The sequence below is a fragment of the Providencia sp. PROV269 genome (assembly GCF_028477785.1).
GTDB lineage: Bacteria > Pseudomonadota > Gammaproteobacteria > Enterobacterales > Enterobacteriaceae > Providencia > Providencia rettgeri.
Map to the genome: position 1 here is coordinate 54276 of NZ_JAMPLV010000013.1, position 57671 is coordinate 111946.

A 57671-nucleotide genomic window follows, 5' to 3' on the forward strand; every position below is an offset into this window, starting at 1 on the left:
GTCACGCTTTATGTGAGCTATACGATAGAGGGTTGGGTAAAGTATCTATTGATAATTTCTCAGTTAAAAATGTATCGACAAATCTTGCCGTACTTGGTGTTCCTGTTGTCGATGTTAGGGCTTCAATTGATTTGATTGCATACAATATCGATATGGATGTACCAAGAAACTCTAAAGTTGGCTTTGCTTGCGGTGACGGCACAGGTAATGATAAATCTCGCGTCTTTAATTTAAGCATCAAATCTAATAACACAGCATTACCGAATGACCAGTTCGGGTCATTGTGCTTAGTAACTCGCGGTGTGGTTGATAATGTGAACATTAAAGGCAGCGTTGAGTATAAAGGAACATTGCCTACATTATGTCAGCAGCGAGGCGGCGTATTGCACAATGTTACTATTTCCGATGTCGTATACACTAACGGTCATATTTTTAGACAGTTTGCCGCGAATACAGATGGCTCAACGCCTACTGTACATTTGAATAATTTAATCGGAACAACAAGCGGCAAATTAGCGTTATTCCATAAAGGGGGGAGAGTGTCAGCCAATAATGTGACATTATTGTCATCAGGCTCAGGTTTAATCGAGACAACAGAATCAGGAATAGTTGATATTTACGACTCAATAAATCATGGACAGTCTTTAATCCCTAGTGAGAAAAAAACAGGGTTCGAATATAGAGCTTTTGGCTTTGGGCTGACCGTAGATGCTGCAAACTTGCAACGCACAGGAACGCAGATGTGTAATAACATCAATGCTAGCTTTGGCGCAGGCGTGGGATTAATCGCATATGCAACTGGATCAGGTTGGAAAAACTTAGTAACAGGGGCGACAGCGTAACTGAGTATTAGCTTTCTTGATTGTACTCATATCCTTTCGGTAATCTCTTACTCACTTCTCTGTAATGAACTAAACGCTCACGAAAGTACTCGCGCAAGTGTTCGGGTTGTTGTCGCTCGATTTCGACGTCAATAACTGGCTTGCCGAGTCTTTCACGATAAGCAACACCGGAAGCGGCTAAATCGACATTCACTTTGTCTTTATCTTCTTTTGGTAGTTCTGCGAGATTGTGCATGATTGTTTTCTGTTGGGAATTGAGTGAGGGGAGTATAGCATGGAGGGAAAATCACTGTGACGAGCTGTGTCGAAATTGTGACACAAAAATGAGAGGAGAATGATGGGACGTGGTTGGGACGTTCAAGTTTAAATGTGATTGAACGACTTTAAACAACTTTGAATTACTTTGCCTTCTTTGTGGCTTGTGAACACTGAGAAAGACTGTAATTAACTGATTATAAAATATTAATTCTACGCTCTTCTAAGCCGTAGGTCACAGGTTCGAATCCTGTAGGGCGTACCATTCCGAAGTCAATGGACATCAACCGATGTCTTTTTTTATACCTGAAATTCAGTGGATTAGCTGGTTTTTACCTTATAGTCTTCCCAAGTAGCCCTCATGAATACCTACAAACTATTTTTCTATCAGATTAACTTTCTTATAAATGTACTAAGCTCGACCAGTTTGATAGAAATCGATTCTGATAATACGATATGGGCGTTTCATTTAAATAGGAATTGATAGATGAAATTAAGTACTCAGACCGCGGATCAAAAATACGTACCTCTCATGTAGTTTCTTTAAAATCGAAAAATCATTGTGATAGTAAAGCAGACTTATCCATTTGGCGGTAATAATGAACCGATCTTTATCGGGAGCCATAGATCCAGAAACTAATAAGTGAAAACATAAGGTTATGTTTACATTCGATAACAGTTTATTGATAACCAATCCTATTTTTATAAGCCAGAGAGTTAAAATACCTGAAAATTGCCTTCTCTTACAAAACAGTAATCTTAGATGAAGTAGCTTTGGTGTATTCAATGTCACATTTCGCACATTTATTCGATGAACTCTTGAAAATATTGCCAATAACAAGTGATTGCTTGGCAGTAATTTCAAGGTGATTTTGGATAAGATCACTAGAATGAAAGGGTAGGGGTATTTACGGTAAATGGAATATCGCGACATAAACCCAACAGTGAATATACAGGTGAGGAGTACTTATTGGGAGATCTTTCATGAAACTCTATAGCGAAGATTTTTTTATCACACCACAGCAGCACATTGCGGTTGAACCAAGGGTACCTCAGCCTATTTTTCCTGAGCATACACATGATTTTAGTGAGATTTTTTTGGTGACTCAAGGCGTTGGCCTGCATGTACTTAATGGGCGGCCTTATACATTATGCCCAGGTATGGTGTGTTACATTAAATCCAGCGATTATCACTTATTTGATAATGTCTCTAACCTCAATTTAACTAATGTGTTATATCGTTCAGACTCTGCCTTTACTTATTTAAACAATATCAGTCATTTTTTTCCTGCCGACACTGAAAAAAACATTTCCCATTGGCTATTAAATAAAGAGCATTGCAATAAAGCGCAACAGCTTATTGATAAACTTAACGAAAGTGATGGTTCTGACCCTGCTTATACTGAAAGTTTGTTCTTACAGTTAATTATGAACTTGCAAGAGGGACGTTATAACCACGTAGGTGAGGGGAATAATGAACAGCGTATTATTCAGATGTTACGATGGTTGAATGCAAACTTTATGGAAGAAATTGATTGGGAAAGTTTAACCACTCAGTTTTCGGTTTCGCTGCGTACTTTTCATCGATATATGAAAAATAATTTAGGCATATCGCCACAAAATTATTTAATAAAATTAAGGCTATCTGAAGCATATTATCAAATCCGTTTTTCAGAGAAAACTATTACAGATATTGCGCTGGAAAGTGGTTTTAATGATAGTGCGTATTTTTCAACGCGTTTTAAGAGCGAGTATAATTTCACACCTCGTGACCTGCGTCATTGCAGTAATTAACAAAGATCGCCATGATCATCTTTACACTTTTTTGAGGTGACCATGATACAAAAAATTATCACTCTCAACAGCAGCGATTATTTTATTCGAACTGAAAATACCGTGACGGTAGAAAAACGGAATTCTCAGGAAGATTTTATTATTCATAGCCATGATTTTAATGAGTTTGTGATTGTTTTTTCCGGGAATGGCTTACACCATTGGAATGGTGATGATTACCCGATTACGTGTGGTGATCTGTTTTATATTAACGCAGAGGATCGTCATGGCTATCACTCTGTAAATAATTTAAAACTGGTAAATATATTATATAAGCCTAATGAGTTTTTGATTCAACAATCTATTGAAAAGTATGTGCCATTAGGCCATCAGCCAGCAATATCTAGGCATTGGAAGCTACCGCCTTCGAGTTTACCAACATTAACGCCAATTATTGAAAAAATAGCATCAGAATGCCAAAAGCCTGATATTCCATCGATTCATCTTTGTGAAGGGTTATTCTTACAACTGGCAATTTATATTTACCGTTTAAGGTATCAGCCTGACCAAGCGCCAATAAGCTTATTACATCAAATGGATCAGCTAATAAACTGTTTAAATTTAAGTATAAATACACCATTTTCATTAGATAATTTTGCTCAGGAACACCAGTTGTCCGCGCGTTCATTACAGCGTTTGTTCAAGTCGAAAACAGGAATGACGGTAATGGAATATCTGCAACAATTACGTCTGTGCCAAGCGACATTATTATTACGTAGTACTTCATTGTCTATCAGTGAAATCGCGGGGCAATGTGGCTATGAGGATAGTAATTATTTTTCGAGTGTTTTCCATAGAAAAATGAATATGACCGCAAGCGCATATCGACGCTGTTTTTTACAGAAAAATAAATTGAGGTAAGTGCTAGCCAAAGACTAGCACTGTCTGGGGGATATTAGTCTAAATAAAATACCGATCTTAACTCATCACTGATAGGGCTGTTGTCAGGGTTTGATGGCATAATATCCGACATATACCTCCACCATTTTTGGCATACTTCTGTTTGTGCAACGCTATCCCAGCGTTCTTGTGATTCAATTTCCACATAGGCGAACAATAAATTTCGATTGTTATCTAAGAAAATAGAATAGTGATGTGCACCGTGTTCTTTGAGTGTAAGCACTAATTCAGGCCAAATTTCATCGTGTCGGCGCTGGTATTCTTGGTGAGCGTTAGGAGCAACTTGCATCACAAATGCTTTTTTTATCATGATACTGTCCTCTAATAAATCGCTTGATATAATTCAGCGATATCCTCTAATGTTGCATCACGTGGATTACCCCCAGTACACACATCATCAAAGGCGGCTTGAGCAAGGGATGGAATATCCTCTGGTTTCATGCCGATTTCACGCAGTTTTTCAGGAATACCAACGTTTTTGTTTAGCGCAAAGACAGCTGCAATGGCGGTATCTCTGGCTTCTTGAAGTGGTAGGGAGTCTATATTTTTTACGCCCATTGCACGGGCGATATCGCGGTATTTTTCCCCTGTATAATTTGCGTTATACGCCATGATATGGGGCAATAAAATGGCATTGGCGACGCCATGAGGTGTATTGTAAAACGCCCCAAGTGGGTGAGCCATACCATGCACCAACCCTAAACCAACGTTAGAGAAGCCCATTCCAGCCATATATTGTGCAAGAGCCATTGTTTCAACGCCTTGCGGGTCGCCCTTAACGGATTGCCGTAACGAATTGCTGATCAACTCTATGGATTTAAGGTGCAGAGCATCGGTAAGTGCCCAAGCTCCTTTCGTGATATAGCCTTCAATGGCATGAGTGAGGGCATCAACGCCAGTAGCAGCCTTTAAGCTTGCAGGCATGGATGCCATCATTAATGGGTCAATAATGGCTACTATAGGGATACTATGGGGGTCAACACACACAAATTTACGGCACAGTTTGTTGTCCGTGATGACATAGTTAATCGTGACTTCAGCCGCGGTTCCTGCGGTCGTTGGGATGGCGATAATTGGAACCGCTGGGTTTTGGGTTGGAGCGACACCTTCTAAGCTCACCACATCTTCGTACTGTGGGTTATTGATAATAATCCCAATCGCTTTAGCGGTGTCTTGTGGGGAACCACCACCGATAGCGATAAGATAATCTGCATTAAATTGTTTGAAGTGTTTTAGTCCTTGTTGGACGGTATCAATGGTTGGGTTAGGAATAACGGCATCATAAATGGCGTAGTCCAATTTAGCGTTATCTAATAATTGGGTGACTTTACTGACAACATTAAATTTAACCAGATCCGCATCCGTAACAATCAGTGCTTTGTTAAATTGGCGTTTTTGAATTTCCTCTACAAGGTGGTTAATAGCCCCTTCGCCAAAGTATGAGGTTTCATTGAGTATCATTCTATGGGTCATCGCTGACCTCCCGATCGATTAAAATAAAAAGTCGTTACGTTATGCTGCCATTCCCAAGCCAACAATGTTTGCAGCTAAGATAATCACTAAGCAGCCTAAACATAAAATTCGGACAGGTTTTCTGCCAGTGCCTTTCCATTCTTTTAGGGCTAACCCCACAATACCGCCACACAGAACATAAAAACTCATATGTAGCATCCAGCTCATAAAGCCGTATTGTGATGGGATATTGGCGTGTCCCCATGCGTAGAAGAAGAATTGGAAGTACCACATACCGCCACCCAAAATGGCAAATAAAATATTGCTGATCAGTAGGGCTTTGGGGACAGAGATATCTGATTTGAAAGAGATATCTTGGCGATAAATAAGCCTAATAAAACAATAACCTAAGTTGATTAATGCGCCGCCACCCATGATGATGACGTAACTTGGTAATGCGACATAAAGAGAAGAAACGCCGAGAGCAGCGGAAGCTTCGTGCATAGGGACGGCTGCACTCATGGCGAATGACATACCGGCTGAGAAAATACCGCACATGACTGCCAGTAATAAGCCTTTTTTCAGGTTAAACTCTTCAGCTTGCACTCCGGTCGCCTTTTCTTTCAGTAACCCGGCATAGGAAACGATAGCAACCCCTAGAACAGCCACTAAGACACCAAGAATCGTTAGTTTTCCGCCAGTCGAGGCAATCAACTCGCCAAATGTGCCTTGAATAATAGGGGTCATCAAGGTACCAACAATGAGTGTAATACCAATGGCAATCCCAATCCCCATTGACATACCTAAATAGCGCATGGTCAAGCCATAACCAATATTACCAACCCCCCACATGGCGCCAAATAAAAATACAGGGATCAGAATACTTGCACTGAAAGAGTTGTAATAGGCCCAAAAGTCAGGAAGTAAAATATAACTGATGGTCCAAGGTAAAATAATCCACGAAAAAATACCGGCAATGGACCACATCGTTTCCCATGACCAGTTTTTAACTTTCTTTAATGGTGCGTAAAAGCAGGCAGCTGAAGCTGCGCCGACAAAATGCCAAAAAATACCGAGTAAAATTCCACTGCCCATGAACTATTCCTCACTGTTTATTATCGTTTTAATTTCTCTGTGGAAGGAAAGGGGTATCCACAGAGAAACAGGTTTTATTTCAATGCATCAGACATTGGTGTGACATTAAATCGCTTGGCAAGCGCAATCAGATTTTCTGTTGAAATAGTTTGTTTTTTACCACCCATGGAGAGAACTTTTACCAATATCTCCGCAGATTTTTCTGCGGTATCAATTAAACCAAAAGCATCATCTAAAGTTGGGCCAGAGCCAAAAATACCGTGGAATGGCCAAAGTACTAAGCCATGTTGTTTCATTTGTTCCGCTGTTTCTAAACCGATACCATCTGTGCCGGGGACCATCCATGGCAGCACACCAATACCATCAGGGAAAACCACCAAACATTCAGTACTCATTTCCCATAAATGACGAGTGATGGATGCACTATCGAGCGGTAAAACATAACTTAATGCAATGATGTTAGTTGCATGACAGTGCATGATGACTCGGTTAGTGCCATTAGTGGCTTGCATACGTGTGATATGCGATTGAAAGTGTGCAGCAAATTCAGAGGTTGGTATTGCACCATTCACAAAGCCCCAAACAATGTGGTAACCCTGACCTTCGTTATCGATACGAACCAGACCCAAGTTATCTGCGGGGTCTAAGGCAACGTTACGGAAAAACTTACCGGAGCCTGTAACAATAAAATATTGGTTTGCGAGCTCTTTAACTGGCTCTGTCGCTTCGATATAACGTGGGTCAGCGTGAAAAGTGTGTTTAAATGGCGAAACATCATCTTCAGTGAGTCGTAAGCTCACATTACCGCCATTACGTTCATCCCAGCCTTTGAGCCACATATCGCTGGTGGCTTTTATCATTCCTTGAACAAACCAAGATGTCAGAATATCTTGCATACAATTCACCTTAACGTGTTAATAATGTTGATTTTTCGTATTTTTTAACTTCATCTAACCATTTTTCGCCGACAGGAACATTGTTGCGTTCACAGTATTCATCCCAAACAGCTTGCCATGGCAGGCATTTTTGTTCTTCTAATAGCGCGAGGCGAGCTGTGAAGTCTCCTTTAATTTCGAGTTGGCGTAGTCTTGTGGTTGGTTCAAGTAAGGCGCGAAGTAACGCTTTTTTCATATTACGAGTCCCAATGACCCAAGCGGCAATACGGTTAATTGATGCGTCAAAGAAATCGAGGCCAATATGCACACGGTTCTTTAAGTTATGGCGAATGATTTCATTGGCAATGGCTTGAGTTTCATCATCGAGTAAAATGACGTGGTCACTGTCCCAACGCACAGGACGGCTGACGTGCAGTAATAGACGTTCAACATAAGGAATGACCGCTGAAATTTTATCCGAAATGACTTCAGTTGGATGGAAATGCCCCGCATCTAAACATAAAGCGGTTTTACGTGTGATGGCATAGCCCAAATAAAACTCACTGGAGCCTGCGGTGTAAGATTCTGCGCCAATACCGAATAATTTACTTTCGACGGCATCGATATGATATTTAATATCAATTTTTTCACTGATAATTTCATCCAATGACTCGACTAAGCGTTGACGAGGGGCATAGCGGTCAATAGGGAGATCTTTCATGCCGTCAGGGATCCAAATATTCATCACGGAAGCGCTGTTTAATGACTCACCAAAATACGCAGAAATACGGCGGCAAGCTTGTCCATGACCAATCCAATAGTCTCTAATTTCCTTATTACTGTGAGTTAGCGTCGCTTCGCTACTTAGCGGATGGGAAAAGTAAGATGGGTTAAAATCGAGCGCGATATGGTTTTTTTTCGCCCAATCAACCCAATTGGCAAAATGGCGAGGTTCAATTTCATTACGTTCGACGGTGGTATCAGCTTCGAGGTAAAGAGCGTGCAGATTAACGCGTTTAGGGCCCGGAATTAAGCTCATTGCTTTATCCATATCTGCACGTAATTCAATCGCATTAGTCGCTTTGCCGGGGTAATTACCTGTAGCTTGAATACCGCCGCTTAAAGCGGTTGCTGATTTTTCAAAGCCGGCTACGTCATCTCCCTGCCAGCAATGCATTGATACAGGCAAGTCAGCCATAGCTTGCATCGCTAGTTCAGTATCGATACCAAGGTCAGCAAAACGTTGTTTGGCAATAAGATAACTTTCTTTGTAATTAGACATGAAATTTTCCTTATAACTTATCGATATACGGTTAATAACTTGAGTTAGCCCGTAATGGTTTTAAATCGTTTCCAAGGTTCATCCAGTGCGATGCTTTGAGGTTGAAACCAACAAAGTTCGGTATTTTCTGCAATAATGGTGCGCAGGGTTGGTACATCTGGAATGGTGTTGAGGGCAATCAACTGATACCCAATGTTTCCTAAGGTGGAGGCTTCAATCGGACCTGTGCTCACAGGAACCCCGCAAGTGTTGGCGCAGAGTTGGTTAAGTAGGGCATTTTGGCTGCCGCCACCGACGATATGCAGTTGTTGTAATGGGGCATGATTTATCTGCTGTAATTCAAGGAACACTTGACGATAAAGCAGTGCTAAGCTGTCGAAAACACAACGAGCTAGCTCAGCGGCAGTATTTGGAACGGATTGTTGATTTTCCTGACAAGCTTCTTTAATGGCTTGGCTCATCGACTCCGGGTTCAAGAACCGGTTATCGTTCGGGTTGATCAGATACGTGAATGCTGGGATAGCTTCTGCTGAGGTAATGAGGCTGCAAATATCTTGCACATCGTGTTCAAGACAAATGCGTTGGAATAACCATAACCCCATAATATTCTTTAGGACTCGGTAGTGGCCATTAATTCCTCCTTCATTGGTAATGTTGGCAACAAATGCATTTTCACATGTACAAGGGGATGTGCGCTCGAGGCCCATTAATGACCAAGTTCCTGAGCTTAAGTAAGCACTATGGCTATCGGCTATTGGAGCCGCAATGACAGCGCTGGCCGTATCATGGCTTGCTACGGCGATCACGGGGGTTTTTTGGCCTTTCGGTGTGATCCAATAGCCAATGACATTACCCGGTTGCTTGATTTCACCTAATAAACGGCGTGGCAATTGTAAATATTCGACTAACTCCTCATCCCAATCACCTGTTTGCAGGTTAACCATTTGGCTGGTGGTAATATTGGTATATTCATGGTTGACTTGCCCGGTCAAACGGTATGCTAAATAATCAGGAATCAATAATAAATGGTGTGCTTGTTCCAACCATTGGGGGTGTGATTGTTGCAATGCCTTCAATTGATATAAGGTATTGAAAGGGAGAAATTGGATCCCTGTTTTTTGGTAGATATTTTGAACACCGAGATCGGTTTGAACTTGTTCCATGACACCTTGCGTGCGGTTATCTCGGTAGGAGAAATTGCGACCAACGGTATGACCCTCACGGTCAAGTAGGACATAATCAACACCCCAAGTGTCGATCCCGATGCTGTCAATGTTGATGCCAGATTGTTCTACACGGTGTAAGCCAATCAGGATTTGGTTCTCAATGTCGTCAAGATCCCAATAGCAATGGTTGCCTTCAGTGATCAAATGGTTTGTAAAACGATGAATTTCATCTAATGATAATTTTTTATTATGCACATCATAGCAAGCCAACATGACTCGACCGCTAGATGCGCCTAAATCAATAGCAACAACATGGCGAATATTCATGACTTTTTTATCTCTATTACTTAACTTATAGTCATATACTAGAGAGAGTGAATAGTGAGCGCGTTCAATGGAGCGCCACTAAAAGGGAAAAATGGCAATATATTTAAAGTCGTAGTGATCTTATTCACAGACTTGAAATCTCTCAGTATTTTTACCAGAACCATTTAATCAGGAGCGAATAATGAAAGAGCCTCACGATATAGCTGAATGGGCTAAAGTTAGAGAAACCTCAATTGAAATTGCTCAAGCTATTTTTGAGTTAGCGAATAATGATGAAGTGTTAGCAGAACAAATTTGGGAGGAAGGTTCTGATGAAGTTTTACCTCTGGCCTTTTCGAAGACCACTGCGGATAGGCTATATTGGGGGGAAGAAACTATCGAAAGGAAAAATGTATAATTCGTTTTGAGTTTTTCTGAAGAGATAAAAACCTCGCAATGGCGAGGTTTTTTATTGGCGATTATAAGGTGTTAATTTCTCTTATTTACCATTAAAAGACTGGATGTTTTTGACACTGAATTTTTCATTTTTATATTGCAGGGTAATCAGTTGTAAGTCTTTTTTAGGGATGAATTGGTACTCTGGCTGAACTTTATTTAAAAACGCACTGAAAATAATCGGGTGAGTAACCACCATGATTTTTCCAGTATGGAATTCATTTTGGATACCAATATCTCTAAGTAAGCTTTCTAATCGGTAGGCTGCAATAGCTCCTGTTTCACCATCGACTGGGGATTCAAAGCTCAACACATTTTTTCCTGAATGTAATTTGGTAAACTGGCCTTTAGGGTCTTTTTCTAATGTGCTGATTTTCTCCGCTTCCCAAAGGCCAAGGAAAATTTCATCTAAATTACGATTAATTTGGATTGGTAGGGTGCTATTTTCAAATAAGTGGTTTGCAGTATATTTGGCTCTATTTAATGTGCTGCTATAAACCGCCAAATAGTCAGTAGGGTTAATGTGTTGTTTCAATTGATTAACCGCCGCAACACCTGATTTACTGAGATCGGAGTCTGAGGTGCCTTCCATTACATTGGCATCATTTAAAATAGTCATTGGGTTGATGACAATCGAGATTTCAAGAGGCGGAAGTTTCTCTTGTTTTGCATAACCTGATTTTAAATAATCCGTATTATTAAAGTCGATAAGCGTAAATTGACCATCTTTATATTTTAATACCGAAACGGCAGTATTGCTTAACCCTGATAATGGCTTATCTTGACGATATTTCTGCAAGTAAAATGCCATTGATGAGTGGCCAACGGCTAAAATATTACCAGTTTCATTTTTATGACGGTTAGCAATATCTAATAATGCAGACTCGAAGCGTTGGGAAAAGTCATACATGCTTTCAGTGTTGACGACAGATTTGAAGTTTTTATCTTTATAGTTCCCAAAGTAGTATTCAAATTCATTACCAGAATGGCCGTATTGGCTCGTTAAGTCATCAATTCTACCGCCTTCAGCGTTACCCCAAGAAATATCTTTTAAGTTCTCAATCTCAATAATATCTATGTTACGGCCAGTTAAAATATTACTGGCGGTTTCATGAGCTCGACCTAATGTACTGCTGTATCCGGCGATAAAATCGACATCTTCTAAACCTAAACCAAGGCTGCGTGCATCATAGCGCCCTTTGGTTGTAAGCTGAGCATTACCGCCTCCACCAATGGTCATTTCTTTAATATTAGAATAAGTTTGTCCATGTCTAACAAGGTAAAAATAAAGGGCATCGCTATCTGATGTAGCTAAAGCACTGGTGGAGGTTATTGAAATAATTATATAAAATAACAAAAGAAACTTGGTTTTAATTCTTTTCATGTTTGCACCTATAATTTATTTATAATGCCATTCTTAGTGGCATAATTAACCTGTCTACCAATTGATTAATAAGAAATTGGCGCTCCCAATCTAAGTAAAATGAATTAGGATTAATTGTATTGTTTAGCCAGATATTTTTGAAAATGGCGTAAAAACCAAAGTAAGTAAGATGGCTATCACAAAATGACTATTTATTTTGTGATTAATTTAATTTTAGTGATCTTGAGTGAATAATTTGCTTTTCATTTACTAATGTTAGGTTGCTTTATTATAAAAGAGGGGTGATTTGCTTGGGAATAAGCAACAGTGTAGTTCTTGCTAATCCATTCGTTATGGTATAATTGCTGTACATAACAACCAAGGTGTCGCATCTTACTCTGGATTTATATCTCTATTTTTTAATCCATTTTGCATTGGATAAATCAGCAATGAACATTAGTCAGCTTAAAAGTTTTGTTGAAGTGGTTAGAAGTGATTTCAATATCACCAACGCGGCTGAAAAATTATATACCTCTCAGCCGACTGTCAGTAAGCAACTTAAAATATTGGAAGATGAACTGAACGTTTCATTATTCAATAGAAAAAATAATAACTTATTGTCTCTTAGCCCGATTGGGGAGAAAGTTCATCATGTCGCGTGTGATATTCTGGCGCAGTTCGATAAAATTAAAAGTATCGTTTCACATGAAGATACCACGATAAAACAAAATCTTCATATCGCAACCACACACACACAAATCCGCTATAAATTACCCCAAGTGATTGAACGTTTTAACGCACGTTACCCCAATATCTCACTGCATTTTCACCAAGGGGCTCCCGCCCAAATAGCAGAAATGGTGAATAATGGGGATGTGGATTTTGCTATTGCGACCGAATCTATGCACCTTTATGATGACTTATTGGTGATGCCTTGCTACCAATGGTCGCGCAGTATTATTGTGCCCCATGACCACCCGCTAGCTCAATGTGAACAGCTCTCTATTGAAGACCTTGCTGGTTACCCATTAATTACCTATGTATTTGGTTTTACCGGGCATTCAAAACTTGACCAAGTTTTTTACCAACATAAATTAACGCCAAATGTTGTTTTAACTGCGGTAGATACCGAAATTATTAAATACTATGTAAAACGTGGTGCTGGGGTAGGTATTATTTCAACGGTGGCTTTTGACCCAGAGGAAGATAGCGAGACATTACGCTGTATTGATATTAGCCATTTAGTGAAGCCAAGTTATACACATGTATGCATTAACCGGCATATGCATTTAAAAGATTATATGTATGATTTTATCTCTAATTATGCACCTCACCTTGATTTGAACTATATTCATCAACCGAATCAATGGGTGCCTACAGAACAAAATGAGCGAGATAGGTTATATAGAGAATTACCTGAGCTATAAGAAAAAAGCCGAGTAATATGATTTACTCGGCTTTGAAATTACTGTGTGTGTTATTTTTATTCTAACGAGTGGCAATATTAATAAAAATTTGAGCGCCAATCAGCAAACAATCGTCATCAACAAAGTAAGGGTTAGCGTGTAAATAATTATTAATCCCTTTTGCTTGATTACCACTTCCTAAAAAGTACATGGCACCGAGTTTATCTTTAGTGGCATTGATCATATAACTGAAGTCTTCACTACCCGTCATTGGTTTACCATTCGCATCAATCTGTTCAGTAGGTAAGAATGCAGCAGCAGCATCATAAATCACTTTTGCGGCTTGCGGGTGATTGACGACAGCGGGATAACCGCTTGCTTCTAATGTGGTTTTAAACCCGCCGGCTTCACTACGAGCGACAATTTCATGAAAGCTGGCTTTTAAAATTTTGTCGGTTTCTTCATCCATTGAACGGATGGTACCGCGTGCCTGAACATGATCAGCCAACGCATTTGGAATAGTTCCACCGTTAATCATTCCACAACCAAATACGGCAGGGCTGAAAGGATCGGTTTTTTTGGCAACAATGTAGTCCATATAATCAATGATACGTGTTGCTTCGCGGATAGCATCTAACCCTTTATGTGGGGTTGAACCGTGGGCTGAAACGCCATGAACATCTAGCGTCCACGCTGAGCCATAAGAGGACATAACCCCTGAATTGAATTTAATATAACCCGTTTCAAAAGCGGCATCATTATGTAAGCCGTATACTTCATCAACACCTTCCATACAGCCCATTTCTACCATTTTGTTAGCGCCCGGTACTCGCATGTCTTCTTCGGCCATTTGGAAGATAAAACGGACGTTATGAGTGAGTTCAGAACGGTTTTCGCTAAGGTATTTTGCTGCCGTTAAGGCGATGGTCATGTGGGTATCATGGCCACAGTTATGAGCGCAACCTTCATGGACAGAGCTGTGCTCATTGCATGTTAAATCAGGCATTTCAAGGCCGTCAATATCGGTACGATAGGCAATCAAGCGCTTTGTTGGGTCGATAATCAATTCAGTAGTAAAACCGGTGTAACCTTCAAATAAACGGATGTTATAGCCAAAGCTTTCCATCAATTCACGGCAATATTGTGAGGTTTTGAATTCTTGCCCAGATAATTCAGGGATCTTATGTAAATCCTGACGTGTTTTTTTGCTAAACGTTTCTAAAGCAAAGAGCTTTTCACTGATATTGTATTTATTGGTCATTACGTTTTATCCCGTATACAAAAAGCGTTTTTAATGCTGTTAAGGAGCCCCTGGTGTGAGCATGAATAAGAAACAGCGTACTCATTTAATTTATGTATATTTTAAGCGCTAGATTCAGAAATAAATCACTTCTGCTAGATGTTATTTTATCTAACAATTCATAGAGTGAATTTTAACGTGGATATTAAAAAAGTGAGCGTGATGGAGATCGTATTTATATCATATCAGTATTGCATGGCTCATGAATAATAAGGATGGTAATTTAATAAAATAATCATCAGGAAATGTAAAGATAATTAAATCCCTTTAATATCAGCATGTTAAATTTGTATTTTCTGGTTTTTATATTAAAAATTTTTATATTTAAGAGAGGCGGTTATTGAGTTTACGCTAAATTTTATTATTTGAAATAGGATGTAGATAGCATGGCTTTACAAATTATTTTACATGAGATGACGAATATAAAATATATTGAATTAATGAGAGGGGAAACTATAAAGATAGGATTAAAGCTGGAAAGATTATATGCCCCTTATTGCGATTAACGCATTAATAAGGGACATGTTTCTATAATTAGTTCTTAAAAGAGCCAATAAATGAGAGATATTCCTCTTTGCTCATCAATGGGGTGTAATCAGCTAACATTTCGTCAGCTTGGGATGCATCATCAAATAATAGGTCAATAATTGCCATTGCCATCATTTGCGCAGGGCGGATGTAGGCCATATCATCATCAAAAACAACGTAATCTTTACCGTGCAAGCCACCGCGAATTGCGCCAATCCACGGGTGACTCACTGGCATGATATGTGATAAGTCACCTGTATCTGTGCTTCCAGTCATATGGCCAGCAACCCAAACATTTTCTTCGCCAATCAAGTCGTGGGCATTGTGCTGCAATAAGTCGTTTAACGTATCGTTGTTATATAGCGGCAGGTAACCCGGTAAATCTTTGACTTCTACTTCTGCACCGACTGACATTGCGCCAGCAACCAATGCGCGAGTAATACGCTCATTCGCATCAATCATTGCGGGAACATTTGACGCTCGGACATAACTTTCCATACGGACATCACTTGGGGTGACATTCACTAAATCACCGCCTTGTGTGATGATAGGATGGAAACGAATATAATCTTTTTCTTGGAAGGTTTCGCGAATTGCATTCACCCCCATGATCCCCATCATTGCCGCATTGAGTGCATTAACGCCCAGATGAGGGGCCGCCGCCGCATGGGATGCTTTGCCTTTGTAGTTAATCAGCTTGCCAATAAACCCATTGGTGGTGGTCGACATTTCAATAAAACCAGTCTCACGTTCAGGTTTGACACTGGTTAAATGAATTTGCATTGCCATATCGATATCATCAAACTCACCAAGAGATATCAGCTCAGGTTTACCGCCGATATAACTGATTTTTCCTTGCTCAATCAGTTTATTACGATAAGCTAGTTCAACATATTCCTCTGCGGGAACAGCGAAAGGAACGACGTCTCCCGCGAGGTATTGCATAGCACCTGACTTAACCAGACCAATAGTGACTGCCATCATGTTAGCTATTTGTGCATTGTGCCCACAGCAATGGGCAGCGCCCGTTAAATCATCAGCTTCTGGGTGCTCCGCACAAATAATCGCATCGAGCTCACCAATCACAGCAATACTATGTTTACTCCCTTTTCCACCCTTAAGGCGAGCCTTAACCCCCGTCAATGCGAGTTGGTTACGGTAATTAACGCCTAAGGCAGAAAATGCAGCTTCCACTTTTTTTGCTGTTTTAACTTCCTTATAGCCGAGCTCAGGTTCTGCCCAAATATCTTCAGCCAATTTTTTGATATCCCCTTTATGGGATGCAATTGTCTCGCAGACGATGGCTTTCAATTGGTCTTTGGTCATTGTCATGGTAAATATTTCCTATTGTTAGATAACGCCGCTCCATGAAAGTGTCACTTGACCAATAAGTGCAGCGAATAAGAATGTTCCCGTAAAGACCGCCAGTGAAACTGGGATGATCCGCCATGAAATGGCTTTAAATTTGTCGATATCTTTACCGAGTGAAAGACCAGCAAAGGCAAGTACTGTCGTACTGATGACGGCAAGTGAGATTTTACCTGTCATTGCGATCATTTCTTTATCGTAAGGGAATAACGGTGAACACAGACCCGCCGCAATTAAAGATACCCAAAAAATCACGGGTAACTTACCTAATGGTGGGATTTGTGCAATTAAGTATGCCACAAATGACATACCCCCTAATAATGCCATGGCGATAAGTGAGTCACTAAAGACTGCGCCAAAGCTACCACGGCCATAAATTGAACCGCCGAGTGCATCACCCAGTGAAGTGAAGATGATGACTAACACGATGATTATTGCAATTTCTGCCATCTTTTTCATGATCTTATATCCTTATTCTGTATCTGCTGATGCGGTTGCACGTTTTCTTTTCAATTTGTTGTACAAGAAAGAGGCAAACGGTAAAGAGAAGAAGATGTAGATGTACAGACCTAATACCGAAGACATCAAGTTTGCAGAGGATGAGAATGCTTGAATATCTGCGGCGTGTTCAGGATAAAGTTCCAATAATGGGGCAACAGATGCTGCTAACATCGAACCACTACCCACACCAGCACCCATGGCTAAAGCAAGTGGGCTCATAATATCGAGTCCTGCGATAACACTGGCGATAACACCCATCCAAACTGCACCGTATAACGTCCCGCAAATATACATTGCCATAACGCCGCGGCCTTCTGGTGAACTTAAACCATATTTGGCTTCGATAATGGCAATATTAGGTTCACGACCGATAGAGTAGGTGGCACCAACGGCTTCACGGCCCATGCCTAACATGATAGCAAGCGGTAAACCGAGCAAAATAGTACCGATAAAGTGGCCGACTTCTTGCAAGATTAATGCGCCACCGGCTTGAATTATTTTTTCCCAAGATGCACCAACGGAGGTGCTTAATTTTGCAATTAAGATAACTAACGCAACACTCATTATCGAGCTCGCGTGTGCCATATTTTTTTCGCTGAGGATTTTGAATTTTGGAAAACTGATAATACCACCCATCAACATGGAATAAAGCATTGGAAAAACCATGACTAAACTGATTTTAATTTGCCCTATAGCTTCCGAAAGAAGAATGATAAGTAAGCTAACCAAAAGCAACTTACTATCTTTTAATATACCCATAGTGTTACCTTTCATTGGAAATGTTTTTAAGAGTTTTTCGTATATATTTATAATAAAAATGCATCATTTTCGTATTCATACTATCCATGAAACTATTTTCCTGACAATATTCCGAAAGTCTCTTAGCCATGCCGAAAAGGCATGGTTAAAATCAATAAATTAATATTTATTAATAAAGATGTAGTTATTGAAATATTTTTGCATTTTTATATTAAAAATATTTTTATTTTTCAGATTGATACAAATTATTATTAATTATTTAACATGCTGTTTCATAAGTAATTTTGATTTTTTGGTGTGTTAATGCGAGGAATTATCAAATACCCAGTAAATGTGAGGTTGTTCAGGTTTTATTTATTTTTTTATAGCAAGGTTTTATTTTTATTGAATTTATATAATGATAAAAATTGAATTTTAATTGGATATTATTGTGGTTTTTTTGAGTTTTCGTTTTTATTTTAGCCTATCTTGAGTTTGATTATCAGTTTAATGTACTGATGTGTTTTTGCGAATTTTCTTCAAAAAAATTTGATATTTTACAATAATATTGTATTCGGCAGTGATATTTGACATGGATCTCAATTCTGAATATTTCTTAATTTGAAAGCAATAAATGAGTCGAAATTTTATTTTAGTCTATTTGCTGAAATTCATGTTATCCGTAACATGTTTACCTGTTATTTGTTTATTGAATATCGAAAAATATAAAGGCACGAATTGCGCGAACAAAAAAGTGTTTGTTGTTAATTTACACTAAGTCGTCTTTTTATCGCAGCGGCATTGTGAACGGCAAACTAAAAGAAAGGTGTTTATGACTATTACGTTAAAAGATATCACCAAAGATAATTGGGTGGATATCATCTGTCTTGAAATAACTAAAGAACAGGAAGACTTTGTGGCTCTTAACTCAGAGTCAATCGCAGCCTCAAAATTTTTTGATTACTATATTAATCGTGGTATCTATGTTGATAATGAGCCCGTTGGTTTTGTTCAATATTATTCAAACCATGAAAATGGTCGGCCCGAAGAGGTTTTTATTGGCCAATTGATGATTGATATTAAACACCAAAGAAAAGGCTTTGGTTCTCTGGCTATTCCACTTGTTCTCGATGAAATAAAAAGCTTAGGTAAATATCAATCAGTATCAATTTGTTATATCGAAGGCAATGACATGATGAAACCATTTTTTGAACAGTTTGGTTTTTCCGTTGTTGACCAAGATGAATTTGATGAAACCATTATGCGGCTAGTTTTTTAGTGCTGAAATGACGAATATCCGCTCCAACTTATAGTTAGCAGCGGATATTTGTAGAGCGATAAACCTACAATATTTATCTAAAATTGCGCATTTAATCCTAAGCGTAGTGTGCGCCCGGGGGCTGGCATCATACTGCGCGTCAGTGGGTCGATATAATAACGGTCAGTTAAGTTGGTCACTAAGAATTCGACATTAATATTTTTGTCAATTTGGTAACTTGCGTAGGCATCTGCAGTAAAGGTAGGCGTCCAGTGCATTGGGCTATTATTCGCCATCGAATAACTCCCCGGGAACTGCTGCATCAGTTTGCGTTCATCTTTATTTTGTACGCTACTGGTATAACGTAAGCGTGTTCCCACTTCGAGGGCCTCATCCATAAAGCGCATGCCTAGGTTGGAATTTATGGCATATTTAGGCTGTAATTGTGTACGTAAAAAACCGCCAGGGAAACCTGCAGTTGTACATTGGGAGATATTATAGCGATTAGCCGGGTCAAGATTGGCTGGAGCCGAATCATCACAGACTTCATTTTTGAGGCGGTAATCGACACCAATATCCATAAATACACCACCATTATCATAGCGTGCCAAAGCTTCAATTCCTGCTGTTTTATGTTCTTTTACTTGAACAAAATTAAGACGTCCATCACGGTCAAAAGCATTTTCAATGACAGTATGGTAATAGCCTATTTTCACGTCAGCGTGGCGTTCAGCGCCGAGTAAACCTTGTAAATTACGTGAATAACCAAATTCAAAGGTTTTTGCACGTTCGGGTTTAAATAACATTTTCTCTTTACGGGCTTCACTTTCCCCTGCAAACCCAATGCTGTTTTCAAAAATACTCGGTAAGCGAACCGTCTCTATATAGCGTGCATAAACCCGGTCGTTATCAGATAACCAAATATTGGCACCAAAAGCGGGAGCCCAGCCATGGCTTTTTTGTTTGCCTGAGAATTTCCATTTTTCTTCTTCAGTGAGTTCGCGCTTGATGTCATCGGCTGGGTGTGAATAACTTGAACCATAGACATAAACTTCCTTGCCAGTAACAGGGTCAACAGCACGGGCTTGAGAGTCAAAAGTACCGTTATGGAAAGGGTTTGTTTTGGTGGTATAGCGTCCATCGCTATCTGATTTCCATTCGGCGCGGAAATTAACGTCTAAAACACCATTTTCTTCTGGGCGCTGAGCGTTGTTTCTTTTAGTAATAAAAACGGTATAGTCGGTATCTTCCAACCCTAATGTTTTAAGTAATATTTGGCTGTTTTTATAACCACCATTAAACGCTTGGTAGCCATTGGCAACAGCCTCGTTATACTCTTCTTTGGTTAAAATTCGGTTGTAATTTATTTGTTTAGCAAGGCGCTCGTCAGGGTTTTGGAAGCCCTTGGTGCGATTGCGCATTTGTTCTTTTAAATAATCATCTTCTGTCCAGCCATCAATATATTTTGCTCCCGCATCCAGTTCTAACCAGCTCGTTGGGCGATAGTTAAAGTTAAAGGCAATACTGGTTTCTTGGCGATGACCTTTACGAGGAAGGGCAATAAAAGGGCTGGCGGTTTGAGATGGCGGTACGTCGTTAGAGTCCAATTTTTCTTTGAGCATTGAACCGCGGATCGTTAAATCAAGATCGGGCGTGAGTGCCATGGTATTGCGCAAATTAAAGCCAATACGGTCATTCTCAGAGTTAGTTGCTGCGGTATTAATTAATGAACCATCAATGTTAGGGTCTTTTCCACCACCATAACCATACTCGAAGCCCCAATCGCGTTCTTTGGGTTCTCGTGGGTAGCCACCTGAGGTATTGGTATCCCCTACGGAATGGGTCATCCACACATTTGCGTTTAGGTCAATCCATTGATTATCTTCAGGTTTCCATTTATATTCGGCATTATAAGCATTGACCGTAAAGTGAGCTAATGGCCATTGGGGTAATACTTGTTTTCCTTCAAGCTCAGCAAATCCTAAACGTGATGGCATGATTTCACCATAGGTGCTTTCACTTCGGCGAAAACCAAGATGTAATGTTTGGTTTTCAGTGAGATATAAATTAGTTTTAACTAAATAGGATTCCAACTCATTGGAGGTATTCGTAACTTCTTTTCCGGGGCGAAATACATTGGCAGCAAAAGGTAAGTAAGGGTCTGGACCAAGCTGTTGCTGTACTGTTTGTTGTTCATTTAATTGAACCGATTCTTTATAACGGTGAGCGCCATTTTTCCCCGCAAAATAATTACCTTGCCGGCGATAAGCATAGGCGGCCATTAAATCAAACTTTTCCTGTCGAGTCCCAACCGCTATTCTTCCGCCATTATCTTTAAAATTAAAGAATTGAGCGCTTCCTCGGGATTTCGGTGTGATGTTGACGACTGGATCAGAGAAAACATAGTTATTATTTTTATAAATCTCAGGGTGATCTCGGTAATCTTCGCCATAACCAAAGTGGGGAACACGCTCACGAGTAGAATTGCTGCTGGTTTCTAGTTTTAAGCTGACACCAAATTTTTCACCCGGTGCAACAACGTCATCTATTCCTATGGTTCTGATGGCTATCCCACCACCTACAGAGGTTTTTATATCACCAGCAAGAGAACCACTTTTTTCAATCTCAATGCTACTAATGAGGTTTGGGTCCACATAGTTACGGTTGTTTGCCCCATTGTAACCCCGATAAACGGTTAACGACTGTTCTGTGCCGTCAACCGTGACAGGAACACGTTCTTGCCCTTGAATGCCTCGAATATTCGGGTCTAACGCGCCACTGTTTCTTGCATCACCACTATAGACACCAACTGCACTATTAAGCACATCCGCGGTACTGGTACCTTTATAGCGCTCAACAAGGTCTTTTCCTAAATAAATTTTAGAACCTTTAGCATCATATTGATCATCGTAACCTTGTTGATCCCGTTCTTTGATAGTTTTTGCTGAATCTTGAACAGTAATGGTGCCGATGTGTTCTTCTTTTTCCCCTAAAGCGGTTGTTGGAATAAAAAGAGCAGTAATAATTGCAGTAGTAATAGGTGTTAATTTGTATTTATACATTGTGTTTTTCTCTATGCCATAACGCTTAAAAACGGGTTTCTAATCCAATAGAAATTTCGTGCTGGTGGTAGGAGTAAATTCCATCTGCAGAACTGCGGTTATCACGAAAGCGGTAACTGGTATAAGGCGTAAATGTGAGCAATGAATAATTTGGAAAACTAAGACGCGCAAAATACATCGCTTCTCTATCATGGCGTTTAACATTCAACATTTGGTTGAAGGCCTTGAATTGGCTTTCTCGGTAAGTTGCAAGTGCCAGTAAATGAATATCGGGTGTTAGCACGTGATAAAAGCCGCCTCGGATACCCAATTGGTCATAATCATCGCTACGAACTTCTGTGGTGAGACGAGTCGCATCAGCCCCCAAAAAGAGGGAGGTATCTGGGGTAATACCATAGACACCGGTTAGATGTAGGCTACTTCGATTACCATTGGCACTGTCATACGGTTTTTGATAATGAAGTTGTTGGTAGTCAGCGGAGGTACTTAGGAGCACACGAGGTGAAAATTGGTAGTCAGCTTCAATTTTTCCCCCTATGCCTAAATAACGGCGCTTTTCATTGACCGTTTTTAACTCAACTAATGGGCCGAATGCGATAGTGGTGTTCGCATCATTAAAACGATATAAAGTTGCTAAAGAAGACGTGTTTTCACTGAATTCAGCATAGTGCGGATAGCGGTCACCATAAGATGTCCCCTTGATTTGCAGGGAATGATTGCCCGAGATAGGAATAATTTTACTCAGACTTGCATCATAGGTGAGTCCCGGTGATGATTTGGGGTTAGCCATTTTCCAGGTTCCCCCTGGCGTTTCCCAAACTTTATTTTTATCTGGAACTTGGTTGATATTACTGTTGTATTTATAGCCAAAGGAGAGACTGCCAGTCCAAGCGGTGCGGTTTTCGATAGCACTAATAAATTGCTGGATGGTTTGCTTCACATTCGTAGGTAATGCGAGTGTTTCATCGTTGATTAAATTTTGGAATAAAGCCAAAGACTCTTTATTTTGGTTATCTTCAAAATAAGCCCGGGCCAGTTCTAATTTTATGCGAAGAAACTTTGGCGACCGTGCCAATATTTGTTGGTAGTGGGCAATCGCTTCAGGGTAATGATTTTGCGATTTAGCAATTTCTGCTTTTGCAAATAAAATGAGTAGTGGATCCGCATCAGCGAGTTGTTGGTAGCGGGGTAATAAGCGCTGTACGTCTTCAAATTGCCTGTGGTTAATTGCCAGATAAATGGCTTGCCCGAGGTCTTGGGCATTATTCTCAAGGGCATAATTTTCCCCATTTAAGTTAATTGATAGGTCATCTGGGAGAAGCAATTGGTCTTTATTGGGGACTACTGCACTTTTATCACGATAGTTTTGTTTGTCTTTTTGCCATAACAATTGTTCTCGGTCAGTGTCCAAGCTGGCTGGAAATGCAGAGAATGCGGCTATAAGCATCATTATAGCAGGAGTTAATAACAGATATCGCATAGGATTAGCTTCGGTAATAAAAGGCAGTGGCCAACTGCCTGTCACGCTTTATGGTTGGCCACCAAGGTTGATTTACGGGTTACTGGGAAATATTCCCACGGCTTCCACCAAAGGCCATATCTTTGCTGTGATCTTCAAATTGAGTGACACCAGCAATATGCTTAGCTTGATCGCCAAAGAAGTGTCCATTTGTTGAGCCTGATTCACCATTAAGAGTGGCCGCCCCGGCGAAAGTGGCATTGTTTTTAATGGTGGCATCAATATTGGTTGCACCAATATTCCCTGCTAAGGATTTAGTACCAAAGTTGGCTGTCAGAGTCCCTGCGGTTAGTGCGCCTCCATTGTATTGGCTTATTCCTTTAACGGAGTATTCCGCTGTGCCAGCTGTAGGCATATTGGTGGTGACATCCTTGCCAGAATAGTAAGCGGTATGTGTGGTGTCACTAACTTGTCCTGTCGATGACCATTCACCAAAATAGACTTCTGCATCTGCAATTTTGGCAAAGTTAAAAACGCCCATTTTGTCATGCGAACCAGGTCCATTAGGCATGGAAATAACATGTGCTTCATTTCCTGCCTGTATTGGTGCCATTCGAGTTAAGCCTGAGAAAGAAATGGTTTTTCCACCATAAACAGATTGCACACCAATACCTGGGTCACCCGCAGCACCGCCATGACCACCACCGGTTCCTTCTGTTGCACCAACACGGACGGAAGGCTGATTAGCATCGAAAGGTTGGCTTTGGCCAGAACCGATTGCTGCAGAAGCACCAAAAGTTACTGTGCAGGTTGCGAGTGCTAGAGCGATAATATTTAACTTTTTCATCGAAATACTCCATTTTTATTAAAGATATTAACGATACTATTGATTAAGAAATTATTATTTCGCATATATATGACGAGTTGTATTAAATCAAATAATAATATAAATGCAAATGATAATTCTTCGCATTAACATTAAAATAATTATGGGTATCAATGAGATAGTGATATTGATCTTGCTGTTAGTGGTTGATATTACGATTTATTTTTGTAGTTAATTTGTTGGATTATCAATTTTAATGGTAATTATTTTTTGATAAAAAAGTTAAATTAGTCACATTTTAATGCGTTTGATTGAATGGATTACATTAAAAACATTAAAGTTGATGTTGTTTATTATTTCATCATCGTTCGTAGACAATGGTGGGGTAAATAAATCAAAAAAAAACAAATGCAAACAATGCGCATTATCATTACTGTTGTGGTAATTTTGTCTTTACGGTACACAGCTAGGTTTATAATCACTCAAAATATAAAGGAATAAAGATATGGCTCCATGGTTAATTTTTGGCGCGGGTGGAAAAGGTGTTGGTCGTCAAATTGCTCAGTTGGCAATTGCAAAGAAACGCCCTGTCATCGTTGTTGTGCGTAATAAGCAGTCTGCAGAGGCATTGGAGGCGGTAGGTGCGCAAGTCTTCATTGGTGATGCTTGTGATAGTGAAGTGGTTAAGGCTGCTTGTCATGCAGCAGGAACAACTGCCACGGTTATTTCAACCATGGGAGGGAGTCAAGATTATTTAGCTCACCGTACGGTGATTGATTGTGCAGAACAAGCTGGGATATCTCGTATGGTGTTAGTCACATCATTAGGTTGTGGGGATTCATGGCCTTATTTGTCTGCCCGGTCACGCGCTGCATTTGGTCAGGCTGTGAGAGAAAAATCCCTTGCGGAGTCATGGTTACAAACTAGCTCATTAGATTATGTGATTGTTCGCCCTGGTGGGTTATTACATGGTGAGCCAACGGGAAAAGCAGTTCTTCAACAAGAGGTTGAAGTTCATGGCTTAGTGATGCGTGCGGATGTTGCTGCGCATGTTTATCAGTTGGCTAAGCAAGGTGAATTGAAAAAACAAATTTATAGCGTAGTACAGCCGGGGTTGGTACCCGCTTAATAAAAACGAGGTTATTTGTGTAGCTTATCTGTTTTTTATTACAAATAGGGCTACCATTGGTCTCCACTGCGAAAGTCACAATATAGGGGTTGTGAAAAATCAATTAAATTGTTTTTTGACCACCCCATGACGCCACCTTCTTCATCGACAGAGTGGATATAATGGCTTTGATTGAGCTCATATAATGGCCCGTTCCATACCTGCCAGCCGACAGATTGATATACAGGGAAGCCCTGATCTGATGCAGAAAGCAGACCCAGTTGATAACAATCGGCAATAATTTGGTTGGTAGCCAGCATAAGCTGTTTGCCGATCCCTTGGCGACGGTAGTTTTCCCGTACCGCCATCGCTTCAACATAGCCAACCGTTATTGGAGTATTACCGATTGCCATATGACGTTGAATAATAGCAACGTGGCCAATAATTTGTTGTTGGTCATAAGCCAAGACGTGCATTCCCCCCAAAGCATGTTCAAAATCATCATGGGTAAAATCTTGCTCAAAGCTTTGAAATAGCATGAAATATAATGCCTCTCTATTCTCTGCTGAAAGTTGAGATGTGTGTTTGTTTTTATATTCTATTGTCATTTAGCACCATGGAATAATTGTAAAGAGGGCTGAAATAAAAAATCGTTAAGCTTGTAGGAGCAAAGTATATAGCATATCAAAATTGACTATGATGGTTTGAATGCGTTAGTGCTAAAAGCTATTTTGGTGTTTTTTAATAAAGCCATCGATATATTTTGTGGTATTACTCAAACGTTATTTTCATTAATGTAATATTAAGGTTATGAATATCGATTCTTTCAAAAATTTCGATTTTTATCACATGGTTATACTGAACAGACAAACTGAATTTTTTGCTTTATTGTGTGGTCGTTGCTCTTTTCAATAAGGATTGTTGAATGAAGAAAAAAACGACATCAACGATACATGATGCGGCTTTTAAAGGATTTATGACAAACATTGCAAATGCACGAGACTTCTTTGAAATTCATTTACCGGAACATATAAAATCATTATGTGATTTCAATACGTTATCGCTGACAAATTCCTCGTTTATTGATAAACAACTTCGCTCACGGTTATCGGATGTATTGTATTCAGTACGAACCTCTCAAGGGGAAGGTTATATTTATCTTTTAGTTGAACACCAATCAACCCCCGATAAACTTATGGCGTGGCGTTTAATGCATTATGCGTTTTTAGCGATGAATCAGCATATGCAGCAAGGAAATACAACATTACCCATTGTTGTGCCTATATTATTTTACCATGGGGGGCGTTCGCCTTATCCATATACACAACTTTGGACGGAGTGTTTTCCATTACCAGAGATTGCACATGAGTTATACACACAACCGTTTCCACTCGTAGATATTACCGTTATTGATGATAATGAACTCGTTAACCATCGAAAAATAGCAGTAATGGAATTAGCGATGAAACATAAATATCTTCGGGATGAATTCCAACAAGTACTCCCTCTATTGGCGAAGGCACTCAATAAACATTATAATAGTGATAACGACATCATAACTATCCTAAATTATTTGTTTATTGCCTTGGACTCCCATAATTTTGAACAAGTTATTCAAGTTTTAGGTGAACAAACAGAAAAGCATAAGGAGACAATCATGAATATTGCGCAACGATTGCAAGATAAAGGACGGCAAGAAGGGCGGCAAGAAGGGCGGCAAGAAGGGCGGCAAGAAGGGTTGCAAGAGGGATTTAAAAAAGGCAAAGAAGAGGCAAATATAGCAACTGCACGGAATCTTTTGGAGCAAGGAGTTAGTATCGAGATAATAATGAAAAGCACTGGGCTGAGCCGTGAAAAACTTATTTCTTTACAGTAACTCAGGTGTTATGACTCAGATTTAAAAGGGATATTATTTATCAATATCCCTTTATTTAATAATAGTTGAATAATATATAAATTATTTAAATGGCATCTACTAGGTTTGCTTATCCCATTGAACTAGTGCTAACGACAGTTGACTCAAAGCGGCATAAAAACCAAACTCATCATACCGTTGGCAATTTTGGCTAAATATTGGTAGCCATTGCAGTAAAAGTGACAAGGTTTTTAGGCGCAATTGCCTTACTTTTTCTTGGTCCAAATGGGCTTCATTTAATGAAAAATGTAAGTGACTTAATAGCTCTAAAAAAATTGAAATATGATCAGAAGGCTCTCTAAATGCCTCATTAGTTTCCATTCCAGCCTCGGCTAATAAGTACTTAATTTGTTCATTACCTTGCTCACAGTTTGGATAAACTGAGGCGTAAGGTAAAGCTGATTGCTTATCAGACATTAAAAATAAGCTACAGAAGTCGGCGGCTAATTCGAGTTGTGCATCATTTCGCATTATTAGCGCTTGGACTTTTGTTTTAACTGCTTGAATTGGCAAAGTTAGAACGGGTTCCTGCTCGACAGTCGTAAACCAATCCATCATCTCGCTAGATTGAAGTTGCACTAATGTTGCACTATCTAGTTCACGTGAGAACAATTGTGCTAGCCATGCATAAATACACGCTATTTGTTCTGGTGCAAAAGTGCTTTGTTTTGTCATTTATTCACCTGTGATGCAGGAACATATTCACACTGAGCAACCATTTCAATTGGCCCATCGAATGCATTCACGTTATCCACTTGTCCTGTATATTTTTCTATCTCTACTAAGGTTGTATGTGCACTGGTGGCTTGCGCTAATTGAGAGGTTCCAATATCAAGCGTCAATACGTTTGGGTTTCCGTATTTGCACAGCGCATTGATTTCTCCGCCCTTAGTCGGGTCATACCAAGCTCCCTCATGGATACGGGCAACGCCTTTTGTGTATAGGTCTGAAACCACGGCTCCCGCTAACACTTGCCCTCGGTCGTTGAAAACGCGAACGATATCACCATTTTGTATACCCCTAGCTTTCGCATCTTGAGGACTAATAAAGACCGGTTCTTTGCCACTAACGGAATAATATTGACGTAATACAGGGGACTCGCACAGTTGTGAGTGTAAGCGAAAATCGGGATGTGCAGATTGCAAATGTAATGGCCATTTTTTTGAACCTGGACCACCATGAGAGCGTTCTGCTTTTTCGAACCACATTGGGTGGCCTTGGCAATCATCATATTGCATGTCGGCAATAGTTTTTGAGTAAATTTCAATTAAACCACTCGGTGTTCCTAATGGTTCTAAGTCGGGATCTTCTCTAAATGCTTGATGACGAACAAACATTTGTGGATGCTCAAATTCTACATAACCGTCTTTTTCCCAGAAGACATCGAAGGAGGGTAGATGAATACCACGGCCTTTCCCCTGCTGGCTGCCTTCTTGCCAAATACGTTTTAGCCAGCCCATTTCGTCCAAACCTTCAGTAAAGGCTTCTTCACGACCAAAACGGCGGCATAGGTCGCGTAAAATATCGAAGTCATTGCGTGACTCAAATTGCGGTTCAACGAGTTGTTTCATTGCAATAATGCCACGATTTGAATGGTTACCGTATTGGTCAAGGTCATTACGTTCAAATTGCGTGGTTGCCGGTAATACGATATCGGCAAAGCGGCAAGTGGATGTCCATTGATTATCGATAGAAACAACCGTTTCAAGCTTGCGCCAACCTTCAATAATACGGTTAATTTGTTGGTGGCGGTGGAATGGATTGGTTCCGGCAAATACGCACATTTTTAGTGGCGGTAATTTAACCGCTTTACCGTTCCAGTTGATTGTTTTTCCGGGCTCTAAAATCGCATCAATAAAACGAGCAATAGGAATGGTGCTGCTGTAGCCTTTGTAGTCATTGTTATCATGAATGGGGGGCACTTTAGTTGAGCCAGAAAAACCACTTAAAATAATTCCCTGACGGCTAGGGGTTCCTGCTCCATTGTAGTGCCAACCGAAGCCAAATCCTCCACCCGGTAAGCCAATTTGACCTAACATCGCAGCTAAAACAACAATCATCCATGACCATTGTTCACCATGTTGCATGCGTTGAACGCACCAACCTGCAATGATTTGGGTGCGATCTGCTGCCATTTGGCGAGCTAAAGCTTGGATTGTATCGGCATCAATACCACAAATTTCAGCTGCCCATTGTGCATCTTTGGGTTGCCCATCCGTTTTTCCCATTAAGTAGGGAACAAATTGCTCGAAACCGACACAATATTCTTTTAAGAAGGTTTTATCATGTAAGTCTTCAATGTAAAGCGTGTGGGCGATGGCTAATTGTAATGGTACATCCGCTTGCGGGTTAATCGCAATATGTTGAACATTGGCACGCCCAAGGTAATCATGCGTTGAGGTGATTATAGGGTCAATACTGATGACTTTTATCTCACCGTTAGCGGCTTTTTCTTTCAATTGTTCATAATATTCATAAACGTCATGATCAGGGCACCACCAGTTAGCTTGTTGATTTTTAATCAGGTCAGAGCCCCACAACACAATGGTTTTACTATTTTTGAGGACTAACGGCCAAGAGGTTTGTTGTTCATAAACCTCCATCGACCCAACAACTCGAGGTAAAATTACTTGTGCAGCCCCTGTTGAGTAATCTCCGCCAGTACTGACACTATTGCCATGCAGCGCAATGGCGCGAGCTAACATACCTGAAGCGTTGTGAAGCATCCCTGTCGATTGCCAACCATTTGCAGTGAGTAATCCACTTGGTCCATAGGTTGTTTGAACACGTTCTAATTCTTGATAGAACAAATCAAGGGCTTCATCCCAAGAAACACGTACGAAGCGGTTATCACCTCGTTGTGAGGTATCACTTAAATGGCGTTTACGTAGCCAATCAACACGTACCATTGGATAACGAATACGGGCAGTACCATGAACATGGTCAGGTAACCCTGCAATCATTTTGGATGGAAATTTATCGTGTTCAAAGGGCTTGGCTTCGATAAAGCGACCATCAACCACAGTAGCGCGGATTGCACCCCAGTGCGACCCAGTCAGAATGCCTTCTTGTACCACCGCAGTTTGTTCACCAGCCGTTGCAGCGCTAGCCTTACGTGGTGTTAAGAGGGAAGGGCCTAACATACCCGCAACAGTGAGCCCGCCAAGCTGGAACAAAAAGCGTCGACGAGAAGCTTGAAAAGTTGGATTATTTTTCATTCTGTACTCCGTTATCACCGTGTGAAGATCCTGCGGTATCAGATGCATTCATTTGTAAGTATTTCAGTAAGGTACGCTCTTCTCGCTTATCTAAACTGGTAAAGCCAATCATACCGTTTAATGTGCCTATCCAACCGTTAGCATCAAAGTGAGCAATATCTGGCGCGCCATGGCATTGATTACAGGAGCCGTTATATAAAGAGTCTGCATAAGCCCATATCGGTTTGATATCATTGACCATATCGCCTTGCTGCATCCAGGCGGTCGCTTGCAATTTGCTCCATGAGGTATCTGTTGCAGCGACGACGGTACTCTCTAAATTTTTCACATTTTCTTGAACATCACCGCGTATAGAAGCAACGAAAATTCGTTTACCAGGGAATTCGGATAGGACTCGTTGGCGGCCATCAGTTTCTGTCCACCCAGTGATTTCAACTTGTAGCCAATCGCCATCACGTTTTAGGACTTTCACCTCTGAGGCAGGAAGTAACGAACCAGCAGGGTCTTTATCCCCTTTATTTGCATAAATAGGTTTAATATCAAGTGAATACAGAATATCTGAATCACTATTTGCCTTCGCGCGCAGCTCATCGAATTGTTTACGAAAACCGCTGCTCATATCAGGTAATTGGTGGGCAATTCCTTTGTGGCAGTCAATGCAGGATTGATTCTCTTTCGCAGCGATTTGCATCTGGCGAGCCGCTTCTGGATTTTGCTTGGCGTGATCCATCGAGTCGTAATCATGACAAGAGCGGCAAGTGGCCGAATTGTTCTCTTTCATGCGAGCCCATTCACGTTCTGCAAGTTCGGCGCGTTTGGCTTCAAATTTTTCAGGGGTATCTATCGAATGAGCAATAAATGTTTGATAAATATCATTGCTTGCTTCGAGTTTCCGTTTAATCATGCCTGGAAGGTCGGAGGGAATATGGCAGTCATGGCATTCTGCACGTACCCCAGAGGCATTTTGGAAATGCACGGATTGCTTATATTCTTCGTAAACGGGTTCCATGCTATGGCAACTGACACAAAACTCGGTGGTGCTAGTCACTTTCATCCCAACATGGGGTACAACGATTAACGCAACACCCACTGCAATCCCGACAACGATTAACGTAAGCATTGACCAACGAGCACTTGGTTTTCGCAACGCTCTCCAGAGTTTCCGCATAATAGCCCCTGTAATTATATGGTTTAATACAGGCGATCTTATTGAGTTAATATGAATAGCGGTACTAGTCAGGATGAACAGCTTACGGCAAGATATGGGTAAATATGAACAGATATGAACAGAAGAGAGTATATCAATGACATCACATCATATTGTGGTTGTTGAAGACGAACCCGTTACTCAGGCGCGTTTACAGGCTTACTTTGAGCAAGAAGGATATCGTGTTTCTGTTACGGGGAATGGTGCAGGTTTACGCGAAATTATGGATCAGCAAGTAGTTGACTTGATTCTGTTGGATATTAATTTACCGGATGAAAATGGGTTAATGTTAACAAGGGCGCTACGTGAGCGTTTTACAGTAGGAATTATTTTAGTCACAGGCCGTTGTGACCAAATTGACCGTATTGTGGGTTTAGAAATGGGAGCAGATGATTACGTTACTAAACCTTTGGAACTCAGGGAGCTCGTTGTTCGTGTCAAAAATTTACTTTGGCGAATTGATCTTGCTAAACCATCACAAACCCAGGTTGTTTCTCAAGATAATTGCTATCAGTTCGCTGGCTATTGCCTAAATGTTTCGATGCATACGCTCGAATTTAAGCATCAAGCAATCAAACTCACTCGTGCTGAATATGAAATGCTAGTGGCTTTTGTGACAAACCCACGGGAGATTCTAACCCGAGAACGTCTTTTACGTATGTTATCAGCCCGTCGAGTTGATCACCCTGATTTACGCACGGTAGATGTACTTATTCGCCGTTTACGCCACAAGATTAATGCTGATTTATTAGTGACTCAGCATGGTGAAGGTTATTTTTTAGCCGCCGATGTATACTGATATACGGGCCTAAATCCTCCTGGAGATAATGAATTACGTAAGTGTTCACTATCTGCATTTTGTTGAGTAAGCACTAAAATTGGCGGGCTTATATTGTTTGGAACTGGCTGCTTTTGTAATACTTTGATGGCTTGTTCAATGACTAGCTCACCTTGCCAAACCATTTGGTCGCTAGCTGCCATAATTATTCGGCCTCTTTTTAAGCCGCGATAGACTTGATGTGATAAGTAAAAAGAAACAATATTCAATGGTTTTGTTAAGTTACGGCCTTCACCCATTGCGGCTTCAGCGGCGATAGCTGTGCCAACGACGACATCAATATCTGGGTTACGCTCTAGCATTTCATGTAATAAATTGCGTTGAACTTCAATGTCGTTATCCCCTTGTGCAACATCCACAATTTGTACATGGCTACCCGCAATAGCCTCTCTGAATCCTTGTTCCATTTCAAGGCTACCGCCAGCATTTAATGGCCCAGGCATAAGTAACACTTTCAATGGCTTACCTTGGCTCCATTGCACTAAATAGCGTCCCGGCTGATAGCCCATTTGAAACCAAGGTACACCCACGCGGGTTTTAACTGTTTTATCGTGTGTCGCGTTGATGACTTCAATGACAGGCGTATTTCCTACCAGTTGGCTCAGGTTTGGAAAGGCTGTAGTGCTACTGCCCAGTAAAATGGCATCTGCTCCCCACTGTTGGCATTGCGTAATTTGCTTTTGCTGAGTGGCTAGCTGGTTATATCCGCCAGCTTCTAATACATTTAGGTCAATACTATAGCTTTTGGCTGCTTTTTGCATACCATAATTAATTGATAACCAATAAGAATCTTTTAAGCTAGGATAAAGCGCACACAATTTCCATGTTTTTGTAGCGGTAATGGGATTATGTGGTTGGGAGGTAAAGTGTAGTGTATCACGCCACTGAATGAGTGAACTATTCTGCGCCATTGCTAGGCTCAGTAATGAGTAAAATGTGAACAGTAGTAAAATCAATACACGCATGATAGCCTCACAAACCAGAAACCTTTATCCTAAATGCTTTCTTGCAGTTAACTCAACCATTTTAATTTTTAGGCTAACTAAACCGTGAATTTATCACTAACTAGACGATTGTGGATGGGCTTTGCGCTGATGGCAGTATTGACCTTTATCAGCACCCTTGTGGGGTGGTACAACTTACGTTTTGTTAGCCAAGTTGAACAGGCCAATACCGAGGCTTTGATTCCAACCATGAATATGGCAAGGCAATTGAGTGAAGCAAGTGCTTGGGAGCTATTTTCTGCGCAGAATCTCACCAATGCAGATAGCGAAAGTATTTGGTTAGCGCAAGGACGGATGTTAACGGCACAAAGCCTTAAAATCACTAATTTGCTGAAAACATTACGAGAACAAGGCTTCAACACACAAGATATAGAACAACAAGAAAAAGAAATCGCTCAATCATTAAGCCAACAAGGTGAATTAGTTGGCCAGCGGTTAAAACTGCGCACTGAGCAACAACAGTTAAGGCAACATATCATCGCTGCGGCGGGTGATATCGCCCAAAAAGCGCATGGCCAAGCCAATAATGCAGCGACCTCCGCTGGTGCAACGCAGGTGAGTATTTATGACCTAATCGAGCGAAAACAAGGGGAACAAGCACAGCAAGCCCTTGATCAACTTATTGATATTGATCTTGAATATGCTAGCCAAATGAATGAGCTGCGATTAAGCGCTATGCGCGTACAGCAAATGGTACTTAATTTAGGTTCAAACCAACCCAATCGTAATATGGCAGAATTAGAAAATCAGCTGAATTCTGCAGTCAAAATCTTACAACGTCGGCAAAAATATATTGAAGACCCTGCCGTGAGAAGCCAGGTAGAAAATGCCTTAAATAGCGTTAAGCGTTATACCGAGTTAATTACGTTGTATCGCCAAGATAACGACATCACAACTCGTTTACAGATTTTATCGCAAAATAATATTGACCAATTTGCACGTTTTAGTAGTGAAGTAGCTCAATTAGTTGACATCATTGAACTTCGTAACCAAACCGCATTGGGGCAACTTAAACAAGCCAGTGAACGGGGGCAAAATTGGTTGTTAGCATTAAGTATTGTTTCATTACTCTCATTGATTTTGATCCTTTGGCGAGTGGTTTACCGCTTAGTGACAAAGCCGTTGGCACAGCAAACCCAAGCGCTTCAGCGCTTGCTTGAGGGCGATATTGACTCTGCATTTCCTGAAACCGCAGGCGTGAAAGAGCTTGATACGATTGGCCGTTTAATGGATGCATTTCGTGCGAGTGTCCATGCTTTAAATAATCAGCGTGAACAACTAGCGGACCAAGTCAAAGTGAGAACGGCAGAACTGCGGGTGATGGTTGTTGAGCACCGCAAAGCTCGCGCTGAAGCAGAAAAAGCCAATCAGGCAAAATCGGCATTTTTGGCGGCAATGAGCCATGAAATTCGCACGCCACTTTATGGAATTTTGGGGACAGCGCAATTGCTATTAGAAAATAAAGCGCTTAATCAATATCATGATGATTTATATGCAATTACGGATTCAGGTGAATCCTTATTGGCTATTTTAAATGACATTTTGGATTACTCTGCTATTGAAGCTGGGGGACAAAATGTTTCTATCAATGAGGAACCTTTCGAGCCCAAGCCATTATTGGAAAGTACCTTGTATTTAATGAATGCCAGTAATAAAAATCATGCCATTCAGTTAGTTGCTGATATTGCAGATGATTTACCTACTGCCTTACAAGGGGACCCGCTCCGGATCCGGCAAATTATCACGAATTTACTCAGTAATGCACTACGTTTCACTCAGCAGGGGCGGATTACTTTGCGTAGTTGCCGTTATGGCAAATATTGGTTTATTGAAGTGGAAGACACCGGGTGTGGCATTGATAACTCGCGATTTACTGATATTTTTAAGCCATTTGTGCAAGTCGATAGCCAGCGGGGTGGAACAGGGCTTGGGCTGACAATTAGTGCAAGTTTAGCACAAGCGATGGCCGGTGAATTGACGGTTAGTAGCCAGTTAGGGAGTGGAAGCTGTTTTCGTTTAACATTACCGTTATCTATCGCCTCGCATCCAGTTAGTAAATCGGCGGATCTACCATCAGACATGCGAGGCGTACATTTATTACTCATAGAAGACAACCCATTGACTCAGAAAATAAGTGGAGAAATGTTAACTCGAAGTGGGGCACAGGTAACCACTGTTGGTTCTGCGGCAGAAGCATTAGCTGCTTTACAAACTGGGCAACAATTTACGGCAGCGTTGGTGGATTTTGGTTTACCTGATATCGATGGGATCACCTTGGCTAAACAAATAGCGAAAGCCTACCCCGCATTGGTTTTGATTGGTTTTAGTGCTCATGTGATTGATGAAACATTGCACCAACGGACGAGTCAAGTTTTTCGCGGTATCATTCAAAAACCAGTACCAAGAGATAGGTTAAACCAGTTGATCGTTAAATATATTTCAGGCGGTGAGTATACGTTGTCCGATTCTAGTGTTCAGGAAAAATTTGTAGATTTGCAACAGCTTATTAGTGATGCTGAATTAATGGGGCTCTCAAAAATTCGTGAATGGGTGAGTATTTTTAAACAGCATTCCCTGCCGCTAATCGACCAAATTGATATTGCACGAGCAGAAAATAACACAGAACAAATAAAACGCCTTGCTCACCAGTTAAAAAGCAGTTGTGCTAGTTTAGGAATGCAAAGTGCAGTACAAAGCTGTGCATTATTAGAGCAGCAGCCAATGGCGGATACTCAACTGAAAAATGATATACAGCAAGGCTTACAGGCTATTGAGCAATGGTTGAATAGAGCGCATTGATTCTTCAAATAGCCAGTAAGGTTCATTTAGCTGCTTTTTATCTGTTGAAGACCATGTTCAGGGCTAAGATTTAGCGCGCAACACGCAGGCCACCGCTCACACCTTGTGGGCTCCACAGTATTTGCCATAATTGGATATCTCGTGCTCTAAATGCACCAGCGCAAGCATTTAAATAATAAGAAAACATGCGTTTGAAACGAGTCGTATAATTATGCTCGAGTTCTGGCCAAGCGGCTTGAAAACGGGAATACCATGCCATGAGAGTATGGTCATAATCAGCACCAAAATTATGCCAATCCTCCATGACCAGTTTGCCTTCGCTGGCTTCGCCAATATTTTGCACAGAAGGTAGGCAGCCGTTTGGAAAAATATATTTATTAGTCCATGGGTCAACATTCACTTTATTTTGATTAGAACCAATGGTGTGAAGTAAAAACAAACCGTTAGCTTTTAGGTTGCGTTGAATAACATCAAAGTAAGTCGAATAATTTTTAGGGCCGACATGCTCAAACATACCTACAGAGACAATACGGTCAAATTGGTCGTTAAGATTCCGATAATCTTCTAATTTAATATCAACATCTAAGCCTGCACAGCGAGCTTGAGCATATTTTTGTTGCTCAGCGGAAATAGTGACACCCGTAACAGAAACCCCAAAGTTTTTTGCTGCATAGGCAGCGAGTCCCCCCCAGCCACAGCCGATATCAAGTAATCGCATACCGGGTTTTAATTGCAGTTTTTCGCAGATTAAATTTAATTTTTGTTCTTGCGCGAGAGGAAGGTTTTCAGGAACCGTTTCTAAACCTTTCCAGTAGCCACAAGAATATTGCATATAAGGGTCGAGCATCAGGGAAAACAAGTCATTTCCGAGGTCGTAATGTTCTTTTCCAACAATACGAGCACGTTTTAGGGTTTGTAAATTGCGAACACGTGCGACAGCAATTTTCAGTGTATCACTGAAATTGTGAGGTATTTTTTTATCGAGTTTATGGCGTAAGACATATTGGAAAAATATATCTAAACGCTCGCAATCCCACCAACCATCCATATAGCTTTCACCTAATCCTATTGAGCCGTGTTGTAGCACTCGTTTAAAGAAATGGGGGTTGTGTACCTGGATATCGAAAGGGCGGGAGCCATTAATTTTAATGCCAGCTTCACTCAATAATTCAGTAGCAATGCGTTGCCAGGAGTCGATAGTGGTTTTTTGGTTAACGACTTGTTCAGTACTCATCTGATCTCCAATTTTTATCAAAGTGGGATTCAGAGAACTTTATTTGTGACGTATTCGTGGTACAGCAAAACAGGAATATTGACCACCGCTGCACGACAGTCAGTGTATTAGCGTTATTGTTGCTATAAATAAAGCTCAAATCCAGTTTCAGATAACTCTATAAAAAATATAAAACGTTCACATTGAATTTCAATAGAAATTGCACTTAATACTTAGAAATGGCACTTATAACCAAAAAAAGAGTTCTTATAAGACAATTATTTGCTCATCAAAGCTTTTCAAGCTCTTCAATGAGTATTGGAATAAGTCTAGTATATAGAAATGACATTTGTGTGAAAAAAAACGTTATTTGTTGCTTTTTATCTGATTAAGATTGGTTTTTTGGGCTGATTTTATTGAAATTAATGATGAGGCGTAGAGCAAATGGCTCACCTATGATTATAGAGAGCCATTTAGGAATAAAAATTCAATGATTAGATTTTTGGAGAATATCCATAATGGATTGCTTCTGTTTGTTCTAAATGAATTTGGGTTACTGCGGGTTGGGTATTAGCGATAACTTGGCCATCGCGAACAGAATAACGAACAGGGACTTGACGACGCACGGCATCAAAGCCATTTTCTGCAGGTAAAATTAATAAACTAGCTCGGTTTCCTTCACTCACACCATAATCTTGCAAGTTCAATGTACGTGCGCTGTATTCACTAATCAGTTTCAGCCCATCATTGATTTGCTGGTAACCCATTAATTGGCAGACATGTAACCCCATATGCAGTACTTGCAACATATTGGCTGTACCTAATGGGTACCATGGGTCAAATACATCGTCGTGACCAAAGCACACATTAATATCCGCGGCTAGCATCTCTTTCACTCGCGTAATTCCACGGCGTTTTGGATAAGTATCAAAGCGGCCTTGTAAGTGAATATTTACTAGTGGGTTAGCGACAAAGTTAATTCCAGACATTTTTAGTAGGCGAAATAAACGGGAAGTATAAGCGCCATTGTATGAATGCATTGCGGTGGTATGGCTTGCCGTGACGCGAGAACCCATCCCTTGTGCATGTGCTAACGCTGCGACTGTTTCAACAAAACGGGATTGCTCATCATCGATTTCATCACAGTGGACATCAATCAAGCGGTCATATTTTTGTGCTAAAGCAAATGTTTTATGGAGTGATTCCACGCCATACTCACGAGTAAATTCAAAATGTGGAATGGCACCAACGACGTCGGCTCCTAGGCGTAACGCTTCTTCTAACAGGGCTTCGCCATTTGGATAAGACAAAATACCTTCTTGTGGAAAAGCCACAATTTGCACATCAACCCAAGGTGCGATTTCTTGTTTTACCTCTAACATCGCTTTCAGTGCGGTTAATGTCGGATCTGACACATCCACATGAGTACGAACATGTTGAATACCATTGGCAATTTGCCATTTAAGGGTTTGCCACGCTCGATTTTTAACATCATCGTGGGTGAGCATCGCTTTACGCTCTGCCCAACGTTCGATGCCTTCAAAGAGTGTTCCTGACTGGTTCCAGCTTGGTTGCCCCGCGGTTTGAGTGGTATCCAAGTGAATGTGTGGCTCAACGAAGGGAGCCGTAACTAATCCACCTTCACCGTCTAAGCTGTCTGGTAATACTTCACCTTGAGGTTGTGGAAGAATGGCTTGAATTTTTTGATTGTCAATATCAATACGCCACAGGCCATCACGCTCAGGTAAACGGACATTATGGATATGTTTGATAGTTTGGTTAAGCACGGGTCATCTCCGAATCAGTAGTATGGCGGCGATTTAATAATGGGTTAAGGATAGCGTAACATAATGCACCGCCCAACACGGCATTGACAGGAACAATACCTGATAACCAGTTACCTGCGATAACCCCAGCGGCAACGGCGATTAATGCACTGATGTTGACATCACGCATTTTACTGCGATCAAAGGTTTCGTAGCGGTGGCGGTACATGAGGTAGTCGGCGATGATAATTCCGCCAATAGGGGGAATAGCCGCAGATAAGAAAGTTAGCCAGCCAACAAAATTATTATATAACCACAGCGCACATAGCGTTCCAACCAGTCCATTGACAATGGATAAGGTTTTGCTGGATAAGCCGGTGATATTGGCAAACCCTAAACCTGACGCATATAGGGCGTTATCGTTAGTTGTCCAAATATTTAAACCCAAAACGATAATTGCGGGTAATAGTAAACCTTGGGCAATCATCACATCTGAGATATCTGCCATACCTAATGATGCCGCACCAGCAGCTCCAAAGATAAACATCAATGAATTACCAAGGAAAAAAGCAATAATGGCGACAAGCACCGCAATCTTAGGTTTTCGTCCGAAACGCACAAAATCAGCTGTTAATGTTCCAGCACTCACAAAAGACCCCACTACCATGGCTAAGGCAAGGTTAAAATCGATAGGTTTTGCGGGGACGACTGCCTGCAATGCACTCATTCCACCCATGTCAGTGATAGCAAGGTAGACGGAATAACTGCCGAGTATCGCAATGGCAGGAACTGCAACGATTGACAGTATAGTTAGAGCAGAAATACCGAAAAAAACCGTAACGGTCATTAAGACCCCTGAAATACCAATCAACCAGTTGATATCCCAACCCGTGGCTTTACCAACAGGAATGGCAAACATCGCAACACCGACACCAAACCAGCCGACTTGTGTGCCACCTAATAGGAAAGAGGGGAGCCATGAGCCTTTAATACCAAAGGAATAACGAGCAAGAAGGTGGGTAGTTAAGCCTGTTTTAGAACCAATAAAACCAAGAAATGCGGTGTAGATACCAAGAAGAAGATTACCGATAAGAACTGCGAGGAAGAAATCATGAAAATCAAGACCGGTACCGAGAGCGCCTCCGGTCCACATACTGGCGGAAAAGAACGTTAAACCTAGCATCACAAAGGTTAATGCTAGTCCGCCTTTCCGCGCGGATATGGGCACGGGGCCATGGCTATAATTTTTATCGTCAGGCACGATTGTCTCCAGTTATTTTTCTCAGGCCAAAAAAATCCGACGCATTTTATAGCCATCAAAATAAAAAGCAAACGTTTTCGTTGATGGTTTAAAAGAATTAATGTGTCCAGAAATAATTTAATTTATGGAATTAAAAATAGGAAAAATAAATAATTGAGGGTTTAAATTACCTTATTTTTCAGTAATTCAATGCATTCTTGTGCACCACGTTTAAGCGCATGACCTTGCAAACATACCACATGAATAGGCAGTTTGAAGCCATTTGGAGTATTTTTAAACTCAAGGGGTTTTAGTGAACCATCGTGTAATTTATCTTTAATCAGTGATAAAGGAAAATTTCCCCATCCCATACCACTTTCGACTAAACCGAGAGCTAAAGAAAAACTGTCTGTTTTCCAATAATTACTAGAAACTAGAATGCGTATATCACTCAATTCACGTTGACGACTTGCAATAATTATTTGGCGGCTTTCAACAAGGTCTTCGATATAGAGTGACGTTTTATTTTGCAAAGAGGGATGTTTAGCCGAAATGGTGGCAATAATTGATTCTTCGCCAATGTAATGAAATTGCTCTTGGGAATTAACATTTAAACCGCCAAAGACAATCGCGAGATGAATTTGTTTTTCATGTAGTAACGGTAAAAGATCATCTTGAGGTGCGGTAATCAGCTCAATATGCAGTAAAGGGTAACGCTGGCTTAAAATATGTAGAGCGTCAAAGAGTAAATTGGCATTAATACCTGCCGCAATACCAATAGTCAGCGTGCTTTCAACGCCTTGAGTCAATTCTAAAGAAAACGTATTGAGCTGCGATAAGTTAGCGACAATATGTCGTGCATAGGGGGCTAATGAAAGCGCTTTTTCAGTGGGTTTAGGCTCCCGAGAGTGTCTATCAAATAGTTCAAATCCAAGTTCAGCTTCTAGATTAGCGACTGCCATACTGACTGCAGATGGCACGCGTTTTAATGCCCTAGCCGCTGCAGAAAATGAGCCTTTATCTAACACGGTGAGAAAAATCGTTAGGTTATCGCTATTAAATGGCATGATTGACCTTTCAATAAAATTGATAGAAGCTGACTTTTATTATCATTGAATAATATTTATTTTACCACCTTGTTGATAATGATATTTTTGGAGGTGGGAAAATGCAGGGGATTAAACGTAAAATTGTTTTTGTAACGGCTTATGAGGTTATTGGCTGGTTAATTTCAGCGTTGGCATTGGCTTTTCTTTCCGGTAATTCAGCGGAAACAACAGGCCCATTAGCTTTAGTCATAACGACTATTGCAGTGAGCTGGAACTTTATTTTCAATACTGCATTTGAATATTGGGAATCAAAACAAAAATCACGCATTAGAACCTTTAGGCGCCGGTTTGTACACGCTATATTATTTCAATTAACGTTAGTGATTTTTTTAATTCCTTTAATTGCATGGTGGTTATCAATTAGTCTTTTACAGGCGTTAATACTCGACTTCGCCTTAATTATTTTTATCCCAATTTATACTTTCTTTTTTAATTGGGCCTTTGATAAGATTTTTGGATTGCCTAAATCTGCCTTACCGCAAGAGAATAACGCCACATCATAAAAAAGTAAGAAAATTATCGTGTTTCCTTGCGTACTAACATTGTGCAGAAGGAAACACGAATCACACCGATTATTTTAATAACCTAGCCTTAACGGATTTCCCTTTAATTTTCCCCTGCTGTAAATGCTTGCGAGCATGTTCGGCAACCTCACGTTTGAGTGCCACATAGGCATGGGTAGGGTGGATCACAATCTTGCCAATATCGTCGCCATTGAGGCCAACTTCTCCGGTCAAGGCACCTAAAATGTCGCCGGGGCGTATTTTGGCTTTTTTACCGCCATCAAGGCATAAGGTCACCATCGTCGCTTCTAATGGAGTGACTCGTAAACCTGTTGGTTCGGCTTGCCAATTAAGCTTCATGTTTAACATTTCTTCTAGAGCATTGGCCCGCTGGGCTTCTTCTGGTGCACATAAACTAATTGCTAAACCGCTTTCACCGGCGCGTGCAGTTCGGCCGATGCGGTGAACATGCACTTCAGGATCCCATGATAATTCATAGTTAATCACCATTTCGAGGGCTTTAATATCTAACCCGCGGGATGCGACATCCGTAGCCACTAATACACGGCTACTTCCATTAGCAAAACGCACAAGAGTTTGGTCACGCTCACGCTGTTCCATATCACCATGAAGCACTAGGACACTTTGTTTGCTTGCAGTTAAGGCATCATAAACAGCTTGGCAATCTTTTTTAGTATTACAGAAAACGACGCAAGAAGCGGGCTGTTCACGGCTCAAGAGCTTTTGTAATAATGTAATTTTTTCGTGACGCGCAACTTCATAAAATTGCTGCTCAACCGCGGGAAGTTCATCAACACTATTGATTTCAATGGTTTGTGGATTATTTTGAATTTGCTGGCTAATTCGTGCAATTTCATCTGGCCAAGTAGCTGAAAATAATAATGTTTGCCTATTAATTGGTGCGTAGTCAATGATGGTTTCAATATCTGGCATAAAGCCCATATCGAGCATTCGGTCTGCTTCGTCTAAAACCAATGTTTGCAAGGCATCAAGTTGTACTGTTTCACGATTTAGATGATCAAGTAAGCGCCCCGGTGTAGCAACAATGATATGTGCTGCATGAGCAAGGGAGTCGCGTTGTACGCTAAAAGGTACACCACCGCAGAGTGTTAAAATTTTGATATTAGGGATAGCGCGAGCTAAACGGCGCAATTCATTGGCGACTTGATCTGCCAGTTCGCGAGTTGGGCATAAAACTAATGACTGAGTTTTAAATAACTTGGCATCAATATGTTGTAATAAGCCCAGACCAAAAGCAGCAGTTTTGCCGCTGCCAGTTTTAGCTTGTGCTCGAACGTCTTTACCAGCAAGGATCGGAGGAAGAGCGGCAGCTTGGATCTGCGTCATGTTTAGGTAGCCTAACTCTTGCAAGTTAGCGAGTTGTTCCGCAGAAAGCGCATTTAGGTCAGCAAATGAAGTCACAATACAATCTCAAATAGAATAAAAGGCATAATGGGGCTAATAATACTATTCCTACCTTACTCTGTCTGTTTTTAATTCGTTATTAATGTAGAACCTGGTTATCACTGATATAGTTCAAAATTAAATCAACAGGAAGTGATGAAATGGAAAATTTACAACAGCGGTTGATAACACAAGACGAGAAAAACACCTTTTTACTCTATTTTGTATCAACAACCCTTAGCACCACTAAAAAGCGGTGCTAAGAAGAGTGGATTATTCAATATTGATATTTTAGATAGGACCTAAATTTGTCATTACTGCATATATGAGAGCGACAATAGAAATGGCTATCCATGTGAAGACTAATGGCCAAATAAATCTCACCCATTGTGTATAAGGAATTTTTGCCGTTGCAAGTACAGCCATTAAAATTCCTGATGTTGGGTTAATACAGTTAACAACACCTTCTCCAAGTAATACAGTTTGCACCGTCGTTTGGCGAGTAATTTCTAATAAATCTCCCATTGGCGTGAAAATAGGTACAAGCACTGCCGCTTCACCAGAACCAGATGAAATAAAGAAGTGCATAATTGCTGCGGTTGCGAACATGGAAAGGGCAGATAAAGTCTTCGGTAAACCGTCCATCATTGAAATAATGGCATTAACGATGGTATCCAGAATCATGCCATCAGATAATACGATAGCAATCGCACGAGCCATACCAACGATAAACGCGCCGCCTACCATTCCTGCACAACCTTTTAAGAAACCAGTAGCAATGGTATTAGGCGACATACGGTTTAAAATACCCACGCCAACGCCTAAAATGATAAACATTGCCATCATCTCTTTTTCTCCCCAGCCCCACTCAACGGCACCGAAAATAAATCCGATTAAGCAGAATGCGCTATAGGAAAGGGTGATGACATGCAAAGCTGAAATTTTAGAGGTTTGGTGTTCGTCAGTATTAATTTCAATATCAGGTCGAACCATACCTTTGTTACGGCATTTTTTGGTATAAATCGTTAAAAATAAAATACCCGCGATAACAAATGCAATATAAATTGCCATTCTAAAACCGAGACCGGATAACAACGGGACGTCGGCTAAACCTTGAGATAGGCCAACTGTCATTGGTGCCATGATTGAGGCGTTAAAGCCCGAATAAGCCGCGACATAGACTAAAGCGGCACCAAATTTATCGTCCATTCCCACGGATTTAGCAACTAAAAGACCGATAGGAACAAATGCAATAATTGAGTTAACGACAATTCCTGTTGTTCCTAAAATAGAAAAAACGACAAAGAATATACTGATTAGTAAAAAGTCATTAAGCCTTTTACTGCGCGAGATATTATTGAGTACTTTTTTGATAGCCCCAGTTTCTTCAAGAAGATGTAAAGCACCTCCAGTGAAAATAATCAAAAAGATAATAGGAGCTGCTTTGATTAGACCATCGGCAATTGAGGTGAAAATTTGTCCTGGCAAAATGCCATGTTGTTCAGGTAAGCGTTCATAACTACCGGGAATGGTGTAAGAACTAGATACTTTTGTTTCTATACCATCTTTTACCATGGTGATGACTTTTGTTTCTGATGCATATTGCCCCGCGGGAACGATCCACGTCGCAATGCCTGCCAATACTAAGATAAAAAACAAAAGCACATAAGGATTTAAGCCTTCAGAACGTTTTTTAGGTGGTGTTGTTGTGTTTGTTGACATCGTTGTCATAGAGTTTCCTATTGGATTATTTTTTATTGTGTAATGCGTTGTAATACATTGAAAAATAGTTGAGCACGCTCTGTGAGCGACGGTATTTCTAAATATTCTTTATCACTGTGCTGGTAACCACCAATCGGGCCTAACCCATCTACAGTGGCAGTTCCGACACCCGCAGTAAAAGAGGCATCAGAGCCACCGCCAGTAGAAACATCGAGTAAATCAATATTTAGTTGTGCAGCTTCTTCTTTAATGATGTTGATAAGAACGGTGCTTTCATCCGTTTTAGCCATAGGTGGGCGATTAATTCCGCCGGTTAAGGTGAGTTTGATACCGTCTAATATTGGTGTACTACACACTTCCCTGACTTTTTTATCGATTTCAATACCTTGTTCTTCAGACGAGATACGAACATCGATTTCTGCTCTGGCATTCGGTGCGACAGTATTAACGGAGGTTCCGCCAGAAATTAAACCAACGTTAACGGATAGGCCTTTATCATGAGCTGAGAGTGCGTGTAGGCTTTGAATTTTATATGATAGTTCCTGAATTGCACTAATACCTGCTTCAGGTGCGATACCTGAATGTGAGGCTTTCCCTTCAATATTTAACACATAAGTCCCAACACCACGGCGAGCACTCACTATCGCGCCATTGGCACGCGCAGGTTCCATCACAAGTGCGTAGCGTTTTCCTAAAGCACATTGTTCAATGACACCGCGAGATGAAATAGAACCAATTTCTTCGTCACAATTGAGGAGAATCTCAATATTTTTATAGCGAATGTCTTGATTATCATAAAGTTGTTTCATGACTTGATATACCATGACATGACTGCCTTTCATATCAATCACGCCAGGGCCATAAGCGCGGTCACCTTCAATGCTAAAAGGACGTTCAGTAACGGTACCTTTAGGAAAAACGGTATCTAAATGCAATAAAATTAATATATCAGCCTTTGTTGATGGGTGATAAATTCGATAATTATTACCGAGTGATTCATTTTCAATGATTTCGACTTCGAACCCCATTTCGCGATATTTTTCACACCAGACAGCAGCGTGGTTATCTACACCTTCTTTGTCATAAGAACCTGATTCAATATTGACTACTTGTTTAAGTAGCGCAAGCATACTGGCTTCATGCACTGAAAAGTTATTATTCATAATTGTTTCCTTATATTGTCTCTACTACAAAATTAAGTTGTTTTTATTGTGGTAAATTTAATTTTAGGTAATATAAAAACAGAGTTTATATTAAGTTAAATTTATATAATTCAGATTTTCGCTAAATAAAACGTGGCTTTTATTAAAGATAAGAACAAAAGATAAAATTCAAATTTACTAATAATAATTGTGTTTTTTTTTGATTCTCATTGTTTGTATTGTGGAAAACTAATGCCCCAAATTTTTATGCTCAAGCGAGTCATATCACAGTAAAGGATATAACCAATATCGATACTTGATGCTTGAATCATAGGCATTTTTTGACTGTATCATAATAAATAATTTGTATACAAGATGATTCTTCACTAAAAAATTAAACCCATATAGAGAGTAATTTTACGAAGATATGTAATATGGAATACATTACTGAATTTGTTCGAGCAAATTTGAATTTATAATGAATAGTTCTGCACTAGGCTAAATTGAGATTCTTTAAGAAAAAGTGATTAGAATAATTTATAAAATATATAGTGGTCATGCATTTTTCTAATAATTTAAATAGCGGTAGCATTTCATTTATCATAGTTTGTAATAGTTATTGTACTTTTTTTAAACAAAAAATTGGGGTGATTAAATTAAAAATAACTCAATCAAATTTAGTCTCTGTGCCTATCTTATAAATAGTCCTTGAGCATATTGTTGCTTGATAGCCATTCTTTTGCGTGTTGATTTGCATTAATCGAATTGTTATAGCTTTCAAGTGATATAGCTCATTATAAGAAATAAAGTAAAAGAGAATAACTTTCTCTTATATGCCTATTGTGCAGTATAAGAAGAGGAAAAATAGGTATGAGTACTAGGGTTCATGTTAAATCAACGACAGAATATCTACTAAATAATTACATTGCGTGATGATATATTTAACTTTAATAAAACATTTATTGTTTTGTTTTAGTGGGTTATGTATTTTTTATGGATTGGTCGGTTGTGGAAGATAAACAAAATAATAATATTGTGACGGCTCGCTCATTTATGGGAAACGCATCAACATTATGAATTAAAAGGAAATTAATTCTTTAATAGAAAATTTTTCTCTTAATTTGAATAAAGACACCAATTTTTAGAAAAAATTTTCTATTTCCCTATGGCATATTCTTTTTAGCAACAAATATAAAGATATCACTTTTATTTTACTATATTGGGTTTTAGATTATGACTAAGAATATTGCTACAATTTTAATTCATGGTGGAAAGCAGCAAGATACCGTTAATCATGCTATTTTCCCTGCTATTACAACAGCCAGTACTTTTGTTCAGCAAAGTTTAACAGAGCATGGTGAATATTGTTATTCACGTTGCAGCAACCCAACGCGTTATGCATATGAAACCTTATTAGCAGAAATTGAAGGTGGAAGTTATGCAACAGCAACCTCATCCGGTGTGGCGGCTTCAAGTTTAGTCTTAAATTTATTACCAAAAGACTCGCATATTATTGCGATGAAAGGTGTTTATGGTGGAACATTTCGGTTATTTGAACGAGTTTCAACCATTAATAGCGGTCATCAAATAGATTATGTAGATTTGAATAACCTTGATGAAGTTAAAACAAAAATAAAAGAGAATACGCGTTTAATTTGGATTGAAAGCCCAACTAATCCATTATTGGAGTTAGTTGATATCAATGCGATTTGTTCACTTGCAAAAAAACATAATATTTTGACTTGTGTTGATAATACATTTGCAACAGCTTGGAACCAAAAGCCGTTAGAATTAGGTGCTGATTTAGTGATGCTATCGGCAAGTAAATATATTGGCGGTCATTCCGATTTAATTGGTGGTGCTGTGATCACCCAAAGGGAAGACTTAGCCAGCCGCCTTGATTTTCTAAAAACGACTTTAGGAGCAATTGCTTCTCCTTTTGACGCCTACCTTGCTTTACGTGGATTAAAAACATTAGCGTTACGTATGGCGGCACAATGCAGCAATGCAGCGCAAGTTGCTAGCTATTTGTCTACGCACCCGAAAGTGGAACAGGTTTATTACCCAGGATTAGCTTCACATCCTCAATATGAATTATGTAAAAAGCAAATGCGTACAGGTGGAGCAGTTGTGACAATTAAATTGAAAGGGGATATTGAAGATACTAAAACGTTTTTATCTAAAGTTAATTACTTTGTATTAGCCGAATCATTGGGTGGTGTTGAAAGCATGGTAAACCATTCGGCAACGATGTCACATGGGTCGATGACAAAAGAAGAAAGGGAAAGTATCCATGTATATGACACCACATTACGTTTATCTGTAGGTATTGAAGATATCACTGACTTATTAAATGATTTAGAAAACGCACTATCTTAATTTATTAAAATCAAAATAAAATTAAAATATAATAAGAGAGCATCTAATGAATGATTATGGAATTTGGACCATCGTCACGCCAATGGTGACGATACTTTTAGCCATTTTTACACGACAAGTTATATTATCGTTATTGCTGGGGATTATAGTTGGTTTTACCGTTATATATGACCATAATATATTATTGGGTATAAACGGAACGCTCGATGGTATTATTAATACGTTTGCATCACCGGGAAATACAAAAACTATCCTATTTATGGTAATGATTGGCGGTATTATGCGGCTAGTCGTTGTTACTGGTGGTGTGCGATCATTAGTTAAATTATTAACAAATAAAACAAGGTTAATTAAAAATAAAAAAGCTGTTCAATTAATGGCGATGATTATTACATCATTAATTTTTATTGAAAGTTCAATTAACCAATTAATTGCTGGAGCATCAACAAAAACATTAGCGAAGAAATACGGTGTTTCGCCAGAAAAAATGTCCTATATTGTACAAACTTCCTGCGTATCAGTTTGTTCATCAGCCATGATTAACGGCTGGGGAGCGGCAATGATGGGTGTTATTGGTGTACAAATATCTAAAGGTTTAATTACTGGAGAGCCATTTGAAATTTTAGCAGGCTCAATGGTATTTAATATCATGGCGTGGTTTTCTTTAGCTTCAGTATTATTTTATATTTTCTCCAATGTTTCTTGGGGACCAATGAAAAAAGCGGATTTACGCGCAGAGCAGCAAGCTTTAACTTTATTGTCTGCTGAAGAAACTGAGCAGGATGATGAAGATATTATTGAGCATCCTAATTGCCATACCTCTCTTAACTTTTTTATTCCAATTTTATCAACAGTATTAATGGTACCTATTGCGCTTTATATCACTGGTAATGGTGATTTTAGTAAAGGTAGTGGCTCAACATCGGTATATTGGGGAGTCATGTTTGGAACTTTAGTCTCTTTTGTGTGGTTCTTAGCGCGTCGTGTGCTTAATATTGAGACTTTCTTTAAAGAGTTATACATCGGCTATGCCAGCATGGTAAAAATTAGTTCAGTGATGATCCTCGCTTTTTTAATGGGAACCGTTTCTTCAGATTTAAACACTGGTGCTTATATAGCTGAAATTACCTCTGGTGTCATTTCACCGGCTTTCTCAATCGGTTTTATATTTTTAATTAGTGCGGTGATGTCATTAGCAACTGGAACATCGTGGGGGACATTTGCGATTATGATCCCAATCGGTGTGCAATTAGGGCTTTCAGTCGGAATGCCTGTTGAATATATGATTGGTGCCGCAATAGCAGGTTCAATTTATGGGGATATGACATCACCCATTTCCAGTGATGCGATTGTGGCCTCTATGGCAACAGATTGTGACCATATTGAGCATATTCGTACCCAAATGCCTTATGCCACGGTGACTGCCGCTTTTGCGCTGATGGTTTATCTCTATTTAGGTTTCACATATTAATAAGGTGAATAATATAATGAGCATTAAACAACGATTAGCTGCAATAAATAAAATAGATCTACTTCAAGGACCAACACCGTTAGCAAAATTAAATAATCTTTCAGAATATTTAGGCCGTGATATTTATATTAAGCGTGACGATATGACCCCCCTAGCAATGGGGGGCAATAAACTGCGAAAATTGGAATATATTATTGCAGATGCGATACAAAAAAAGTCTAAGGTGATTGTTACGGCAGGGGCTATTCAATCAAACCATGTTCGCCAAACAGCTGCAATAGCATCAATGTATGGTCTGGAATGTGTCGCATTATTAGAAAACCCATTACAGAGTTTGAATTCATTATTTTTAACAAATGGTAATAAACAACTGACAGATTTATTTAATGCCCGCTGTTATTTTTGTGATGAGTTAACCGACCCAAGCTTACAAATGCAAGCGTTAGTTGAATCCCTTAGATTGCAAGATGCTTATATTGTACCTATTGGTGGTTCTAATGCTTTAGGGTCATTAGGTTATGTTAATTGTGCATTAGAAGTTGCCGAGCAGACTCCTAAAGATATTGAATTTGCCGCAGTTATTGTTGCTTCTGGTAGCGCAGGAACGCATGCAGGGCTAGCTATGGGATTACAATCGGTATTTCCTCAAACTCCAGTGATAGGTGTTACCGTTTCAAGAACAGTTGCGCAGCAACAACCTAAGGTAGAAACCTTACAGCAGGAAATTGGTAAATTATTAAACCTGACAGATTTTCCTAAAGTGAATCTGTGGGATCAGTATTTTTCACCTTGCTATGGTCAGCCGAATAACAAGGGCCAACAAGCCATTGAGCTATTAGCTCAAAAAGAAGGAATACTACTTGACCCTGTGTATACCGGTAAAGCCATGGCGGGTTTAGTTGATCATATTTTAAAAGAAAGTATTGATGGCAATCAGCCATTACTTTTTATTCATACTGGCGGAGCACCCGCTATTTTTGCTTATTCTGAAATCAATGTAGCAACGATTAAATAGACTTTTGATAATGCGATTTACTTATGAAAATTAATACCAAGGTTATTCATGGTTACCCCATGACAGATAAATATACCGGAAGTTCTTCTATTCCGTTATATCAATCATCCACATTTTCACAAGCCAATATTGAGGAAAGTTACGACCATATTTATTCGCGTTTTTCCAATCCAACAAGAGATGCATTAAGTGAGGCAATTTGCGCGATTGAAAACGCGAAATTTGCTGAGATTTTTTCATCAGGAATGGCAGCAATAAGCGCAGTATTACTTAATTTTAGCCAGGGTGACCATATTGTTGCTTGCAAAAATATTTACGGTGGTTCTTTCCAGTTAATGACTGAATTTCTGCCTCGTTATGGCATTTCAGTGACATTTGTTGATGCGACTAACCCAATGAACTATCAGCAAGCAATAACGGAGAATACCAAAGCGTTTTATATTGAAACGCCATCTAACCCCACATTACAAGTGACTGATTTAAAATCTGTTATTGAAATTGCGCAACAGCATAATATTATTACCATCTGTGACAATACCTTTATGACGCCATTGTTATCAGATGTTATCTCTCTTGGAATTGATTTTTCTATTAATAGTGCGACTAAATTTATAAATGGCCATAGTGATGTGATCTTGGGGACAGTAGCAACGAATAACCCTGAATATGCGAGGTGGTTACATAAGTCTGCGGTGGCTATTGGCAGTATTGCAGCTCCATTTGATAGCTGGCTGACGATGCGTGGTTTAAAATCAATGGCAATGCGAGTTGAACGAGCTAGTGAAAATGCGCAAAAGCTTGCAGAATATCTGAATGAGCACCCAAAAGTACAACGCGTTTTTTATCCGGGGTTAGCTTCACACCCAAACCATATGATTCATATGCAACAGTCCAAAAATGGCGGAATGGTGGTTTCCTTTGATTTGGGTAGCTATGACAATGTAAAACAATTTTTAGAAGCAATTCGTATTCCACTCGTTGCGGTCAGCTTAGGGGGAATTGAATCAATTATTTCCTACCCTAAAATGATGTCTCATGCGTGTATCCCTGAAGAGGAAAGATTACTGCAAGGCGTAACGGATGGATTATTGCGGTTCTCATTGGGCTGTGAAGATATAGATGATTTACTCGCTGATGCCGATTTTGCTTTATCGCAGGTACAGTAATTAGGCCATTAGTAACGCATTTTTACTTCTGAGTGATACCTACCACACACCTAAAAAACGCCCATAATATTTTAAGCCCTCTAAATAGTCTGATTTATTTAGAGGGTTTTTACTTCACAAAATGCATATTTGAACGATATAAAACTAAAGACAAAGCTCTTTATTCGCTGGGGTTAATTGAGCGCTTTGTTGGATATGTCTTAAAGTTTCTGTCGCCAGCAGCGCAGTGGCTTCATAAAAAGCATTCCCGCTTTGCAATTGCATTTTTTCTAAATAGCGATATACCCAAGGTAAAAAATGTATTTCTAGTAATTCACGTAACAGTTCTGGTTTATTTTCAATCACCCAGGCAGTGAGAAGAAATATTAGCCCCACATGATCTTCGGGTTCTTTTTGATTTAATTCAATATTGATTTGGTTATTACGAAGCCATGCTCTTAATTCAAGTGTCGAAATACCAAAAATAACATTTTCTTTATCAAGATAAACAGAACCCCAAGGTGGTGCAGGTAATGCATAAGGGCCAATAAATAAGCGCTGGTAGGCTTCTTGTAAAGTTTCTGATTCAGAAAGACTATCTTGAAAAAGTTTATCAATACGTTGGCAATCATAATCCTGAGTAAATGGCCACTCAGCTAACCATTCGCTCGTCGTAAATAAATCAATTAGTTTATTTACGCGTGCATCAGAAGGGTCATAATAAAATAATGCCCCCAAAGTTTGCGCGCAAAGCGAAAAATCTGCCAATAATTTTTGTTCCATATTTGTCCACTTGCTATGTTGATGATGACGCTTTGGTGCGATCGTAGCGAAACATGCGATTGTTGTCGATGATAAGAAGGTAATTAGCCCCCTTATCATCGTAAAAACAATGGAATAGTCGTTATCCGGCGATAGCCATACCTACCGTCATATGTAGCCCGTAGAAAATGCCTCTACCAATCAATTCACCAAAAATCACCAATAATACGGCGACTAATAGCCCGATAATTGAAGGGTTTTTCATTTTAACATGTGGGTAAATCCAGAAAGCTAGCCCTAATGTTAAGCAAACAGTACGCCAACCCATCAGTGAAGCATAATCTGGAACAAGCTCTGATGCTTTCTGTACAGAGCTTTGGATAGAGCCTAATTCAAACCCCTGTGCCGTCACCAAAATACTACTCGCAACCACTGCAACAATACTGATTAATGTAAAGAAACGGACGTTATTGATATCATAGCTTGCTATGCGTAATAAAAATGCGGCAAGAACAGGCCCTGCAATAAAGCTGGTTAGGATAAATTGCAAACTACCATAGTGATTAAACCAAGTTGGGACGGTATCAATTTGGTAAACGCGGGATATGGCATAAATAAATATTGCCGCAAAAATGATAGTGATAATTAACCAAATAGTACCAATAGACTTGGGCATTTTTTTCAATAATGACAGTAACCAATATATTCCACCTAAGGCAAAGAATATTGAGCCACTGACTATTTCGTTACTCAGAGCGGAATGACCAACACGTATCATTGAATTGAAGGCACGCATCGGCGAACCCATATGCAACATGGATAGTAAAAAGCCAATTCCCATTAACGCCCACAAACCAAACATGCTCATCACTATTTTATGATGCTGCTCTTGTAAGGGTTTTATTAACAATACCAGAGCCATGAGAATAAATGCACCAGCAACACTTTGGCCTATAACAGTGAAGAAGATTAACGGATATTCATGTAAGCCTGCGCCCATTTTAAACTTCCTCCGGATTCGCTAAATAACCTGTGGTGTCACCAACAGGGCGACAATTTGCATTGAGATTTAACACAATATTGGGTTTGGTATAATGTGCAGCGGGTAGAGGTGCTATCTCATTGATTGTGCCGTATTTTGCACGTAGTTCTTCAATGGGCCCAAAATCTAATGCACGTAGCGGGCAAGACTCAACACAAATGGGTTTTTTGCCTTCAGCCACACGTTCATAGCAGCCATCACATTTAGTCATATGCCCTTTAACTGCATCAAACTGAGGTGCACTATAAGGACATGCCATATGGCAATAACGGCAACCAATACAAACACTTTCATCGACAATGACAAAGCCGTCCTCACGTTTGTGCATCGCGCCACTTGGACAAACTTTAACGCAAGCAGGGTCCTCACAATGGTTGCATGAAATGGAAAGATAATAAGAGAATACATTTTGATGCCATGCACCATCTTGCTCTGTCCAGTCGCCGCCTGCATATTCATAAATACGACGGAAATGAACATCAGCGGATAAGTTTTTAAAATCTTTACAGGCGAGTTCGCACGTTTTGCAGCCCGTACAGCGTTGTGTATCAATATAAAAACCATATTGTTGTGACATACCGGGCTCCTTATAGTTTTGCAATTTCAACTAAGTTAGTATGCTGAGGGTTCCCCTTAGCAAGCGGTGAAGGGCGTTGAGTCGTGAGGACATTAATACACCCGCCTTGGTCTACTTTTTTGCCAAACATATCGGCATCTAACCAAGCCCCTTGGCCCATAGCAGTCACGCCTGGCATGATCCGTGGTGTCACTTTCGCTGGAATATGAACTTCACCTCGGTCATTGAAAACCTTGACCATATCACCCTGTTTAATACCACGTGCTTTGGCATCTATAGGGTTAATCCATATTTCTTGGCGACAAGCTTGTTTTAAGATATCAATGTTGCCATAACTTGAGTGTGTTCTGGCTTTATAGTGAAACCCTGTCATTTGTAATGGGTATTTTTTATTAAGACTATCGGTATGGCTTTCAAAGCCTTCGGTATAAATTGGCAGCGGGTCAATCACATCATCTGGTGCTAATTGCCATGTTTTTGCTATTTCAGCTAGGCTTTCTGAGTAAATTTCTATTTTTCCTGAAGGCGTCTTCAGTGGATTAGCTTGAGGGTTATCTCGGAAGGCTTTAAATCCAATGACATGCTCATCTGGGCATTTGTGCTTGAAAATACCCACGGTTTTCATTTCTTCATAAGTTGGCATATCAGGGAAGCGTTCGCGACTTTTTTCACATAAATATTTAACCCATTCGTGTTGGGTGCGGCCTTCGGTAAATTTCTGTTCGACATCAGGGCCTAAGCGTTTAGCTATTTCTGACAAAATTTCATAGATGGGCTTACGCTCAAATTTAGCGCTAGTGGCTGGTTGGCCTAAGATCATGTACGACATGTTTCCTGCGGACTCGCTAGGAATAAGATCTTCTTGTTCGGTAGGCATTAAATCAGGTAGTAAAATATCGCAATATTTTGCAGAGGCCGTCATGAAGTGGTCGATGCCGACAATCATTTCGCATTTGCTGTCATCTTGTAAAATTTCATGGGTGCGAGCGATATCACTATGCTGATTTATCAATGTATTACTGGCATAGCACCATAAAAATTTAATGGGAACATCTAATTTATCTTTCCCTTTGATACCATCATGAATAGCTGTCATTTCGGTACCGCGTTCGATGGCATCAGTCCATGTGAAAACAGAAATCTGAGTTTTTACTGGGTTATCGAGCATCGGGAACCATTCAACACCGGAATCATAAGTACCTTCACGACAGCCTGAATTTCCACCACTAATGCCAACATTACCAGTAATAATGGCTAACATGGCAATTGCTCGAACGGTTTGTTCACCATTTGAATGACGTTGAGGACCCCAACCTTGAACAATATAAGCGGGTTTTGCTTGGCCTATTTCACGGGCTAACTTAATGATTTTATCTGCTGGGATACCTGTAATTTTAGCGGCCCACTGTGGTGTTTTAGCTATACCATCAGCACCTTGGCCTAAAATATACGCTTTATAGTGACCATTTTTAGGTGCCGAAGCTGGCAAGGTTTTTTCGTCATAGCCGATACAGTATTTATCGACAAATTCTTGGTCGACCATATCCTCAGTAATAATCACGTAAGCCAATGCGGCAGCAAGTGCACCATCAGTACCAGGACGAATAGGTAACCATTTATCTTCTCTACCAGAAGCAGTGTCATTATAACGAGGGTCAATGACTATCATGCGCGCATTTGAACGTTCGCGCGCTTGTTCGACATAATAAGTGACACCTCCGCCACTCATACGAGTTTCGGCAGGGTTATTACCAAACATCACAACTAGTTTTGTATTTGCAATATCATCGGGGCTATTTGCTTCTTGGGAGCCGTATAGGTAATTCATACCTGCACGAATTTGTGCAGTACTATAACTGCCGTAGCGGCTCAGGAAACCACCACATGAATTCATTAAGCGATAAGGAACATTTGAGTTGGTGATATTACCGCCATCAACGCCAGTACCATATAAAACGTGAACGGCTTCATTACCATAATTTTTTAGAATATCGCGTAAGCTATTACCAACAGTATCAAGGGCTTCTTCCCATGAAATTCGGACAAATTTGCCTTCACCACGTTTACCCACACGTTTCATTGGGTATTTCAATCTATCTGGGTGATTCATTCTTCTGCGGATTGAGCGACCACGCAGGCAAGCTCTGACTTGATGATTACCATATTCATCTTTTCCCGTGGTATCAGATTCAACCCAATATACCTCATCGTCACGCACATGGAGGCGTAATAGGCAACGGCTACCACAATTAACGGTACATGAACTCCAAACGGCTTTTTCTTCAGGGGATGTTGAGTTTTGAGAGGTATCGATTGCTTTTGCATTAAAAGGAAGTGATAAACCGCCAACTGCAGCAAATAAACCGCCAGCAGCGCCAGATTTCACGACATTGCGCCTTGAGATAGGGCTATTTAATAATTTATTTTTTGTATTCATTGATATTAGCCTTTATGACCATATTAAATATAGTGTTATTCAGGGGCTATCTTACTCTGACATATTTAGTTTTTTTTGCGCCATATCAACGAAGTTATATTTGCAAAACTGGTAACTTTTTTATAATAAATAAATATTAATGATAATTGATATCATTATAACGTTATGAATAAAAACAGGTTTTATTTTTATTGCTCGTGTCTAAAAATTTAGAAATGTTAATATTGAGTTTTGTAGAGAAAATATTTCTCTCGGTAAGGCCATTTTCGGAAAATAGGGAGAAGACTTTTAGTCATATAGTTGGAAAATAATAATAAATTTCTCTAGGAACATTGATTGCTCTGAAAAAACAATAAAATTTAT

46 protein-coding genes (1 of these 46 only partly in view) are annotated in these 57671 nt (G+C 40.0%); 15 read left to right on the plus strand and 31 right to left on the minus strand.

Annotated elements, in window-relative coordinates:
* Window positions 1–842: the end of a hypothetical protein gene (locus tag PR683_RS15160; protein WP_272581878.1), read on the plus strand. It extends 1375 nt beyond the left edge of the window; only the last 842 of its 2217 coding nucleotides appear in the window; its start codon lies off the left edge, out of view; it ends in the stop codon at window positions 840–842.
* 7 nt (window positions 843–849) lie between these two features.
* Here PR683_RS15160 and PR683_RS15165 read toward each other — a convergent pair whose 3' ends face one another.
* The gene (locus PR683_RS15165; RefSeq protein ID WP_272581879.1) at window positions 850–1077 is read right to left on the minus strand and encodes a DNA polymerase III subunit theta; all 228 of its coding nucleotides are present in this window, start codon (window positions 1075–1077) and stop codon (window positions 850–852) included.
* 1004 nt (window positions 1078–2081) lie between these two features.
* Here PR683_RS15165 and rhaS point away from each other — a divergent pair.
* Both rhaS and PR683_RS15175 read left to right on the plus strand, forming a co-directional pair.
* Window positions 2082–2891 (plus strand): HTH-type transcriptional activator RhaS, encoded by an 810-nt coding sequence (gene rhaS / locus PR683_RS15170; protein WP_109912082.1) that lies wholly within the window; start codon window positions 2082–2084, stop codon window positions 2889–2891.
* A gap of 42 nt (window positions 2892–2933) precedes the next feature.
* Window positions 2934–3791 (plus strand): helix-turn-helix domain-containing protein, encoded by an 858-nt coding sequence (locus tag PR683_RS15175; RefSeq protein WP_004913509.1) that lies wholly within the window; start codon window positions 2934–2936, stop codon window positions 3789–3791.
* A gap of 34 nt (window positions 3792–3825) precedes the next feature.
* Here the strand turns inward: PR683_RS15175 and rhaM are convergent, their stop codons facing one another.
* The 6 genes from rhaM to rhaB form a co-directional block, all read right to left on the minus strand.
* Window positions 3826–4140, minus strand: coding sequence for an L-rhamnose mutarotase (gene rhaM / locus PR683_RS15180; protein WP_117162772.1), 315 nt, complete (start codon window positions 4138–4140; stop codon window positions 3826–3828).
* Window positions 4141–4151: 11 nt separating this feature from the next.
* Window positions 4152–5303 (minus strand): lactaldehyde reductase, encoded by a 1152-nt coding sequence (gene fucO / locus PR683_RS15185; protein ID WP_004913500.1) that lies wholly within the window; start codon window positions 5301–5303, stop codon window positions 4152–4154.
* Between the two features lie 39 nt (window positions 5304–5342).
* A complete protein-coding gene (gene rhaT, locus PR683_RS15190; protein WP_004913498.1) occupies window positions 5343–6377 on the minus strand; it encodes an L-rhamnose/proton symporter RhaT in 1035 nt (344 codons plus the stop codon).
* A gap of 74 nt (window positions 6378–6451) precedes the next feature.
* Complete coding sequence (rhaD, locus tag PR683_RS15195; RefSeq protein WP_004913496.1) at window positions 6452–7273, minus strand: rhamnulose-1-phosphate aldolase; 822 nt, start codon at window positions 7271–7273, stop codon at window positions 6452–6454.
* Between the two features lie 10 nt (window positions 7274–7283).
* Entirely contained in the window at window positions 7284–8534 is a 1251-nt protein-coding gene (locus PR683_RS15200; protein WP_164528517.1) for an L-rhamnose isomerase, read from the minus strand.
* A 44-nt stretch (window positions 8535–8578) separates the two neighbouring features.
* On the minus strand, window positions 8579–10027 hold the full coding sequence (gene rhaB, locus PR683_RS15205) for a rhamnulokinase (RefSeq protein WP_117162776.1): 1449 nt from the start codon (window positions 10025–10027) through the stop codon (window positions 8579–8581).
* A 181-nt stretch (window positions 10028–10208) separates the two neighbouring features.
* Here rhaB and PR683_RS15210 point away from each other — a divergent pair, with 181 nt between their 5' ends.
* Window positions 10209–10424, plus strand: coding sequence for a YccJ family protein (locus PR683_RS15210; RefSeq protein ID WP_004913488.1), 216 nt, complete (start codon window positions 10209–10211; stop codon window positions 10422–10424).
* 81 nt (window positions 10425–10505) lie between these two features.
* Here the strand turns inward: PR683_RS15210 and PR683_RS15215 are convergent, their stop codons facing one another.
* Window positions 10506–11846 carry a 2-carboxy-D-arabinitol-1-phosphatase gene (locus PR683_RS15215; RefSeq protein ID WP_196718814.1) on the minus strand — a complete coding sequence of 447 codons (1341 nt, stop codon included), beginning with the start codon at window positions 11844–11846 and terminating at the stop codon, window positions 10506–10508.
* Between the two features lie 428 nt (window positions 11847–12274).
* Here PR683_RS15215 and PR683_RS15220 point away from each other — a divergent pair, with 428 nt between their 5' ends.
* Complete coding sequence (locus tag PR683_RS15220; RefSeq protein ID WP_109912087.1) at window positions 12275–13252, plus strand: LysR substrate-binding domain-containing protein; 978 nt, start codon at window positions 12275–12277, stop codon at window positions 13250–13252.
* A gap of 61 nt (window positions 13253–13313) precedes the next feature.
* On the opposite strand, the gene PR683_RS15225 is transcribed toward PR683_RS15220, so the two are convergent.
* From PR683_RS15225 to PR683_RS15240, 4 genes are all read right to left on the minus strand, one after another.
* On the minus strand, window positions 13314–14492 hold the full coding sequence (locus PR683_RS15225; protein ID WP_272581880.1) for a M20 metallopeptidase family protein: 1179 nt from the start codon (window positions 14490–14492) through the stop codon (window positions 13314–13316).
* A gap of 573 nt (window positions 14493–15065) precedes the next feature.
* Complete coding sequence (locus tag PR683_RS15230) at window positions 15066–16391, minus strand: amidohydrolase (protein ID WP_004913476.1); 1326 nt, start codon at window positions 16389–16391, stop codon at window positions 15066–15068.
* 18 nt (window positions 16392–16409) lie between these two features.
* The gene (locus PR683_RS15235) at window positions 16410–16886 is read right to left on the minus strand and encodes a hypothetical protein (RefSeq protein WP_004262394.1); all 477 of its coding nucleotides are present in this window, start codon (window positions 16884–16886) and stop codon (window positions 16410–16412) included.
* A gap of 12 nt (window positions 16887–16898) precedes the next feature.
* The gene (locus PR683_RS15240; protein WP_004913472.1) at window positions 16899–17687 is read right to left on the minus strand and encodes a DUF3100 domain-containing protein; all 789 of its coding nucleotides are present in this window, start codon (window positions 17685–17687) and stop codon (window positions 16899–16901) included.
* A gap of 811 nt (window positions 17688–18498) precedes the next feature.
* On the opposite strand from PR683_RS15240, the gene PR683_RS15245 reads away from it, so the two are divergent.
* Window positions 18499–18945 carry a GNAT family N-acetyltransferase gene (locus PR683_RS15245; protein WP_004913470.1) on the plus strand — a complete coding sequence of 149 codons (447 nt, stop codon included), beginning with the start codon at window positions 18499–18501 and terminating at the stop codon, window positions 18943–18945.
* A 77-nt stretch (window positions 18946–19022) separates the two neighbouring features.
* Here the strand turns inward: PR683_RS15245 and PR683_RS15250 are convergent, their stop codons facing one another.
* The 3 genes from PR683_RS15250 to PR683_RS15260 form a co-directional block, all read right to left on the minus strand.
* Complete coding sequence (locus tag PR683_RS15250; RefSeq protein ID WP_198641404.1) at window positions 19023–21986, minus strand: TonB-dependent receptor domain-containing protein; 2964 nt, start codon at window positions 21984–21986, stop codon at window positions 19023–19025.
* A 25-nt stretch (window positions 21987–22011) separates the two neighbouring features.
* Window positions 22012–23466, minus strand: a complete 1455-nt coding sequence (locus PR683_RS15255) for a porin family protein (RefSeq protein WP_238563236.1) — start codon at window positions 23464–23466, stop codon at window positions 22012–22014.
* Window positions 23467–23545: 79 nt separating this feature from the next.
* On the minus strand, window positions 23546–24292 hold the full coding sequence (locus PR683_RS15260) for a Slam-dependent surface lipoprotein (protein WP_004913462.1): 747 nt from the start codon (window positions 24290–24292) through the stop codon (window positions 23546–23548).
* Window positions 24293–24776: 484 nt separating this feature from the next.
* Here PR683_RS15260 and PR683_RS15265 point away from each other — a divergent pair, with 484 nt between their 5' ends.
* Window positions 24777–25400, plus strand: coding sequence for an SDR family oxidoreductase (locus PR683_RS15265; RefSeq protein WP_109912738.1), 624 nt, complete (start codon window positions 24777–24779; stop codon window positions 25398–25400).
* A 50-nt stretch (window positions 25401–25450) separates the two neighbouring features.
* On the opposite strand, the gene PR683_RS15270 is transcribed toward PR683_RS15265, so the two are convergent.
* Window positions 25451–25987 carry a GNAT family N-acetyltransferase gene (locus PR683_RS15270; RefSeq protein WP_042851643.1) on the minus strand — a complete coding sequence of 179 codons (537 nt, stop codon included), beginning with the start codon at window positions 25985–25987 and terminating at the stop codon, window positions 25451–25453.
* A 317-nt stretch (window positions 25988–26304) separates the two neighbouring features.
* On the opposite strand from PR683_RS15270, the gene PR683_RS15275 reads away from it, so the two are divergent.
* Window positions 26305–27255, plus strand: coding sequence for an Rpn family recombination-promoting nuclease/putative transposase (locus PR683_RS15275; RefSeq protein WP_109912737.1), 951 nt, complete (start codon window positions 26305–26307; stop codon window positions 27253–27255).
* Between the two features lie 99 nt (window positions 27256–27354).
* On the opposite strand, the gene torD is transcribed toward PR683_RS15275, so the two are convergent.
* The 3 genes from torD to torC are packed head-to-tail and all read right to left on the minus strand — an operon-like array spanning window position 27355 to window position 31680.
* Window positions 27355–27969: a molecular chaperone TorD gene (torD, locus tag PR683_RS15280; RefSeq protein ID WP_109912736.1), complete on the minus strand. Its 615-nt coding sequence runs from the start codon at window positions 27967–27969 to the stop codon at window positions 27355–27357.
* A complete protein-coding gene (gene torA, locus PR683_RS15285) occupies window positions 27966–30512 on the minus strand; it encodes a trimethylamine-N-oxide reductase TorA (RefSeq protein WP_109912735.1) in 2547 nt (848 codons plus the stop codon). Before torA ends, torD begins: the two co-directional genes overlap by 4 nt.
* Entirely contained in the window at window positions 30502–31680 is a 1179-nt protein-coding gene (torC, locus tag PR683_RS15290) for a pentaheme c-type cytochrome TorC (RefSeq protein WP_036958495.1), read from the minus strand. Before torC ends, torA begins: the two co-directional genes overlap by 11 nt.
* 136 nt (window positions 31681–31816) lie before the next feature.
* Here torC and torR point away from each other — a divergent pair, with 136 nt between their 5' ends.
* The gene (gene torR, locus PR683_RS15295) at window positions 31817–32518 is read left to right on the plus strand and encodes a two-component system response regulator TorR (RefSeq protein WP_004913440.1); all 702 of its coding nucleotides are present in this window, start codon (window positions 31817–31819) and stop codon (window positions 32516–32518) included.
* Here torR and torT read toward each other — a convergent pair.
* On the minus strand, window positions 32491–33513 hold the full coding sequence (gene torT, locus PR683_RS15300) for a TMAO reductase system periplasmic protein TorT (protein ID WP_371021352.1): 1023 nt from the start codon (window positions 33511–33513) through the stop codon (window positions 32491–32493). The genes torR and torT overlap by 28 nt on opposite strands.
* 93 nt (window positions 33514–33606) lie before the next feature.
* Here torT and torS point away from each other — a divergent pair, with 93 nt between their 5' ends.
* The gene (gene torS, locus PR683_RS15305; RefSeq protein WP_272571673.1) at window positions 33607–36360 is read left to right on the plus strand and encodes a TMAO reductase system sensor histidine kinase/response regulator TorS; all 2754 of its coding nucleotides are present in this window, start codon (window positions 33607–33609) and stop codon (window positions 36358–36360) included.
* A gap of 70 nt (window positions 36361–36430) precedes the next feature.
* Here torS and cfa read toward each other — a convergent pair whose 3' ends face one another.
* From cfa to PR683_RS15325, 4 genes are all read right to left on the minus strand, one after another.
* Window positions 36431–37594, minus strand: a complete 1164-nt coding sequence (gene cfa, locus PR683_RS15310) for a cyclopropane fatty acyl phospholipid synthase (RefSeq protein ID WP_272581881.1) — start codon at window positions 37592–37594, stop codon at window positions 36431–36433.
* A gap of 473 nt (window positions 37595–38067) precedes the next feature.
* Window positions 38068–39360 (minus strand): cytosine deaminase, encoded by a 1293-nt coding sequence (locus PR683_RS15315; RefSeq protein WP_004913433.1) that lies wholly within the window; start codon window positions 39358–39360, stop codon window positions 38068–38070.
* Entirely contained in the window at window positions 39353–40600 is a 1248-nt protein-coding gene (gene codB, locus PR683_RS15320) for a cytosine permease (protein ID WP_272571674.1), read from the minus strand. The genes PR683_RS15315 and codB overlap by 8 nt, the downstream gene beginning before the upstream one ends.
* Window positions 40601–40761: 161 nt before the next feature.
* A complete protein-coding gene (locus tag PR683_RS15325) occupies window positions 40762–41646 on the minus strand; it encodes a LysR family transcriptional regulator (protein WP_109912730.1) in 885 nt (294 codons plus the stop codon).
* 101 nt (window positions 41647–41747) lie between these two features.
* Between PR683_RS15325 and PR683_RS15330 the strand changes: the two genes are divergently transcribed.
* Window positions 41748–42191, plus strand: coding sequence for a PACE efflux transporter (locus tag PR683_RS15330; protein ID WP_004262335.1), 444 nt, complete (start codon window positions 41748–41750; stop codon window positions 42189–42191).
* Window positions 42192–42260: 69 nt separating this feature from the next.
* Here PR683_RS15330 and dbpA read toward each other — a convergent pair whose 3' ends face one another.
* The 3 genes from dbpA to PR683_RS15345 form a co-directional block, all read right to left on the minus strand.
* Window positions 42261–43634: an ATP-dependent RNA helicase DbpA gene (gene dbpA, locus PR683_RS15335; RefSeq protein WP_110732119.1), complete on the minus strand. Its 1374-nt coding sequence runs from the start codon at window positions 43632–43634 to the stop codon at window positions 42261–42263.
* Between the two features lie 273 nt (window positions 43635–43907).
* Window positions 43908–45347: a YfcC family protein gene (locus PR683_RS15340; protein WP_004913421.1), complete on the minus strand. Its 1440-nt coding sequence runs from the start codon at window positions 45345–45347 to the stop codon at window positions 43908–43910.
* A gap of 23 nt (window positions 45348–45370) precedes the next feature.
* Window positions 45371–46501 carry a M20 family metallopeptidase gene (locus tag PR683_RS15345; protein ID WP_004913419.1) on the minus strand — a complete coding sequence of 377 codons (1131 nt, stop codon included), beginning with the start codon at window positions 46499–46501 and terminating at the stop codon, window positions 45371–45373.
* A 1212-nt stretch (window positions 46502–47713) separates the two neighbouring features.
* Here PR683_RS15345 and PR683_RS15350 point away from each other — a divergent pair.
* Genes PR683_RS15350 through PR683_RS15365 form a run of 4 tightly spaced genes read left to right on the plus strand, consistent with a single transcriptional unit; the run spans window position 47714 to window position 52511 of the window.
* Window positions 47714–48859, plus strand: coding sequence for a trans-sulfuration enzyme family protein (locus PR683_RS15350; protein ID WP_109912728.1), 1146 nt, complete (start codon window positions 47714–47716; stop codon window positions 48857–48859).
* A 46-nt stretch (window positions 48860–48905) separates the two neighbouring features.
* Entirely contained in the window at window positions 48906–50330 is a 1425-nt protein-coding gene (locus PR683_RS15355) for a Na+/H+ antiporter NhaC family protein (RefSeq protein ID WP_109912727.1), read from the plus strand.
* A 16-nt stretch (window positions 50331–50346) separates the two neighbouring features.
* Entirely contained in the window at window positions 50347–51345 is a 999-nt protein-coding gene (locus PR683_RS15360) for a D-cysteine desulfhydrase (protein WP_109912726.1), read from the plus strand.
* Between the two features lie 23 nt (window positions 51346–51368).
* On the plus strand, window positions 51369–52511 hold the full coding sequence (locus PR683_RS15365) for a trans-sulfuration enzyme family protein (RefSeq protein ID WP_004913408.1): 1143 nt from the start codon (window positions 51369–51371) through the stop codon (window positions 52509–52511).
* Between the two features lie 144 nt (window positions 52512–52655).
* Here the strand turns inward: PR683_RS15365 and dmsD are convergent, their stop codons facing one another.
* From dmsD to ynfF, 4 genes are all read right to left on the minus strand, one after another.
* Window positions 52656–53273, minus strand: a complete 618-nt coding sequence (gene dmsD / locus PR683_RS15370; RefSeq protein ID WP_004913405.1) for a Tat proofreading chaperone DmsD — start codon at window positions 53271–53273, stop codon at window positions 52656–52658.
* Window positions 53274–53394: 121 nt separating this feature from the next.
* Window positions 53395–54252, minus strand: a complete 858-nt coding sequence (locus PR683_RS15375) for a DmsC/YnfH family molybdoenzyme membrane anchor subunit (protein ID WP_123382338.1) — start codon at window positions 54250–54252, stop codon at window positions 53395–53397.
* 1 nt (window position 54253) lies between these two features.
* On the minus strand, window positions 54254–54871 hold the full coding sequence (locus PR683_RS15380; protein WP_004913401.1) for a DMSO/selenate family reductase complex B subunit: 618 nt from the start codon (window positions 54869–54871) through the stop codon (window positions 54254–54256).
* A 10-nt stretch (window positions 54872–54881) separates the two neighbouring features.
* A complete protein-coding gene (gene ynfF / locus PR683_RS15385; RefSeq protein ID WP_419181988.1) occupies window positions 54882–57308 on the minus strand; it encodes a selenate/tellurate reductase subunit YnfF in 2427 nt (808 codons plus the stop codon).
* Between the last annotated feature and the right edge of the window lie 363 nt (window positions 57309–57671).

Bases quoted from the DNA above. Each gene is read 5' to 3' on its own strand.
- cfa (WP_272581881.1), bottom strand. From the start codon at position 37,594: ATGAGTACTGAACAAGTCGTTAACCAAAAAACCACTATCGACTCCTGG.
- PR683_RS15200 (WP_164528517.1), bottom strand. From the start codon at position 8,534: ATGTCTAATTACAAAGAAAGTTATCTTATTGCCAAACAACGTTTTGCT.
- rhaM (WP_117162772.1), bottom strand. From the start codon at position 4,140: ATGATAAAAAAAGCATTTGTGATGCAAGTTGCTCCTAACGCTCACCAA.
- PR683_RS15250 (WP_198641404.1), bottom strand. From the start codon at position 21,986: ATGTATAAATACAAATTAACACCTATTACTACTGCAATTATTACTGCT.
- PR683_RS15365 (WP_004913408.1), top strand. From the start codon at position 51,369: ATGAAAATTAATACCAAGGTTATTCATGGTTACCCCATGACAGATAAA.
- PR683_RS15350 (WP_109912728.1), top strand. From the start codon at position 47,714: ATGACTAAGAATATTGCTACAATTTTAATTCATGGTGGAAAGCAGCAA.
- PR683_RS15330 (WP_004262335.1), top strand. From the start codon at position 41,748: ATGCAGGGGATTAAACGTAAAATTGTTTTTGTAACGGCTTATGAGGTT.
- PR683_RS15265 (WP_109912738.1), top strand. From the start codon at position 24,777: ATGGCTCCATGGTTAATTTTTGGCGCGGGTGGAAAAGGTGTTGGTCGT.
- ynfF (WP_419181988.1), bottom strand. From the start codon at position 57,308: ATGAATACAAAAAATAAATTATTAAATAGCCCTATCTCAAGGCGCAAT.
- PR683_RS15270 (WP_042851643.1), bottom strand. From the start codon at position 25,987: ATGACAATAGAATATAAAAACAAACACACATCTCAACTTTCAGCAGAG.
- PR683_RS15255 (WP_238563236.1), bottom strand. From the start codon at position 23,466: ATGCGATATCTGTTATTAACTCCTGCTATAATGATGCTTATAGCCGCA.
- PR683_RS15375 (WP_123382338.1), bottom strand. From the start codon at position 54,252: ATGGGCGCAGGCTTACATGAATATCCGTTAATCTTCTTCACTGTTATA.
- PR683_RS15240 (WP_004913472.1), bottom strand. From the start codon at position 17,687: ATGGGTATATTAAAAGATAGTAAGTTGCTTTTGGTTAGCTTACTTATC.
- fucO (WP_004913500.1), bottom strand. From the start codon at position 5,303: ATGACCCATAGAATGATACTCAATGAAACCTCATACTTTGGCGAAGGG.
- PR683_RS15380 (WP_004913401.1), bottom strand. From the start codon at position 54,871: ATGTCACAACAATATGGTTTTTATATTGATACACAACGCTGTACGGGC.
- PR683_RS15215 (WP_196718814.1), bottom strand. From the start codon at position 11,846: ATGAAAAGAATTAAAACCAAGTTTCTTTTGTTATTTTATATAATTATT.
- rhaB (WP_117162776.1), bottom strand. From the start codon at position 10,027: ATGAATATTCGCCATGTTGTTGCTATTGATTTAGGCGCATCTAGCGGT.
- torA (WP_109912735.1), bottom strand. From the start codon at position 30,512: ATGAAAAATAATCCAACTTTTCAAGCTTCTCGTCGACGCTTTTTGTTC.
- PR683_RS15345 (WP_004913419.1), bottom strand. From the start codon at position 46,501: ATGAATAATAACTTTTCAGTGCATGAAGCCAGTATGCTTGCGCTACTT.
- PR683_RS15355 (WP_109912727.1), top strand. From the start codon at position 48,906: ATGAATGATTATGGAATTTGGACCATCGTCACGCCAATGGTGACGATA.
- rhaT (WP_004913498.1), bottom strand. From the start codon at position 6,377: ATGGGCAGTGGAATTTTACTCGGTATTTTTTGGCATTTTGTCGGCGCA.
- PR683_RS15325 (WP_109912730.1), bottom strand. From the start codon at position 41,646: ATGCCATTTAATAGCGATAACCTAACGATTTTTCTCACCGTGTTAGAT.
- PR683_RS15360 (WP_109912726.1), top strand. From the start codon at position 50,347: ATGAGCATTAAACAACGATTAGCTGCAATAAATAAAATAGATCTACTT.
- PR683_RS15260 (WP_004913462.1), bottom strand. From the start codon at position 24,292: ATGAAAAAGTTAAATATTATCGCTCTAGCACTCGCAACCTGCACAGTA.
- PR683_RS15235 (WP_004262394.1), bottom strand. From the start codon at position 16,886: ATGAAAAAGATGGCAGAAATTGCAATAATCATCGTGTTAGTCATCATC.
- torR (WP_004913440.1), top strand. From the start codon at position 31,817: ATGACATCACATCATATTGTGGTTGTTGAAGACGAACCCGTTACTCAG.
- PR683_RS15245 (WP_004913470.1), top strand. From the start codon at position 18,499: ATGACTATTACGTTAAAAGATATCACCAAAGATAATTGGGTGGATATC.
- torD (WP_109912736.1), bottom strand. From the start codon at position 27,969: ATGACAAAACAAAGCACTTTTGCACCAGAACAAATAGCGTGTATTTAT.
- PR683_RS15225 (WP_272581880.1), bottom strand. From the start codon at position 14,492: ATGACCAATAAATACAATATCAGTGAAAAGCTCTTTGCTTTAGAAACG.
- PR683_RS15340 (WP_004913421.1), bottom strand. From the start codon at position 45,347: ATGACAACGATGTCAACAAACACAACAACACCACCTAAAAAACGTTCT.
- PR683_RS15175 (WP_004913509.1), top strand. From the start codon at position 2,934: ATGATACAAAAAATTATCACTCTCAACAGCAGCGATTATTTTATTCGA.
- PR683_RS15275 (WP_109912737.1), top strand. From the start codon at position 26,305: ATGAAGAAAAAAACGACATCAACGATACATGATGCGGCTTTTAAAGGA.
- PR683_RS15165 (WP_272581879.1), bottom strand. From the start codon at position 1,077: ATGCACAATCTCGCAGAACTACCAAAAGAAGATAAAGACAAAGTGAAT.
- PR683_RS15220 (WP_109912087.1), top strand. From the start codon at position 12,275: ATGAACATTAGTCAGCTTAAAAGTTTTGTTGAAGTGGTTAGAAGTGAT.
- torC (WP_036958495.1), bottom strand. From the start codon at position 31,680: ATGCGGAAACTCTGGAGAGCGTTGCGAAAACCAAGTGCTCGTTGGTCA.
- rhaD (WP_004913496.1), bottom strand. From the start codon at position 7,273: ATGCAAGATATTCTGACATCTTGGTTTGTTCAAGGAATGATAAAAGCC.
- dmsD (WP_004913405.1), bottom strand. From the start codon at position 53,273: ATGGAACAAAAATTATTGGCAGATTTTTCGCTTTGCGCGCAAACTTTG.
- rhaS (WP_109912082.1), top strand. From the start codon at position 2,082: ATGAAACTCTATAGCGAAGATTTTTTTATCACACCACAGCAGCACATT.
- PR683_RS15210 (WP_004913488.1), top strand. From the start codon at position 10,209: ATGAAAGAGCCTCACGATATAGCTGAATGGGCTAAAGTTAGAGAAACC.
- PR683_RS15230 (WP_004913476.1), bottom strand. From the start codon at position 16,391: ATGACAATGACCAAAGACCAATTGAAAGCCATCGTCTGCGAGACAATT.